General features: G+C 40.8%; 41 protein-coding genes, 1 pseudogene and 1 riboswitch. Of the genes and pseudogenes, 35 read left to right on the top strand and 7 right to left on the bottom strand.

The window, feature by feature from the left end:
• Positions 1-204: 204 nt before the first annotated feature.
• The 4 genes from rlmD to ACTNES_RS05625 all read left to right on the top strand — a co-directional run bounded on the left by rlmD (position 205) and on the right by ACTNES_RS05625 (position 4,433).
• Positions 205-1,383 carry a 23S rRNA (uracil(1939)-C(5))-methyltransferase RlmD gene (gene rlmD / locus ACTNES_RS05640; RefSeq protein WP_291817096.1) on the top strand — a complete coding sequence of 393 codons (1,179 nt, stop codon included), beginning with the start codon at positions 205-207 and terminating at the stop codon, positions 1,381-1,383.
• 252 nt (positions 1,384-1,635) lie between these two features.
• The gene (locus ACTNES_RS05635) at positions 1,636-1,848 is read left to right on the top strand and encodes a DUF4315 family protein (protein WP_291818183.1); all 213 of its coding nucleotides are present in this window, start codon (positions 1,636-1,638) and stop codon (positions 1,846-1,848) included.
• Between the two features lie 91 nt (positions 1,849-1,939).
• Positions 1,940-3,913 carry a hybrid sensor histidine kinase/response regulator gene (locus ACTNES_RS05630; RefSeq protein WP_291818185.1) on the top strand — a complete coding sequence of 658 codons (1,974 nt, stop codon included), beginning with the start codon at positions 1,940-1,942 and terminating at the stop codon, positions 3,911-3,913.
• 46 nt (positions 3,914-3,959) lie between these two features.
• Positions 3,960-4,433, top strand: a complete 474-nt coding sequence (locus ACTNES_RS05625; protein WP_291818188.1) for a GNAT family N-acetyltransferase — start codon at positions 3,960-3,962, stop codon at positions 4,431-4,433.
• A gap of 221 nt (positions 4,434-4,654) precedes the next feature.
• Here ACTNES_RS05625 and ACTNES_RS05620 read toward each other — a convergent pair whose 3' ends face one another.
• Both ACTNES_RS05620 and ACTNES_RS05615 read right to left on the bottom strand, forming a co-directional pair.
• Positions 4,655-6,085 (bottom strand): NAD(P)/FAD-dependent oxidoreductase, encoded by a 1,431-nt coding sequence (locus tag ACTNES_RS05620; protein ID WP_441038778.1) that lies wholly within the window; start codon positions 6,083-6,085, stop codon positions 4,655-4,657.
• 217 nt (positions 6,086-6,302) lie between these two features.
• Positions 6,303-6,524, bottom strand: a complete 222-nt coding sequence (locus ACTNES_RS05615; protein WP_291807526.1) for a helix-turn-helix domain-containing protein — start codon at positions 6,522-6,524, stop codon at positions 6,303-6,305.
• Positions 6,525-6,629: 105 nt separating this feature from the next.
• Here ACTNES_RS05615 and ACTNES_RS05610 point away from each other — a divergent pair, with 105 nt between their 5' ends.
• From ACTNES_RS05610 to ACTNES_RS05570, 9 genes are all read left to right on the top strand, one after another.
• The gene (locus tag ACTNES_RS05610) at positions 6,630-6,890 is read left to right on the top strand and encodes a hypothetical protein (protein WP_291807523.1); all 261 of its coding nucleotides are present in this window, start codon (positions 6,630-6,632) and stop codon (positions 6,888-6,890) included.
• A 53-nt stretch (positions 6,891-6,943) separates the two neighbouring features.
• Positions 6,944-8,239: a homoserine dehydrogenase gene (locus ACTNES_RS05605; RefSeq protein WP_291807521.1), complete on the top strand. Its 1,296-nt coding sequence runs from the start codon at positions 6,944-6,946 to the stop codon at positions 8,237-8,239.
• Between the two features lie 113 nt (positions 8,240-8,352).
• Entirely contained in the window at positions 8,353-9,894 is a 1,542-nt protein-coding gene (gene gpmI, locus ACTNES_RS05600) for a 2,3-bisphosphoglycerate-independent phosphoglycerate mutase (protein WP_291807518.1), read from the top strand.
• 229 nt (positions 9,895-10,123) lie between these two features.
• A complete protein-coding gene (locus ACTNES_RS05595; RefSeq protein ID WP_291818193.1) occupies positions 10,124-11,464 on the top strand; it encodes an MATE family efflux transporter in 1,341 nt (446 codons plus the stop codon).
• Between the two features lie 154 nt (positions 11,465-11,618).
• Positions 11,619-13,184: a L,D-transpeptidase family protein gene (locus ACTNES_RS05590; protein WP_291807513.1), complete on the top strand. Its 1,566-nt coding sequence runs from the start codon at positions 11,619-11,621 to the stop codon at positions 13,182-13,184.
• 133 nt (positions 13,185-13,317) lie between these two features.
• Positions 13,318-13,629, top strand: coding sequence for a DUF3784 domain-containing protein (locus tag ACTNES_RS05585; RefSeq protein ID WP_291807510.1), 312 nt, complete (start codon positions 13,318-13,320; stop codon positions 13,627-13,629).
• Between the two features lie 98 nt (positions 13,630-13,727).
• Positions 13,728-14,447, top strand: a complete 720-nt coding sequence (gene sfsA, locus ACTNES_RS05580; RefSeq protein ID WP_320813812.1) for a DNA/RNA nuclease SfsA — start codon at positions 13,728-13,730, stop codon at positions 14,445-14,447.
• Positions 14,440-15,495 carry an A/G-specific adenine glycosylase gene (mutY, locus tag ACTNES_RS05575; protein WP_291807507.1) on the top strand — a complete coding sequence of 352 codons (1,056 nt, stop codon included), beginning with the start codon at positions 14,440-14,442 and terminating at the stop codon, positions 15,493-15,495. Before sfsA ends, mutY begins: the two co-directional genes overlap by 8 nt.
• Positions 15,492-16,508: a glycosyltransferase family 2 protein gene (locus ACTNES_RS05570; protein WP_291807504.1), complete on the top strand. Its 1,017-nt coding sequence runs from the start codon at positions 15,492-15,494 to the stop codon at positions 16,506-16,508. The genes mutY and ACTNES_RS05570 overlap by 4 nt, the downstream gene beginning before the upstream one ends.
• Before the next feature lie 216 nt (positions 16,509-16,724).
• On the opposite strand, the gene ACTNES_RS05565 is transcribed toward ACTNES_RS05570, so the two are convergent.
• Entirely contained in the window at positions 16,725-17,408 is a 684-nt protein-coding gene (locus ACTNES_RS05565; RefSeq protein WP_291807501.1) for a phosphatase PAP2 family protein, read from the bottom strand.
• A gap of 309 nt (positions 17,409-17,717) precedes the next feature.
• On the opposite strand from ACTNES_RS05565, the gene ACTNES_RS05560 reads away from it, so the two are divergent.
• The 4 genes from ACTNES_RS05560 to ACTNES_RS05545 all read left to right on the top strand — a co-directional run bounded on the left by ACTNES_RS05560 (position 17,718) and on the right by ACTNES_RS05545 (position 21,827).
• Positions 17,718-18,407 carry a response regulator transcription factor gene (locus ACTNES_RS05560; protein ID WP_291807498.1) on the top strand — a complete coding sequence of 230 codons (690 nt, stop codon included), beginning with the start codon at positions 17,718-17,720 and terminating at the stop codon, positions 18,405-18,407.
• Between the two features lie 141 nt (positions 18,408-18,548).
• Positions 18,549-20,759: a DNA topoisomerase III gene (locus tag ACTNES_RS05555; RefSeq protein WP_320813813.1), complete on the top strand. Its 2,211-nt coding sequence runs from the start codon at positions 18,549-18,551 to the stop codon at positions 20,757-20,759.
• 22 nt (positions 20,760-20,781) lie between these two features.
• On the top strand, positions 20,782-21,159 hold the full coding sequence (locus tag ACTNES_RS05550) for a DUF6483 family protein (protein WP_216459683.1): 378 nt from the start codon (positions 20,782-20,784) through the stop codon (positions 21,157-21,159).
• Positions 21,159-21,827 carry a YkgJ family cysteine cluster protein gene (locus tag ACTNES_RS05545; protein ID WP_216459682.1) on the top strand — a complete coding sequence of 223 codons (669 nt, stop codon included), beginning with the start codon at positions 21,159-21,161 and terminating at the stop codon, positions 21,825-21,827. The genes ACTNES_RS05550 and ACTNES_RS05545 overlap by 1 nt, the downstream gene beginning before the upstream one ends.
• A gap of 20 nt (positions 21,828-21,847) precedes the next feature.
• On the opposite strand, the gene ACTNES_RS05540 is transcribed toward ACTNES_RS05545, so the two are convergent.
• A complete protein-coding gene (locus tag ACTNES_RS05540; RefSeq protein WP_291818198.1) occupies positions 21,848-22,300 on the bottom strand; it encodes a GntR family transcriptional regulator in 453 nt (150 codons plus the stop codon).
• A gap of 113 nt (positions 22,301-22,413) precedes the next feature.
• On the opposite strand from ACTNES_RS05540, the gene ACTNES_RS05535 reads away from it, so the two are divergent.
• The 4 genes from ACTNES_RS05535 (at position 22,414) to ACTNES_RS05520 (ending at position 27,338) form a co-directional block, all read left to right on the top strand.
• The gene (locus ACTNES_RS05535) at positions 22,414-22,833 is read left to right on the top strand and encodes an NAD-binding protein (protein WP_331476696.1); all 420 of its coding nucleotides are present in this window, start codon (positions 22,414-22,416) and stop codon (positions 22,831-22,833) included.
• A gap of 119 nt (positions 22,834-22,952) precedes the next feature.
• The gene (locus tag ACTNES_RS05530) at positions 22,953-25,196 is read left to right on the top strand and encodes a GntT/GntP/DsdX family permease (RefSeq protein WP_441038772.1); all 2,244 of its coding nucleotides are present in this window, start codon (positions 22,953-22,955) and stop codon (positions 25,194-25,196) included.
• A 215-nt stretch (positions 25,197-25,411) separates the two neighbouring features.
• Positions 25,412-26,602, top strand: a complete 1,191-nt coding sequence (locus tag ACTNES_RS05525; protein ID WP_291818200.1) for a phosphopentomutase — start codon at positions 25,412-25,414, stop codon at positions 26,600-26,602.
• 172 nt (positions 26,603-26,774) lie between these two features.
• Positions 26,775-27,338: an HD domain-containing protein gene (locus tag ACTNES_RS05520; RefSeq protein ID WP_291818202.1), complete on the top strand. Its 564-nt coding sequence runs from the start codon at positions 26,775-26,777 to the stop codon at positions 27,336-27,338.
• Between the two features lie 52 nt (positions 27,339-27,390).
• Here the strand turns inward: ACTNES_RS05520 and fliB are convergent, their stop codons facing one another.
• A complete protein-coding gene (gene fliB / locus ACTNES_RS05515; protein ID WP_291818204.1) occupies positions 27,391-28,698 on the bottom strand; it encodes a flagellin lysine-N-methylase in 1,308 nt (435 codons plus the stop codon).
• Positions 28,699-28,701: 3 nt separating this feature from the next.
• Positions 28,702-29,541, bottom strand: a complete 840-nt coding sequence (locus ACTNES_RS05510) for an AraC family transcriptional regulator (RefSeq protein ID WP_216459677.1) — start codon at positions 29,539-29,541, stop codon at positions 28,702-28,704.
• Between the two features lie 410 nt (positions 29,542-29,951).
• On the opposite strand from ACTNES_RS05510, the gene ACTNES_RS05505 reads away from it, so the two are divergent.
• The 11 genes and pseudogenes from ACTNES_RS05505 (at position 29,952) to ACTNES_RS05455 (ending at position 40,409) form a co-directional block, all read left to right on the top strand.
• Positions 29,952-30,242: a hypothetical protein gene (locus tag ACTNES_RS05505; protein WP_330636049.1), complete on the top strand. Its 291-nt coding sequence runs from the start codon at positions 29,952-29,954 to the stop codon at positions 30,240-30,242.
• A 48-nt stretch (positions 30,243-30,290) separates the two neighbouring features.
• Positions 30,291-31,235: pseudogene (locus ACTNES_RS05500) on the top strand (ABC transporter substrate-binding protein); the annotation flags it as partial.
• A 255-nt stretch (positions 31,236-31,490) separates the two neighbouring features.
• The gene (locus tag ACTNES_RS05495; RefSeq protein WP_291807471.1) at positions 31,491-32,387 is read left to right on the top strand and encodes a carbohydrate ABC transporter permease; all 897 of its coding nucleotides are present in this window, start codon (positions 31,491-31,493) and stop codon (positions 32,385-32,387) included.
• 73 nt (positions 32,388-32,460) lie between these two features.
• The gene (locus tag ACTNES_RS05490) at positions 32,461-33,189 is read left to right on the top strand and encodes a carbohydrate ABC transporter permease (protein WP_300333257.1); all 729 of its coding nucleotides are present in this window, start codon (positions 32,461-32,463) and stop codon (positions 33,187-33,189) included.
• Between the two features lie 96 nt (positions 33,190-33,285).
• Positions 33,286-33,735, top strand: a complete 450-nt coding sequence (locus ACTNES_RS05485; protein WP_216459673.1) for a hypothetical protein — start codon at positions 33,286-33,288, stop codon at positions 33,733-33,735.
• Positions 33,736-33,933: 198 nt separating this feature from the next.
• Positions 33,934-34,218, top strand: coding sequence for a hypothetical protein (locus tag ACTNES_RS05480; protein ID WP_291818332.1), 285 nt, complete (start codon positions 33,934-33,936; stop codon positions 34,216-34,218).
• Positions 34,219-34,300: 82 nt separating this feature from the next.
• The gene (gene gnpA, locus ACTNES_RS05475) at positions 34,301-36,454 is read left to right on the top strand and encodes a 1,3-beta-galactosyl-N-acetylhexosamine phosphorylase (RefSeq protein WP_441038769.1); all 2,154 of its coding nucleotides are present in this window, start codon (positions 34,301-34,303) and stop codon (positions 36,452-36,454) included.
• Positions 36,455-36,811: 357 nt separating this feature from the next.
• Positions 36,812-38,212 (top strand): MATE family efflux transporter, encoded by a 1,401-nt coding sequence (locus tag ACTNES_RS05470; protein WP_331476709.1) that lies wholly within the window; start codon positions 36,812-36,814, stop codon positions 38,210-38,212.
• Between the two features lie 142 nt (positions 38,213-38,354).
• Positions 38,355-39,473, top strand: coding sequence for a LacI family DNA-binding transcriptional regulator (locus ACTNES_RS05465; protein WP_291818333.1), 1,119 nt, complete (start codon positions 38,355-38,357; stop codon positions 39,471-39,473).
• Between the two features lie 35 nt (positions 39,474-39,508).
• A complete protein-coding gene (locus tag ACTNES_RS05460; RefSeq protein ID WP_441038767.1) occupies positions 39,509-39,937 on the top strand; it encodes a hypothetical protein in 429 nt (142 codons plus the stop codon).
• A complete protein-coding gene (locus ACTNES_RS05455; protein WP_441038765.1) occupies positions 39,912-40,409 on the top strand; it encodes a GGDEF domain-containing protein in 498 nt (165 codons plus the stop codon). The genes ACTNES_RS05460 and ACTNES_RS05455 overlap by 26 nt, the downstream gene beginning before the upstream one ends.
• Positions 40,410-40,528: 119 nt before the next feature.
• Here the strand turns inward: ACTNES_RS05455 and trpS are convergent, their stop codons facing one another.
• Positions 40,529-41,590, bottom strand: coding sequence for a tryptophan--tRNA ligase (trpS, locus tag ACTNES_RS05450; RefSeq protein ID WP_216459669.1), 1,062 nt, complete (start codon positions 41,588-41,590; stop codon positions 40,529-40,531).
• Positions 41,591-42,032: 442 nt separating this feature from the next.
• Between trpS and ACTNES_RS05445 the strand changes: the two genes are divergently transcribed.
• The 3 genes from ACTNES_RS05445 (at position 42,033) to ribA (ending at position 46,252) form a co-directional block, all read left to right on the top strand.
• Complete coding sequence (locus ACTNES_RS05445) at positions 42,033-43,523, top strand: AAA family ATPase (RefSeq protein WP_291807454.1); 1,491 nt, start codon at positions 42,033-42,035, stop codon at positions 43,521-43,523.
• Between the two features lie 80 nt (positions 43,524-43,603).
• A riboswitch (FMN riboswitch) is annotated at positions 43,604-43,718 on the top strand.
• 237 nt (positions 43,719-43,955) lie between these two features.
• On the top strand, positions 43,956-44,963 hold the full coding sequence (ribD, locus tag ACTNES_RS05440; RefSeq protein ID WP_291818364.1) for a bifunctional diaminohydroxyphosphoribosylaminopyrimidine deaminase/5-amino-6-(5-phosphoribosylamino)uracil reductase RibD: 1,008 nt from the start codon (positions 43,956-43,958) through the stop codon (positions 44,961-44,963).
• A gap of 158 nt (positions 44,964-45,121) precedes the next feature.
• Complete coding sequence (ribA, locus tag ACTNES_RS05435; protein WP_291818338.1) at positions 45,122-46,252, top strand: GTP cyclohydrolase II; 1,131 nt, start codon at positions 45,122-45,124, stop codon at positions 46,250-46,252.
• The last annotated feature ends 298 nt before the right edge of the window (positions 46,253-46,550 follow it).

Raw genomic sequence — 46,550 nt, 5'->3', positions numbered from 1 at the left:
GTTGGTGGATAAATGAGTAGGTATGTTTACTTAGCAAAAAACTTTAAAACCTTTTGTTTTAGCTAATAACAGGGTGTGAGTAGGAAAAAAATGGGAAGTTAGCATTAAAATTGAGAAACAGAATAGATGCTATTTGATTGCAGGAACCTGTTTTCGCTGTTATAATTATAGAAAGTATGCAGACAGAAAGCAGGTTAATTTTTCATGGAAGAAAAAATAAAAAAATGTAGCGTATCAAAAAAATGTGGAAGCTGTCAGTATCAAGGCGTTCCTTACAAAGAACAGCTGGCTGCTAAGCAGAAGAAAATGAGCAAACTTCTTAAGAAGTTTGGAAATGTAAAGCCAATTATTGGAATGGATGATCCATTTTATTATAGAAACAAAGTTCATGCAGTATTTGACAGAGATAGAAAAGGCAACATCATCTGTGGAACTTATGAGGCAAAAACACATAAAGTAGTTCCTGTAGAAGAATGTATGATCGAAGACAGGATCAGTCAGGAAATTATCCGTACAATTCGTGATATGTTGAAATCTTTTAAAATAAAAACATATGATGAAGACACAGGTTATGGCCTTCTTCGTCATGTTTTGGTAAGAAGAGGGTTTTCTACAGATGAGATTATGGTAGTCCTTGTTGTAGCATCTCCGGTATTTCCATCAAAGAATAATTTCGTAAAAGCCTTACGAAAAAAATATCCACAGATCACCACAGTGGTATTGAATGTCAATGATAAGAAGACCAGTATGGTGCTGGGAGAACGAGATATTGTAATTTACGGAAAAGGATTTATCCGCGATACACTCTGTGGATGTTCTTTCCGAATTTCTCCACAGTCATTCTATCAGGTAAATCCTGTACAGACGGAAATCCTGTATAAGACGGCAATTGAGTATGCAGGTCTTGGCAGAAAAGAAACAGTAATTGATGCTTATTGTGGAATCGGAACGATCGGATTGGTTGCTGCAAAGAGAGCAAAGAATGTTATAGGTGTGGAATTAAATCCCGATGCTGTGCATGATGCAAAAATTAATGCAAGAGAGAATAAGATTACAAATGCACATTTCTATCAGGGTGATGCCGGGGAGTTTATGGAAGCAATGGCAGAGAACGGTGAGACTGCGGATGTAGTGTTTATGGATCCGCCGCGTACAGGCAGTGATAAGAAATTTATGTCATCTATGATTAAGCTGGGACCATCTAGGATTGTATATGTATCTTGTGGCCCTGAAACTCTCGCAAGAGACCTGGAGTATCTTACGAAACACGGATATGAAGTAAGAAAAATACAGCCGGTTGATATGTTCAGTTTTACAGACCACTGTGAAAATGTCTGTCTTCTGACAAAGAGAAGAGGAGACAAGGTATCTGCGAAGTTTTAACAGAATCATGCATCAAATCGAAAGAGAGTATTAGTTTGATTAAATATCTGAACTTTTCATAAAAGTTACACTAAATGGCTAAAAAGCTTGAAAACAAGCCATTTTCCCCAAATTGGTCTTAGTGTAACTGTTACACTAAAACCATCCATGAAACTCTAGTATTTATGCGGTGTAGCGGATTTAGTGTAACTTTTTTGCAGAGTTCACAGAATAATCAGTCACTATTATCAAAAAATAAGGAGGAAGACACCTATGAGCAGGACACGTTCGATATCTTCGATTGATACTGAGATCAAAAAAGTTGAGAATGAACTGATCAAGGTTCAACAAAAGCAGGAGGCTCTTGAAGCCAGGCTACTTGAACTACAAAAAGCAAAGCATGAGATAGAATCCAAGCAGATCATGGATGCGTTTCATAACAGCGGCAAAAGCTTACGGGAACTGATGATTTTTTTGGAAGGATGAAGGCCTTGCCCCGAAAGGGGCAAAATGGTCTTTAGTGTAACTTTCATGCAAAGTCCACAAAATAGAATAACAGTGGAGGGAGTCTATTGCCATGGGTGAACAGCATATGGATGAAAAAAAGATTCTTCACACATCAAGAATCGGACTTTGGAGAGTGGAATTTTGCGATAATGAAGTAGGGCGGTTCTATGCAGATTCTATGATGGATGAACTTCTGGGGATCACAGAACCTGTAACACCGGAAGAACGTCAGGCATTTTTTTTAGAACGGATCCATCCGGATGACAGAGAACTGTTTCGGGAATATATGAGTAAACTGACAGAAACGCGAACAGAGATTGTATATCGTTATATTCATCCTGTTTCAGGTGAAATGCTGGTTCGCTGTGGCGGATGCAGAGATATGTCGGTGACAGACTGTGCCAGTATAATCGGTACGCATCAGGATATTTCGGATATCATGCGTCTGGAACGTGATAAATTTGCAGAACGCCGTCTGGCAGAACAGAATATGAATCTCAGAAGAGAACAGGTTATCCAGGAGAATTATTACAGAGATCTTCTGGATGTACAGAGTTGTGGACTGCTGGCATATACACTTCCAAGTCATAGAGTTATACATATGAACAAAGAAGCACTGAGAATGTATAATGTAAAAGACATCAGGGAAGTGCAGAAGAATCTGGGCACAATCCTTAAGAAAGTATATTATCCGGAAAAGGAAACTATTGAAAAATTAAAGCGTTTGCGCGATGAAGATGTTGTAGTTGACTATGAATGCATCATTAATAAAGACAGTGAGAAAGAATGCCATGCCATGGCAAAAACAAAGTCTATTTATCTGCCAAGTGGAGAAAGAGTTGCAGTAACTACATTTCTGGAAGTTTCTGATATGATGATGCTTCGAAAAGCCTTGCAGCAGGCACAGGATGGAAGCAAGGCCAAAACAGATTTTTTGTTTGCCATGTCGCACGATCTCAGGACTCCGATGAATGCGATTATTGGGTATGCGAATCTGATGGAGAGTCATTGGGGAGAAAAAGAGAAAACAAAAGAATATTTAAACAAATTAAAAGACTCCAGCTGTTTTCTGCTGGCACTGATCGGAAATATTCTGGAAGTGTCAAGAATTGAGAGTGGGAAGGAAACGCTGCATGAAACTGTATGGGATATCAGGAAACTAAATGGAACACTGGATGTTTTGCTGGAAAATGAAATCACTCGTAAGTGTCTGAAAGTTACCCGTCATATTGATATAACTCATCAGAATGTGCTGTGCGATACAATGAAATTGAGAGAGATTCTGATGAATCTTATGAGTAATGCAGTAAAATATACACCGACATATGGAAGCGTAGATGTAAATATAGAAGAGCTTTCTGCGGCAGAGCCGAATCATATGTTATTAAGGATCGCGGTGGCAGATTCTGGTATTGGGATCAACAAAGAATATATTCCACATCTGTTTGAAGCATTTTCCAGGGAAAGAAATACTTCGGAAAGCGGCATTATGGGAACCGGGCTGGGTCTGAGAATCGTGAAATCATTTGTGGAGTTGATGAATGGAACGGTCACAGTAGAGAGTACTCAGGGAAAAGGCAGCTGCTTTACAGTTGAAATCCCGTTAAAGCTGGCTTTGGCAGAGAACAGTAAACCGAATGAACAGCAGAAGCCGGAGATATCATTAAAGGGCAAAAGAATCCTTCTGGTTGAAGACAATGCCCTTAATGCGGAGATAACTTTGACGATTCTTTCTGATGCAGGAATTCAGGTGGAAATCGCAGAGAATGGAGAAATCGCACTTTATATGCTGAGAACAGCAGATGCAGGATATTATGATCTGATCATTATGGATATTCAGATGCCTGTTATGAATGGTTATCAGGCTGCGAAAATGATCCGTAAATTGCCTGACAGTCGGTCGAAGATTCCAATCATTGCTATGACTGCAAATGCATTCGAGGAAGACCGCAGAGCTGCTTTTGAAGCAGGAATGAACGGGTATGCTGCCAAACCGATTGAAATCGAAAAACTTATGCGTATAATTGCAGAGACAATAAATTAGAAACATAAAATGAGACTACTATTATATAATACGAGGGTCAATATATATGGAAATAAGAAAAGCATCTGTGCAGGATCTGGATCAGATCATGCAGATTTATGAAAAAGCAAGAGAATTTATGCGTACAAACGGCAATGCAGAACAGTGGGGAGACGAATATCCGTCAAGAGAACTGATAGAGCAGGATTTCGACCGCATGTATCTGTGCATAGAAAAGGAACAGATTGCCTGTGTATTCTACTATGCAGTGGAAGAAGATGACGACTACAGATGGATTAATGGAAAATGGCTGAACGAAGAACCTTATGCGGTAGTTCACAGGGTTGCATCAACAGGAATTGTGAAAGGCGCCGCCTCTTACTGCCTGGACTGGGCATATTCGCAGATACCGAATATCCGAATGGACACCTATGCAGATAATATTCCAATGCAGAGACTTCTGGAGAAATGCGGGTTTCAATATTGTGGTTCTTTTGAACGTGTAGGATTAGATAAATGGATGGCATATCATAGAGCATGATCTTAGATGTTTGGGCTGATTCTTTTAAATTAACCAGAATATAAACTAATGAGAATATAAAAATGGGGACTGTAGGTTCGAATGAGCTACAGTCTCCATTTTTTAACTGAAACTGCGGAGCAGATCAGTTTTATTCGATTATGAGCAAGTAACGAAGCAGATGATTTTATCCGCTTGACCGGATTTATCAGGTGGTAAAGAAACTATAGCTGTCTGATAAATTACAGATTCTCAACAATCTGACGTGCTACATAAACACCACTTGCAGAAGCATGTGACAGGGAATGAGTGACACCACTTCCGTCACCGATGATATACAGCCCTTTATATCTGCTCTCCAGATTTTCATTAATCTCAACTTCCATATTATAGAACTTAACTTCCACACCATAGAGAAGGGTATCGTCGTTTGCTGTACCAGGAGCAATTTTATCCAGAGCATAAATCATCTCGATGATTCCGTCAAGGATACGCTTCGGCAGAACAAGGCTCAGGTCACCAGGAGTAGCTGTCAGTGTCGGGCGTACCATGCCCTCTTCGATACGTGCGACGGTACTTCTTCTTCCACGTACCAGATCTCCGAAACGCTGAACAATAACGCCACCGCCAAGCATATTGGAAAGGCGTGCGATACTTTCGCCGTATCCATTACTGTCCTTAAAAGGCTCTGAGAAATGCTTTGCAACCAGAAGTGCAAAGTTTGTATTCTCGGTCTGCTTGGACGGATCTTCATAGCTGTGTCCGTTAGCTGTGACAATACCGTTTGTATTTTCGTTTACGACAATACCGTAAGGATTCATACAGAAAGTTCTTACATTATCTTCGAATTTTTCTGTTCTGTAAACAATCTTGCTTTCATAAAGCTCATCAGTTAGATGGGAGAAGATAACGGCCGGGAGCTCTACACGTACACCAAGGTCTACGCGGTTAGATTTGGTTGGGATATCCAGCTCCTTACAGACTTCTTCCATCCATTTGCTTCCGCTTCGGCCAACAGAAACAATACATTTGCTGCAATCTGTTGTACCGTCTTTTGTGATGATACGATAACCGTCATCCAGGAGCTGCAGATGATCTACCGGAGTATTAAAGAAGAAATCCACATGCTCTTTTAATTTGGCATAAAGATTCTCCAGAACTACATAATTGATATCTGTTCCCAGATGACGCACAGAAGCATCCAGAAGTTTTAATTTATTCTGCATACAGAGCTTCTTAAATTTTGTTCCTGCAGTAGAATACATTTTTGTATCCTGACCGCCGTAGGCAACGTTAATGTCATCTACATAACGCATCAGATCCAGAGCTTCTTTCTTACCGATGTGCTCATAAAGAGTTCCGCCAAAGTCATTGGTGATGTTGTATTTACCGTCAGAGAAAGCACCGGCACCACCGAAACCACTCATAATAGCACAGGTTTTGCATTTAATACAGGTTTTTACTTTATTTCCATCGATTGGGCAGTGCCTTTTATTCAGGGGATTACCTGATTCAAAAACAGCAATCTTAAGATCCTTGTTCTGTTCCATCAGCTCATAAGCAGAAAAAATGCCGCCAGGTCCGGCGCCAATGATTACTACATCATATTTCATATAGGTTACAATCCTTTCAAGTGAATATTTTTTACGGGTTGGTTTAATTATGGTTAGCATGTTGTATAATCCTTAAAAAGTATAACATAAATGCAGAAAAAAATCCTTTGTTTTTATAAATAAATTTATAGGTTAGATTTATAAATGAGTGCATTTTGAAGGAAATTTAGAAGAAGTCAAGTGTAGGATTTATGAAAGAAGAAATGCAGAAGAAACATTAAAAAATAGAGCAGATTGTTCTGTCAAAAGATACAAAACAATTATAACACAAAACAGATTATTTTTCCTGAGATACAGAGCTGTCCGGGATATGTTCTACAATATCTCCGAAATCGCAGTCAAGAATTGAACATAAAATATCAAGACTGCGGATTTCTACATTTTTATTATGGCGGAGTTTATCCAGAAAAGAATTACTGATCCCATAGTAGGTATACAGGTCATACTGGGAAATTCCACGTTTTTTCATTGTCTTCCATAATTTTGAGTAACTTATCATTTGTTATAACCGTCCATTTTGTTCTTGCTTCGTTTCTATTATCAAGGTAAAATGATTCTTATAACAGTGTCTTTATAACGACACTATGAGAAGGAAAGTGATAAGATGAAGACGATTAGAAAGGTAATGACAGGTGCAGGAACAGCATTGATATGTGCGGTAATGTATTACTGTTTTGTATGTGGTGCGCCGCGGCAGGGAAGAGGGCATCTGTTTTATATGGTAATAACAGGGATATTCTGTGTTTCAGTATGGACGGCTGTTATGGGAACTATATGGTATGTAAAATGGCTTCGCAGAAAGAATTCAGAGTTTGAAAATATGATAGATACTTTGCTGAAAAACATAGACGAACTTGACAAATAGGCGATTCTGCCCTAGTATAAAAACCAACGAACAAGAAAGGGGAATCCTGCAAAATGAGTGAAAAAGTCATCAAAGCCGCACTGTTAGGATTTGGAACAGTAGGAACAGGTGTATATAAAGTACTGAAGAATCAGGAAGAAGAAATGACAGCCAAGATCGGCTGTAAAGTTGAGATCAAGAAGATCCTTGTCAGAAATATCGAGAAAGCAGCAGCGAAACTGGAGGATGCATCCATTCTCACCAGCCAGTGGGATGAGATCGTAAATGATCCGGAGATTGAGATCGTGATAGAGCTGATCGGAGGTATTAATCCTGCCAGGGAGTATATCCTTTCTGCATTAAAAGCAGGCAAGCATGTAGTATCTGCAAATAAAGACCTGATTGCAGTACATGGACATGAACTCCTGGAAGCGGCACATGAGAATAAAGTAGATTTTCTGTTTGAGGCAGCAGTAGCAGGTGGAATTCCGATCATCAGACCGCTGAAGCAGTGTCTTGCCGGAAACCATATGACAGAAGTAATGGGTATCGTAAACGGAACCACAAACTTTATTCTGACCAAGATGACTCAGGAAGGTATGGAATTTAAGGATGCCCTGGCACTTGCCACAGAACTTGGCTATGCAGAGGCAGACCCGACAGCAGATATCGAAGGTCTCGATGCAGGCCGTAAAGTTGCGATCCTTGCATCTGTAGCTTTTAATTCCTGCGTAGTATTCAATGACGTATATACAGAGGGAATCGCAAAGATCACATCAAAGGATATCAACTATGCAAAAGAGATGGGACGCGATATCAAGCTTCTCGGTGTTGCCAGAAACGAAGCAGACGGAATCGAGGCATATGTCTGCCCGATGCTGATCCCGAGTTCTCATCCACTTGCAACTGTAAATGATTCCTACAACGCAGTATTTGTCCACGGAGATGCAGTAGAGGACGCTATGTTCTTCGGAAGAGGAGCAGGAGAACTTCCAACAGCAAGCGCAGTAGTAGGTGATGTATTTGATATCGTAAGAAATATCCTGATTGGATGCTGCGGAAGAATCGGATGCACCTGTTATAAGGAAATTCCGGTTAAGAAGATGGAGGACACACATAACCGTTATTTCATCCGTCTCAAAGTAGAGGACCGCTGTGGTGTACTTGCTGAAATGACCGCTATTTTTGCAAAATATCAGGTCAGCGTAGCTCAGATCATCCAGAAAGATACCAAAGTAGAAGGATGTGCAGAGGTAGTTGTGATCACTGAGAGCGTAAGAGAAGGCGATTTCAGAACTGCCATCGAAGAACTGAGAAACAGAGATTCCGTAAGAAAGATTTCTACGATTATCCGTGTATATGGCAAGTAAATCAGGAATAATAAAAGATATAAGCAAAAAAAGAATTGAAAAATCCTGAAATTTTGTTACTATATAAAGAGGTAAATCAGTTATTAATGAAACACATATAAAAGGAGAATATTATGAGCAAAAAACCAACCGTATTAATGATTCTTGATGGATATGGTCTGAATGACAAAAAAGAAGGAAACGCTGTATACATGGCTAAGACTCCTGTAATGGACAAGCTGATGGCAGAATATCCTTTTGTAAAAGGAAATGCAAGCGGACTGGCAGTAGGTCTTCCGGACGGACAGATGGGTAACTCCGAAGTAGGTCATATGAACATGGGCGCAGGTCGTATCGTATACCAGGAACTTACCAGAATCACAAAAGAGATCCAGGACGGAGATTTCTTCAAGAATGAAGCTCTTCTTGCAGCAATGAAAAATGCAAAAGAGAACAACTCTGCAGTACACTTTATGGGACTTCTCTCTGATGGCGGTGTACACAGCCACAACACACATCTCTATGGATTACTCGAGATGGCCAAGAGAGAGGGCGTTGAGAAAGTTTACGTACACTGCTTCCTCGATGGACGTGACACACCTCCTGCATCAGGAAAAGAATTTGTAGAAGCTCTCGAAGCAGAGATGAAGAAGATCGGTGTAGGTGAAGTTGCTACAGTTTCCGGACGTTACTATGCAATGGACCGTGACAACCGCTGGGATCGTGTAGAGCTTGCATACAATGCTCTTACATCCGGAGAAGGCGTAAAAGGAACAGACGCTGCTGCAGCAGTTCAGGCTTCCTATGACAATGATAAGACAGATGAATTCGTACTTCCTACAGTAATCGAGAAAGACGGACAGCCGACAGGTGTTGTATCTGACAATGACTCTGTTGTATTCTTCAACTTCCGTCCTGACCGTGCACGTGAGATCACAAGAGCATTCTGCGATGATGATTTCCAGGGATTTGAGAGAAAAGCAAGACCACACGTTACATTCGTTTGCTTCACAGAATATGATGATACCATCCAGAACAAACTGGTTGCATTCCACAAAGTTCAGCTTCAGAACACATTTGGCGAATACCTTGCAGCTCACAACATGACTCAGGCACGTATCGCTGAGACAGAGAAATACGCACACGTTACATTCTTCTTCAATGGTGGTGTAGAAGAGCCGAACAAAGGCGAGGACAGAATCCTTGTAAAATCTCCGAAGGTTGCAACTTATGACCTTCAGCCGGAGATGAGCGCACCACAGGTTTGCGAGAAACTGGTAGATGCGATTAAATCTGACAAATACGATGTGATCGTGATCAACTTTGCTAACCCGGATATGGTTGGCCATACAGGCGTACAGGAAGCTGCAGTAAAAGCAGTAGAGACTGTAGACGAATGCGTAGGCAAAGCAGTAGAAGCTCTGAAAGAAGTTGACGGACAGATGTTCATCTGCGCTGACCACGGTAATGCAGAACAGCTTATCGACTATGAGACAGGTGCTCCGTGGACTGCACATACAACAAACCCTGTACCATTCATCCTTGTAAATGCAGACCCGAAATACACACTGCGTGAGAACGGATGCCTTGCAGACATCGTTCCTACACTCATCCAGCTTATGGGAATGGAACAGCCTGCAGATATGACAGGTAAATCTCTTCTTGTAGAGAAATAATAGATGAAATAAAAAATGAAATAATCAGCGAAGCACTGAATGGATTCTTCGTGACTATAACGAAAAAGACCTCTGGGTTACCGGGGGTCTTTTTGTGATTATGTAGAAAATTGCGGAAATGGAAAACACATCTTGAAATGGAAAAAGTTTTCAACTATAATCGCTCTGATATCTGATGAAAAGTCAGGTAAATAAAATAATTTAAGAAAGGAATTTAGGGGGTATTGGAATGCAGACAGACATGACAGTTGGGAAACCAATGAAGATGATACTAGACTTTACTATACCTGTATTTATAGGTAATGTATTCCAGCAGTTTTACAACATGGCAGATGCCATAATCGTAGGAAAATTCGTAGGAACCAAAGGACTTGCAGCAGTAGGCTCCACAGGAACCATCATGTTCCTGATCATCGGTTTTCTTATGGGACTCACAGCCGGATTTACAGTTCTTACCTCACAGAAATTTGGTGCAGGAAAGATGGATGAGATGCGCCAGTCAGTAGGAAATGCGGGATTGTTATCCATTATTATTTCTGTGATCATGACCATCGGCAGCATGGTGGGAATGAGATCACTGCTGACACTGATGAATACACCGGAAGATATTTTCCAGGATGCGTATACTTACATTATGATCATCTGTGGAGGTATTTTTGCCCAGGTATTATATAATATCCTGGCGAGTATCCTGAGAGCTCTGGGAAACAGTAAGACACCATTGTATTTCCTGATCCTTGCGGCACTTCTGAATATCGTGCTTGACCTGGTGTTTATCATTGTTTTCCATATGGGCGTTGCAGGTGCTGCGTGGGCAACCATCACGGCACAGGGAGTATCAGGCGTACTCTGCCTAGTCTATATCATAAAATGTGTACCGGAACTGAGGTTAAAGAGAGAGGACTGGAGATTCCGTTCGGGGATTGCAAAAAATGAGATCATGGTAGGGATTCCTATGGGACTTCAGTATTCTATCACAGCGATCGGAACCATGATGGTGCAGTCAGCACTGAATATCCTGGGTTCTTATGCGGTAGCAGCATTTACAGCAGGCAATAAGATTGAGAACATTTTTACGCAGGCATACGTTGCGATCGGAACTACAATGGCAACTTACAATGCACAGAACATTGGTGCCCGCAAGCTTGACAGAGTGAGACAGGGATTTAATAGCGCACATATCGTAGGGATCATTTATGCCATTGTGACAGGTGTAATTATTTTCTTCTTTGGAAAATATCTGTCCTATCTGTTTATCTCAGATAATGCGGCAGAGGTTATTCCAATGGTTGACACTTATGTAAAATGTGTTGCAGTATTCTTCATTCCGCTGCATTTTGTCAATGCACTGCGAAATGGTATCCAGGGAATGGGATATGGACTGCTTCCTATGCTTGCAGGCGTAGCTGAACTTGCAGGCCGAGGTATCACAGCCATGATCGCAGCAGCTCATAAGAGTTACTTTGGTACATGTATGGCCAGCCCTATGGCGTGGGTACTTGCAGGCGGGCTTCTGATCATCATGTATTTCTATGTCATGAAAGATATGAAACGCAGACTGGGACTGTAGAAGTTCAGGCAGTTAATTGCCCGTTTATAAAATCTTTAAAAAAAAATTTAAGAAAAAAGTGAATACTACATGCAAACTGGAAGAATTATGTTATAATGAGAAAGCTGACAAAAGCGAATGAAACAGTAACACTTATTTATCGAGGAGAAAATAGATGGGCAACAAAGAGGAAAGAAACAATACTGCATCGGAAGGCAGCACAGAGGCAGTAAACAGACCCCGCAAGTCTGCAAGACCCGGACGGATTGCATATGTGCCGATCAGTGACGAGGATCTTGCACCATACGAACCACCTGTCCGTAAGAAACATAAAGGGTTAAAGATTACGGGAATCGCAGCCGCTATGGTGCTAGTAAGTGCAGGTGCAGCATATGCAGGAATGTCATATTATTACTCTGACAAATTTTTTGAAGGAACTTCCATCAACGGCATCGACTGTTCCGGCAAGACTGCATATGAGGCAGAGCAGGAGATTGCGAAGACGGTAGACGGGTATTCCATAGAAGTAGATGCCAGAGATCAGGATCCTGAGACAATTAAAGGAGATCAGATCGGCTACAGCTATGTTTCTGACGGAAGTATTCTTAAACTTCTGAAAGCACAGAAACCATATGAATGGATCCAGGGCTATTTCGAGATGAAGAACTATACAGTAACAGAGAACACCACTTATGATAAAGAAAAACTGAAAGAACAGGTCAAAGCACTGAACTGTGCACAGGAGGAGAATCAGGTAGCACCGGAGAATGCATATGTTGCATACGGTGATTCCCAGTTCGAGATCGTCCCTGAGACTGAAGGAAGCGAGCTTAATTTAAGAGAAGCATACAACGTTCTTTCAGAAGCTGTTTCGGAGAATGAGACATCTGTCGATTTTAACAGTAATCCAGATGTTTATGTGAAGGCAGACATCACCAGCGACAGTCCGGATCTGCAGGCTTCACTTGATGCATGCAACAATTTTACAAATGCAAGCATCACTTATACTTTTGGAGATGAGACAGTAACACTGGACGGAAACACGATCAAAGACTGGCTTAACTTTGATGAGAAGGGGCAGTTGATCATGGATGATGCATCCTTCCAGCAGAATATTGCCAATTATGTGGCACAGCTTGCAGCTTCACATGATACAGTGGGAACTGAGAGAGAATTCCAGACAACAAGCGGCAGAACAGTCAGTGTCTACGGTTCCGCATATGGATGGCAGATCGATCAGGCATCTGAAGTGGCACAGCTGACGCAGGAGATCCGGTCAGGAACACAGACTACCAGAGAGCCGGTTTATTCTATGACAGCGAATGCTCACGGATATAATGATATCGGTGATACTTACATTGAAGTAGACTTGAGTGAACAGCACATGTATTATTATCAGAATGGTGCAGATATTTTTGAATCAGACATCGTTTCCGGCGATATGCGTTATTCTGACCGCCAGACTCCTTCAGGTATTTATACACTCTATTATAAACAGAGTCCGGGAGTGCTCAGAGGTAAACAGCTTGCAAACGGTAAATATGAATATGAAGCAAAGGTAAATTACTGGATGCCGTTTAATGGAGGCATTGGTTTCCATGATGCGGACTGGCAGCCGTATTTTGGAGGTGACCGTTATCTGGAAGGCGGATCTCACGGATGCATCAATATGCCGCCTGACAAAGCAGGAGAACTTTATAACATTATTGAGTGTGACGTGCCGATTGTGTGCTTCTACTAAAAAGGATATTACGGGACTGTTGTGCAGGCAATAGTCCCGTAATTTTAACCGAATCAAGTAGCGAAGCGGATTATGAATATTCGCTTGACAATGTTTTGAGTTGTCATATAAGAAAATTGGAAGGAGAATAATTGTGGATTCTTTAGATCTGATATTAACAATTGCTGCTCTTGTAATAGGCGTAATGCTTCTGACAGGACATGGAAGTGTTTTTATGAAAGGTGGAAATGCAGAAGCACGAAAGAAATTTTACGATGAGAAGAAGATGGAGAAGGGCTGTGGTGTAGCGTTGATTCTGATTGGTATTTTGACAGGAATTGATATGTTTACAACAGGAATGGCTTTTAAGATTGGATACATAGTAGTTCTGCTGATTATCATTGTTGGTCTGATGTATTATCTGAGAGTAAAATGCAGAAAAACAGAAAAAGAAAAAATAGAATAGAATTTAAAGGGGATTGTTCACGATTGAAAGAGCGTGTACAATCCTTTTTGCGTTTCTTGATATTTTATGTTAAGATAGAGAAAGCTATCAGAGAGTAAATGAGGAAACCAGTAAAGAAGATGAAATATAATAACATAGAAAAAGCAGTCTTTCAAAACAGACCGAATCGCTTCATTGCACAGGTAGAATTAGGGGGACATACAGAAACCGTACATGTGAAGAATACGGGAAGATGCAGAGAACTGCTAATTTCGGGAACAGAAGTAATTCTGGAAAAGAGCTCCAACCCTGACAGAAAGACGAAATATGATCTGATTTGTGTAAATAAATCCGGTCGATGGATCAATATGGATTCTCAGGTACCAAACAAAGCAGCAGCAGAATGGATCAGAAACGGCAGTCTTTTTCCGGAAGAAGTGACAGTGAAGACAGAAAAAACTTACGGTAATTCCAGATTTGACATCTATGTGGAGTCAGAACAGAGAAAAGCATTTATTGAAGTGAAAGGTGTGACTCTTGAGGCAGATAACATTGCCAGATTTCCGGATGCACCTACCGAGAGAGGGATAAAACATGTGGAAGAACTGATCCGGTGTCTTGAAGATGGTTATGAGGCATATCTTCTGTTTGTGATCCAGATGAAAGGGGTTAAGAGGTTCGAACCTAACTGGACGACGCATCATGAATTTGGCGAAGCACTGCAGAGAGCACAGAAGGCAGGTGTAAAACTGATCGCAAGAGACTGTCTGGTCACAGAGGATACGATCGAGATACAGGATCCTGTCGAAATATGTTTAGTGGAGAAAAATCATGCTTGAAGAAATCGTAATACCTCTGGTAAAATGGTACAGAGACAATAAGAGAATACTTCCATGGAGAGATAAACAAAATGCGTATTATACATGGGTATCTGAAATTATGCTGCAGCAGACCAGAGTAGAAGCAGTGAAACCGTATTTTCAGCGTTTTATCACAGAACTTCCGGATATAGAAGCACTGGCAGACTGTCCGCAGGAGAAGCTTCTGAAGTTATGGGAAGGACTGGGGTATTATAACCGTGTCCGAAACATGCAGGAGGCGGCTCTGACTGTAAAAAAAGAATATAATGGCAGATTACCTGAAGATTATCAGGCTCTTCTGTCGTTAAAAGGAATAGGAAGCTACACTGCTGGTGCCATAGCATCTATTGCATACGGAATATCAGTTCCTGCAGTAGACGGAAATGTACTGCGTGTAATTTCCAGAATTACAGAGAGTACGGAAGATATCAGTAAGCAGTCTGTTCGCAAAAAGATAGAGCAGCAGATTCAGAAGATTATGCCGGCAGAATGTCCGGGGGATTTTAATCAGGCATTGATGGAACTGGGTGCTGTTATATGTGTCCCTAATGGTCAGGCAAAATGTGAAGAATGTCCTGTGGCATCTGCCTGTCTGGCACGAAAGCATGACAAAGTGGATGATATTCCTGTAAAAGCACCAAAGAAAGCCAGAACACTGGAAAACAAAACTGTATTTATCATTCAGGATGGAGAATATACAGCCATCAGAAAGCGCCCAGAGGCAGGGCTGCTGGCAGGATTGTATGAACTGCCGAATATACAGGGACATCTGGACAGAGAGGAAGCCCTTTCCTATGTTGAAGGTCTGGGACTTGATCCCCTGTATATAGAGAAACTTCCGCCTGCAAAGCATATTTTCTCCCATATTGAATGGAGAATGCAGGCATACAGAATAAAGGTCTCATCCCTGAAGAGAACACAGGATAAAGAACTTATTTTTGCAACCAGAGAACAATCCGGTAAACAATACGCAATTCCATCTGCTTTTGGAGCGTATGCAAAGTATATCAAGGAGGAAACAAGATGAAACTGTTAAGTATTGCGATTCCATGTTATAATTCTCAGGATTATATGGAGAAGTGTATAGAGTCATTATTAGTAGGAGGAGAGGAAGTTGAGATTCTGGTCGTTGACGACGGATCCTCAGACAGAACTGCTGAGATCGCCGATGCTTATGCGGCGAAGTATCCTACGATCGTGAAAGCTATCCACCAGGAGAACGGCGGCCACGGAGAGGCTGTAAATGCAGGTATCAGAAATGCTACAGGTCTGTATTTTAAAGTAGTAGACAGTGATGACTGGGTAAATAAAGAAGCATATATCAAGATTCTGGAGACTTTATATGAATTGTTAAGAGGTCCGCAGACAGTAGACCTTCTGATCAGTAACTTTGTATATGAGAAACAGGGTGCAGCCCGCAAGAAGGTTATGCAGTACCGCAGATGCCTGCCGCAGGACAGAGTATTCGGATGGGAAGAGGTAAAACATATGCCAAAGGGTAAATACCTTCTGATGCATTCCATGATCTACCGTACCGAACTGCTTCATGAATGTGGTCTGGAGTTGCCGAAGCATACATTCTACGTAGATAATCTGTTTGCTTTTGAACCACTTCCATATGTAAAGAATCTCTACTATCTGGATGTGAATTTCTACCGCTATTTTATCGGCAGAGATGATCAGTCCGTTAATGAAAAAGTAATGATCAAACGTATCGACCAGCAGATCCGTGTAAACAAACTGATGGTAGATGCTTATATTAACTGTCCAAATACAGATAAACATCTGAAAAATTATATGTTCAGCTATCTGGATATTATCACAACGATCTCTTCCATTATGCTGATCCGCGCAGATACAGAGGAATCATTACAGAAGAAAAAAGAACTTCTTGAGTACATCAAACTGCAGAACCGTGCTGTGTACAGAAGACTGCGCCACAGTCTCTTCGGCAGAGTCATGAATCTCCCTGGAAGGGGCGGCAGAAAGGTGTCTGTAGCAGCATATAAGATCAGCCAGAAATTCTATGGATTCAATTAATTTTATCTGACAGTATTTGTCTGATCTAACAAAACCAGGTAAACAGCGAAGCGCATGATTTTATCTGTCTGACTAAATTACAAATAAATTTTGATTATCTAAAAAGCAGAACACCTGATAAGAAACAAATAGTTGTTTCTTATCAGGTGTTCTGCTTTTATTTTTTAACCGAATCAAGTAAGTCCCTTGTTTCAATTGCGAATATCCGCTTGACTATTAATTTTCACTTTTTTTTCTTTCTGCATTTCTGAAATAATCGGCTCTGGAAGATTCAGTCACCTTTCTTGGGTAAAAAACCACAAAGCCAAACAATGCAAGTGTAGCGCCCATACATACATCAATTACAGAATGCTGCTTCAGGAACATCGTTGACATGATGATCAGAGAAGTAAGGGTAAGGGACGCAGCCTTTACAAGCTTCTTATCTCGAAGAACTTCACAGTTTGTAAGCGACATATGAATTGCAAGAGAATTAAATACATGGATACTCGGAAGAATGTTTGTAGGAGTATCTGTACTGTACAGCCACTTTACTGCAGATGTGAAGATGTTGTCCCTTGGAAATTCTGTCGGGCGTAAATGCTGGGCATTCGGATAAACGTAAGAAACGATCAGAAAAACGGTCATTCCCATCATAAGATTAAATGCCAGCTGATAATATTCATGTTTATTCTTATTAAAAAAGATAAAATAGGCTACCGCCAGGATCATATATGGAAACCATAACATGTAAGGAACAATAAAAAACTCACAAAATGGAATCCAATCGTCAAAAACTGTATGTACGATATGATAGCTGTGGATTGGTCTGTGCTCCAGCCAGCCAAACATCAGAATATAAACAATGCTGTAAATAATAATAACAAGTCCGTGTCGATATTTGTCAATAAAACGCTTCACAATGTCACCTTCCTTGTATGATCTGTTATGAACGATAATCTGTATTAATTCTGTAACGCTTTATTTCTTTAATTATCATATCATCTTCATACTTTTTTTACAAATAAATTTTCTCATAAAGTATATAAAAATTTTATTAAAAAATCGGAAATAAAATGTGGGATTTTACAAAGTTTTAACGGAAAGTCAAACAAAGATTTAACGGGGAATCTTTATACTAAGACTAATGAATTAAATAAAGAGGCTTTTATTTCTGTGTAAAACAGAGATATCTGCCAGTAAAAAATATTAAAAATGGAGAAAAACAAAATGATATATTTGGTAGAAGATGATGAGAGCATTCGTGAACTGGTAATTTACACCCTGAAAAGTCAGGGATTTGAAGCAAAGGGTTTCGAGAGACCATCCCTTTTCTGGAAAGCACTTGAAAAAGAACAGCCGGTATTGTTGCTTCTGGATGTTATGCTTCCTGAAGAAGACGGTATTTCCATATTGAAAAAACTGCGCATGCGTCCAGATACTCGGAAACTTCCGATCATCATGCTGACTGCCAAGAGCAGTGAATATGATACAGTAGTAGGCCTGGACAGCGGAGCAGACGATTATATTCCAAAGCCCTTCCGAATGATGGAACTGATTTCCAGAATCCGTGCATTGCTGAGAAGAACAGAAGATGACGGTGTAGAGGAATATCAGATAGGAAATCTCTATGTCTGCCCTGCCAGACATATCGCCACAGTGGATAAACAGAATGTAAACCTTACGTTAAAGGAATATGAAGTTTTATGTCTGTTGCTGAAGAACAGCGGAACCGTTCTCTCAAGAACACAGCTTCTGAATCAGGTATGGGGATACGAATTTGACGGAGAGAGCAGAACAGTGGATGTACATATCCGAACACTGAGACAGAAACTGGGTACAGCAGGAGAACTGGTGGAAACAGTACGTGGAGTTGGATATAAGATTGATATAAAGCAGGCAGAATTATTTGTAAATTAGACCTATCTATGCTATACTTTCATAAGAGAAAAAATCAGCGGTCAGGGCAATAGAAAACCCTGGCTGCAGATTTTTTATGCCATAGAAAATTATCAGAAAAGTATTTCATAATATTTCAATGACATAAAAAGGAGTTTATCTATGAAATCATTAGTAATAGCAGAGAAGCCATCTGTTGCCAGAGATATTGCCAGAGTCCTTCACTGTATGCAGAAAGGCAACGGAACTTTGGAAGGAAAAGAATATGTAGTTACCTGGGCACTGGGGCATCTTGTGACACTGGCAGATCCTGAGGAATACGATAAGAAATATACAAAATGGGAAATGTCCACACTTCCCATGATGCCGGATAAGATGAAACTGGTAGTCATCCGTCAGACCGGTAAACAGTACAATGCAGTTAAAACACAGCTTTACAGAAAAGATATCAAGGATATTATCATTGCCACAGATGCCGGACGAGAAGGAGAACTGGTTGCCCGTTGGATTCTTGATAAAGCAGACTGCCACAAACCAATCCGCAGACTTTGGATCTCATCTGTTACAGACAAAGCGATCAAAGAAGGCTTTGCGAATCTGAAGAACGGACATGAGTACGATAACCTGTACAGAGCAGCAGTTGCAAGAGCAGAGGCAGACTGGCTCGTAGGAATGAACGGAACCAGAGCACTCACCTGTAAATACAATGCGCAGCTTTCCTGTGGACGTGTACAGACACCGACACTTGCAATGATTGCGAAAAGGGAAGAGGAGATCCGTGCATTTAAGCCAAAAGAATATTACGGGCTTACGCTGAAAGCCGGAGATGTTACCTGGACATGGAGAGAATCAAAGAGTAAGAGTTTCAGAACTTTTAATAAAGAGAAAGCAGAGGAAATCGCATCTGCTGTCCGAAATCAGGCACTGGAAGTATCTTCCGTAACCAGTAAAGAAAAGAAATCTTTTGCACCGGGCTTATATGACCTGACTACATTACAGAGAGAAGCAAATCAAAGATATGGTTATTCAGCCAAACAGACACTGAACATTATGCAGCGTCTGTATGAGAATCATAAAGTCCTTACGTATCCGAGAACAGATTCCAGATATATCGGCAAAGATATTGTACCTACGATCAAAGAACGTCTGAAAGCCTGCGCAGTCGGACCGTACAGAAAACTGGCAGGAGCACTGATGAATCAGCCGATCCGTGCAAACGGAAGCTTTGTGGATGATAAAAAGGTCAGTGATCATCATGCGATCATTCCTACGGAACAGTTTGTCCAGCTTGATCATATGACAAATGAGGAGCGAAAGATTTACGACATGGTAGTACGCAGATTCTTAAGCGTGCTGTATCCGCCGTTTATTTACGAGCAGGTAAGTATGGAAGGAAAGACAGTTGGAGAACTGTTTGCAGCCAGCGGTAAAGTTGTAAAGAGCGTCGGATGGAAAGAAGTGTACGAGAATATGGACACAGATGGAAGCGATGACGATATAGATTCGGCTGATGAATCTCAGAAACTGAAAGATCAGAACCTTCCTCAGATGAGAGAAGGTGAAAAGCTACATATTGATAGTGTATCCATGAATACAGGCAAGACAAAACCGCCTGCGAGATTTACAGAAGCTACACTTCTCGCTGCGATGGAGAATCCTGTACGATATATGGAGAGTCACGATGTGAAAGCTGTGAAAACTCTTGGCGAGACAGGCGGTCTGGGAACCGTTGCCACCAGAGCAGATATTATTGAGAAACTTTTTAATAGCTTTCTTATGGAAAAGAAAGGCAATGAAATCCATTTGACTTCCAAGGCAAAACAGCTCCTGGAGCTGGTACCTGAAGAACTACGCAAACCGGAGCTGACTGCAGACTGGGAGATGAAGCTGGGAAATATCGCCAAGGGCAAGATGAAGCAGGAAACATTCTTAAAAGAAATCCGAAATTATACCTGCGATATTGTAGATGAGATTAAGACTGGAGAGGGGACCTTCCGTCATGATAATCTTACAAACAAGATCTGTCCAAATTGCGGCAAGAAGCTTCTTGCAGTTAACGGAAAGAATGCAAAGATGCTGGTGTGTCAGGACAGAGAATGTGGTTACAAAGAGACTGTATCCAGAACTACTAATGCACGCTGTCCAAAGTGTCATAAACGTATGGAAATGTATGTGAAAGGTAAGGAAGAAACATTTATCTGTGTCTGCGGATACAAGGAGAAACTCTCTGCTTTCCAGGCAAGAAGAGCCAAAGAAGGCGCAGGAGTCAACAAGCGTGATGTCCAGAAATATATGAGACAGCAGCAGAAGGAAGCCAAAGAACCGGTAAATAATGCATTTGCACAGGCACTTGCAGGATTGAAACTGGATTAGAGATAGAAAGGATGAAACAGATATGGCAGTACAGGATGATCATATGATAAGAAATATTCAGGATGTAGGAAGACTGATCGCAAAGCTTTTGCTCCACGAACAGCAGCCGAATTACACACTTCCTGAGAATGAAGCAGATTATACAGAAGCAGATAAACTTTTTGTAACTATTATGAAACTTGCAGAAGAAGGCAAGATCAATGAAGCAGAGAATGAACTTTATGTAGGTATGGTAGAAGATGACGTAGATTATCTGGAACTGGCACTGACCTTTTACCTGTACCTGAATGATATGGATGGAGATTTCTTGGATAATAATGGATATTCCAGAGAAGAAGTACTTGACGGAATGAAAGAACTTGCTTCTGACTGGGGAGTAACCGGGCTGGAGGCTTTCTGATGCGGAGAGAACAGACGCTGGAAGAGATTTCAGATGGAAAGTTATATGATTCCAATGATATGGTAAAAGCAGACAGCCATAACTGTGAAGGATGCTGTGACTGCTGTCAGGGAATGGGCGATTCAGTAATCTTAGACCCATTTGATGTATACAGATTATCAGTGGGATTAAAGAAACCGGCAGAGCAGTTACTGCAGGAATGTCTGGAACTGGGAGTATCAGACGGCAATATCTTGCCGCATCTTCGAATGACAGGTGCAAATGAGCAGTGTGTCTTCCTCAACAGAGAAGGCCGCTGCAGCATCCATGTTATAAGACCGGGATTCTGCAGATTATTTCCGCTTGGAAGATTTTATGAAGACGGCGGCTTCAAATATATTCTTCAGGTTCACGAATGTCCGAAAACAAACCGCAGTAAGATCAAAGTAAAAAAATGGATTGACACACCGGATCTGAAAAATTATGAGAAATTTGTAAATGACTGGCATTATTTTCTGCTGGACGTACAGGAAGTACTGTATAATGCAGAGGATTCAGAACTAATTAAGAATCTGAATCTCTTTGTGGTAAACAGATTTTATCTTAAACCATACGACCAGAACGAAGATTTCTATCAGCAGTTCTATGAAAGACTGAAAGAAGGCAGAGATCTGTTGGCACTGGCATAAAAAATCAACCTGGAAAATCATTAGAGATCTTCCAGGTTGATTCCTTTTGGACGTTCCATATGCTGGATCGTGATATCATAAATATGCTCTACATCTCCGGATTGCATGGCATTCAAAATGTCCATGTGTTCTTTATAAGTATTCTCCATTCTTCCTTCATGAGACAGAGAAAATTTTGCAAGGCGTTTCATCCGATACATGAATGTAGCGAAAATAGAAGAGAACTGTTCATTTTCCAGATAATTAATAATTTGGGTATGAAAACGAAAATCGTATTCACAGAAATCATCAATAGAGTGGGAAGAAATCATAATCTTCTCCATCTTCTCCATAATCTTATTCAATTCTTTAAATAACTTTCCGGCTTTTCTGCTGTTAGTTTCCTTACAGATCTGTAAAGTACAGTAGCTTTCCAGCGCAGAACGGATCTGAAAAGTTTCATTTACATCTTCCTTACTAAGCTGATGCAGCATAAATCCCTTATTTGGAATAATGTCAATATATCTTTCCTGTGCAAGCCTGTGGATTGCATCACGAAAAGGAGTACGGGAAATTCCAAGTTCTTTTCATTCTTGGAAATTCTGCATTGTTAATTGGTGGTCCGGGAAGCGGAAGTGTTACGAAACTTGCAAATCAGGTAATTGTAAACAATACTATTGCAGTTGTATCTGAAGCATTTGTTCTGGCAACAAAAGCAGGAGCTGATTCTGAGAAAGTATATCAGGCAATTCGAGGAGGTCTGGCAGGAAGTGCAGTTCTTGATGCAAAAATTCCAATGATCATTGAGCGTAATTTCAAACCAGGCGGACCAATCAGAATCAATCATAAAGACATCAAGAATGTAGTAAACACAGCACACTCCATTGATGTACCGATTTCGTACACAGCGCAGTTATATGAGATTCTTCAGACATTAAAGATCCATGGACATATGGAGGATGATCACGGCGGAATTGTACAGTACTTCGAAGAACTCGCAAATGTAGAAGTAAAGAAACTGAGCTGAAAATACCTGATGCAGACTTCCGCACGCTGATGTACTGGATTGAGTGCAGTATTTATGAAACCACTATAAATCAGACAGAGAAATTATAAAATAAAAGAGATAGAAAGCAGGGAAAGAAAATGGCATTAAAGGCAGAAGTTTTAACTTCCTATAAAAAAATAGATGAAGTGTATATTGATACATTGTTGAAACAGGAAATAGAGAAGAACAACAAAAAGATAGTAGTCCTGGATGATGATCCTACAGGAGTACAGACCGTACATGATATTTCTGTTTACACAAACTGGGAAAAAGAAACGATCCGTCAGGGATTTGAGGAGAAAAATAACTTATTTTATATCCTGACCAATTCCAGAGGATTTACAGCAGAGCAGACTACCGCAGCACATAATGAAATTTCAGCAGTAGTAGATGAAGTAGCCAGAGAAACTGGACGGGAATATATTTTTATCAGCAGAAGTGATTCCACATTAAGGGGTCACTATCCGCTGGAAACAGAGATTCTTAAAGCAAATTATGAAAAGAATACAGGAAAAACAATTGACGGTGAAATTCTGTGCCCGTTCTTTAAAGAAGGTGGAAGATTCACCATAGATGATGTGCATTACGTTAAATATGGAGATAAACTGATTCCTGCAAATGAAACAGAATTTGCGAAAGATAAAACCTTTGGTTACACTGCTGCTACTATGCCGGAGTATATAGAGGAGAAAACAAAAGGTACATATAAAGCAGAGAATGTTACCTGCATATCTCTGGAAGATATCCATAATATGGATATAGAAAAAATTGAAAATCTGCTGATGAATGTGCAGGGATTTAATAAGATTATTGTAAATGCGGTGGATTATGCAGATATTAAAGTATTCTGTGTCGCTCTGTACAGAGCAATGGCAAAAGGAAAAGTATTTATGTTCCGCACAGCGGCAGCTATAGTAAAAGTTATGGGCGGTGTTTCCGACCAGCCACTTCTTACAAGACAGCAGATGGTTACGAAAGAAACAGATAATGGTGGAATTATTGTGGTAGGTTCTCATACGGATAAAACTACCCGTCAGGTAGAAGAACTGAAGAAATTAACAGATATTGAATTTATTGAGTTAAATGCAACTCTGGGAGCACTGATCGGCCTGGCAGTCGCAATCTTTTTGATCGTTAAGAAAGTAGAACCTGCTTACAGTATGATCGCAGGAGCATTTGTAGGCGGTGTGATCGGCGGAGCAGGAATAGAAGGAACCGTAACATGTATGGTAACAGGAGCACAGGGAATTATGCCTGCAATTCTCAGAATTGTAACTTCAGGTGTGCTGGCAGGAATTCTGATTCAGTCTGGAGCAGCAGTTAAAATTGCAGATCAGATTATTCGCTTGTTTGGAGAAAAAAGAGCATTATTTTCCTTGGCATTGGCAACTATGATCCTGACAGCAGTTGGTGTATTTGGTGATGTTGCAGTTATTACAGTAGCACCGACCGCCATGGTTATTGGACAGAGAATTGGATGCAACAATTTTATTCTTCTTGCAGCGTTAATGGGTGGAGAAAAAGCGGGAATGGTAATTTCACCAAACCCAAATACGATTGCGGCTGCAGAAACTTTTGGTGTAGATCTTTCTGCGTTGATGGCAGCAAATATTATTCCGGCAATTGTGGGTCTGGCAGGAACAGTTATTATTTGTAAAATTCTTTCTGGAAAGAATAAATCAGTAAATGTTGCAGATAAAACACAGTCAGTGGAAGTAAATACACAGCCAATGGGGTTACCGTCTATATGGGCATCTATTGTTGGACCGTTGATTGCAGTGGTTCTGCTGATGCTTCGTCCGATCTGTGGGATTACTATTGATCCACTGGTAGCGCTTCCGGCAGGCGCGATCATTGGACTTGCCTGTATGAGAAAGATGAAGCATCTGGGCGAATACATTTCATATGGTCTGGGGAAAATGATGCCTGTAGCTATCCTGCTGATTGGAACAGGAACCATTTCAGGAATTATTAAAACTTCGCAATTTCAGGTGGATATGACAACTGTATTGAATGCAATGAATCTGCCGGCATTTCTTCTGGCACCGATTTCTGGTATTGTAATGGCAGGAGCAACTGCGTCTTCTTCTGCAGGAGCAACTATTGCATCTGCCACATTTTCCGGAACTATTACACAAATTATGCCGGCTCTGTATGGGGCAGCAATGCTTCATGCAGGAACTATTGTACTGGACTCTCTGCCTCATGGTTCTATTTTCCATGCATCAGCCGGTGCAATGGGAATGCCGATCAATGAGAGAATTAAGTTACTGCCGATAGATATTCTGGAAGGATTTATCATTGTATTGGCATCAACAATTATATATGGAATTATTTTATAACAGAAATCTGAAGGACTCTAAACGGTTCTTCAGATTTTTTGGTAATGACTTTATTCTAAAAATCCAGAGATTATGATAGCGGGAACACCAAAATTATGTTATGATACAACTAAAGAAATTATGACAAAAGTCCCTGCTTGTAGTTTATTGCTCAGACAATGAAAGCAGGGGCTTACTTATTCAATGAAAATAATAAACAGAAAGGAAATCGTAAAATGGAGAAGTATAAGAGAATATTTGTGATCGTGCTGGATTCTCTGGGGATTGGAGCAATGCCTGATTCAGAGAGATTCGGAGATGTAGGGGTAGACACTTTTGGACATATCCTGGATCGTATGGGAACACTGGATATTCCGAATCTGCAGAAACTGGGAATGGTAAATCTTCATCAGGGAGGAAAGATGGAGACTGTCGAGAATCCAATGGGACGTTTCATGCGTGTCAGCGAAGCCAGTAATGGTAAGGATACTATGACAGGACATTGGGAAATGATGGGAATCAAGACAGAGAAACCATTTAAAACCTTTACAGACACAGGATTCCCGCCAGAACTGATCGCGGAACTTGAGAAACGCTGTGGTAAACGTGTAATTGGAAATAAGAGTGCCAGCGGTACTGAGATCATTGAGGAACTTGGCGAAGAAGAGATCAATACAGGTGCAATGATCGTCTATACATCTGCTGACTCAGTCCTTCAGATTTGCGGAAATGAAGAGACATTTGACCTTCAGAATCTGTACCGTTGCTGCGAGATCGCACGTGAGATCACAATGAAAGATGAATGGCGTGTAGGCCGTGTTATTGCCAGACCATATGTCGGTAAGAAGAAAGGCGAGTTCAAGCGTACAAGCAACCGTCATGATTATGCACTGAAGCCAACAGGTTTAACAGCTATGAATGCTCTGAAAGATGCAGGTTACGACGTGATCAGTGTAGGAAAGATTAACGATATTTTCTGTGGCGAAGGTGTGACAGAAGCACTGTATTCCAATAGTTCTGTACATGGAATGGAGCAGACTATTGAAATCAGTAAGAAAGATTTCCACGGACTCTGCTTTACTAATCTGGTAGATTTCGACGCACTCTGGGGACACCGCAGAAATCCAGAAGGATACGGACAGGAGATAGAGAAATTTGACAAAAACCTGGGTGTTCTGATGAACGAGATGACATCCGATGATCTTCTGATCATCACAGCAGACCATGGTAATGACCCGACATACACAGGAACAGACCATACCAGAGAATATGTACCATTTATCTCCTGGTCACCAAAGATGACAGAGGGAGGTCAGTTAGAGGAAGAGAATACCTTTGCAATCATCGGAGCAACTATCGCAGACAACTTTCAGGTAAAAATGCCGGAAGGAACCATTGGACATTCTATTCTGGATAAATTAGTGTAACAAAATCAAACTGCGGAGCAGTTATTTGGTTATGAGTAAGTCGTGAAGCGGATGACTTTATCCGTTTGAAATTGGATCAGGAAAATAGGTATGATATCAGGCGGTAAACCAGATTAGGTTATCCGCCTGATTTAGGTAATGATTATATATTATGAACAGGGAGAGGATACATATGGATAGCAGAGCATTTCTGGATTTTTTAAAAGTAGCAGAGAGATTAAAGTGCAACACCAGACATTCTTACACATCTTCCGGGCGACATGAAAGTGTGGCAGAACACAGCTGGCGGCTTACTATGATGGCTTATTTTATGCAGGATGAGTTCCCGGATGCAGATATAGACAAAGTAATTAAAATGTGTATGTTCCATGATATGGGCGAAGCAATCACAGGAGACATCCCTGCATTTGAGAAAACATCCGCAGATTCAGACCATGAGAATCATGTAATGGATGAACTGCTGGATACACTCCCGGAACCATACAGAACAGATTTAAAAGAATTGTTTGCTGAAATGGAAGCTCTGGAGACCCTGGAAGCAAAGATATACAAGGCTCTGGACAGATTAGAAGCTCTGATCCAGCATAACGAAGCAGATCTTTCTACGTGGATTCCACTGGAATATGATCTTCAGATGACCTATGGAACCAAAGAATGTAGTTTCAGCGAATATATGAAGAGTCTGCGCGATATGGTGCGCGAAGATTCCCGAAAGAAAGCTGGCATGGATAAATAATTAAAAACTTGCTGTACAGAAGAAATTTTCAACTGTGCAGCAAGTTTTTTGTTTAACATATTTTTAGTATATTTTCGAAAGAGAATATTTTATTTTCTGACATCAGTTCCTCAAATTTATTCAGATTAAGATCTGAATGCTCTAACTCTCTGGAGAACTGATAACAGATCTGAATCTGGTTACCCAGATGAAATTCGCGGTTATTTTTCAGATAAGTGCCGACACTCAGATCGTGGATAAACAGAGTACAGACAACTGCCATTTTGATTTTGGCAAAGATCTCATCATCATAAACTGCACCGCAGAAATAAGTATAGATCCAGTAAACCAGAAGCTGTTCTTCCTGAATCTGCCAGTCCGGATAATAATAATCAAATTCGCTTTTCTGATACGAATAAAGATTTCCTGAGTCAGACTGCTGAGCTGCATCTTCTTTATACAGTGGAGTCAGACAATCCCTTAAGTATTCCTGCCATCCTGGACGAAGAACCTCCATTTCCGGAATAACAGTTTTCCACATTTCTTTATATAATTCTTTTGATGTATCTATAAAGTTAGATTTATCAGAAGTGCTGGATATATTTGAAGTATTAATTGCATTATCGGTGATATGATTATCAGCATCATCTGTTGTAGTGACTTCTGCACTGTCTGTTATTATAGGAGAACTGGAAACATTCTTTGAACTATTTGGGTTTATTCGGGAGTAAACTTTGCTGCAAAATGCATCTCTATATCCGGAATCTTCATGACGCTTCCGTATATCTTCCCACTGAAACAGCTCATTTTTATCCACGCACAACTGAAAATCATGTGCGATTGCCAGCACTTTCCACAGACGTTTCTGCATAGGAACACTTCTGTCCTGGATCACATCTATAAGCATATCTCTGGTATCCATCAGAGCGGTAAACAGAAGATAATCAAAGTCATCATAAACCTCTTCGCGGGTCTCTTTTTCTCTGGTAACAAACTGTACTTTCTCTTTCTGAGACAACAGGATCCTCGCAGCCTCCGGACAGGAAAGGGACAGGGAAATCTCCCGCAGACCTTCAAATTCTTCAATATGTCTCGGATAATTGCGGCAGGTTTTACAGAACATTTTCGGTCCCGCCTCTGTATAAATATCACACAGATTCTCCTCATTCAGAAATGCACAGCGATGGTCATACTGGCGGAAAACATGTTCCTTCCAGTCAATATCATTGTGCAGACGATTGCGGAACGGCCCTTTGAGATGCTGATATTTCTTTAATGTTTTATCATCAATCACAATTTGCCATCCTGCGCAGCAGGTATCCGGACAGGCTCCTGCAATGCAGGAGAATTCCTTATAATAATTGGGAATTGTAAATTGCATAGCTTACATAGCTTCCTTTCTTTTTTTCTTAAGTTTACGATAATTTCCAGCAGTCATCCCACAGGATTTCCGAAAGCTCTGGGACAGATAACTCTGAGAAGAGAAACCTGCCAGATGAGCAATATCTGATATTCCGTAATCTGTATTTTCCAGTAATTCTTTACACACTTCAATCCGTTTATGATTCAGATAATTAATAGGAGAGATTCCATAATACTTCGTAAATTCATGACTCAGATAATACTTATTCAGATGACTGAGCGCCGAAAGATGATCCAGAGTAATATTTTCTCCATAATTGGAATCCAGATACCGTTTAATAGCTGCGCATTCCTTGGTCGGATGTTGAGCTGTGATTAAGTCAAAGGGGGAATCCGTAATTCGTCGAAGCTGCAGGATCAGGACATCCAGCATATGTTTACAGATCTGTTCATACCCTTCAGACTGCTTATCCAGTTCCTGAAAAATGGAATTAAAATAAAACAGCAGATCCGTTTTCTTCTCTCTGCAGTTAAAAATGCGGTATTCTTTGTGGTCATTAAAAGAAAAACATAGTCCATCTACGCCCACCGTAAAGTAACTCAGAGGCGGACTTCCCCTGGAAATCTCTGTGTGATTGATGTGAGGATTAACGATAATTAAGTCATCCTTTGAGATTGGAAAGATATTATCCTCTATCAGAAACTCGCCCTGCCCGTCACGCACATAAAACAGTTCTGTAAATGCATGAGAATGCGGAATACTTGGCCAATCGCCTTCATAGCGGGAAGCGGATGCATTTAAAAGTGTGACCTCCTGAGGCGTTCTGTCTTCGGGACTGAAGCGGAGTGATTGTGTACTCATGGAATCCCCCTCCTTTGAGTTATGGGTGGAAAATAATTTTCAGCAGATAAAGTCTGCAGAGATAAGTTTTTATTGTGCCACTTATGTACATGGAAATTTAGTAATTTTGTTTGCAGTAGATAAATAAGCATTCCAAATACTTTCTTCGTAAAATACTCTGGATATTGGGATAAATGCATAAAAAATAATAAAAAATAAAATCATCATAGTTCATTATGATTAAAAAATAAATGCATACAAAATTTATTGATAACATTTTTTTTATAATAACATAATTATAGCGAGACAGCAAGATTTCTAAAAAACAAAGCAAAAAGCGAATTGAAATAATTTTCAAAAGAAAGTATTCTATAAACAGATTAAAAGCAACGGAAATTTTCAAACGATAATCTAAGGAGGAAAAGAGTTATATGAAGAAAAAAGGATTTTTAAGTGTTTTACTGGCAACTGCAATGTTAGGATCTATGGTAGCAGCAGTTCCGGCTGCAGCAGCTGATGATGACCAGACATTAACCGTATGGTGCTGGGATCCGAATTTTAACATTTATGCAATGCAGCAGGCAAAGAAGATTTATCAGGAAGATCATCCGGATTTCAAACTGGATATTCAGGAGAATGTATACAGCGATATCGAGACAAAACTGATCACAGCCGCGACATCAGGCGATTACAGCACACTTCCAGACATCTTCTTAATGTAGGATTATTCCTATCATAAAGATGTTACAAGCTTTCCGGATGTATTTACAGATCTGACAGATTCAGGAATTGATTTCTCTCAGTTCTCTACAGGTAAACTTGCAGATTCCACAGTAGATGGAAAGAATTACGGCGTACCGTTCGACAATGGTGCAACCATCATGGCAATCCGCTCCGATATCGTAGAAGAAGCCGGATTAACAACAGATGATTTCAAAGATATCACATGGTCCAAATTTATGGAACTTGCAAAAACTGTAAAAGAGAAAACAGATATTCCAATGTTGACAACATCTGGCGGATCAGAACTTATACTGGAAATGCTTCAGTCAGCAGGTGCTTCCCCGATCGTAGATGGCGAAGTAAAGATTGCTGATAATGAAGTTCTGAAACAGGCAGTAGAAGTTTATGCACAGCTTGTAAATGAAGGATACATGACAGAGTACACTGACTGGGATCAGTACATTGCTTCTATGAACAATGGCGATGCAGCAGGCGTTATTAATGGATGCTGGATCATGTCATCCGTACAGGCAGCAGAAGATCAGTCTGGAAAACGGACAATCGTAGATATGCCTGCATTAGACGATGTAGAAGGTGCTACAAACTATGCAAACTGCGGCGGCGCAAGCTGGGCGGTATCTTCCAACTGCAAGAACCCTGATCTTGCTTATGATTTCATCAAATCCACATTTGGTGGAAGCGTAGAACTTTATGATGACCTTCTTGTAAACGCAGGTGCGATCGCAAGTTACCTTCCGGCAGCAGAATCTGATGTATATCAGGAAGCATCCGACTTCTACGGCGGACAGAAAGTTTATGCAGACATTGTAGACTATGCAAGCAAAGTTCCTGCATTTGACTGTGGCGCATACTATTCCGATATCAGAAGCGCACTGACAGACGTAGTTACAAACGTTGTACAGAGTGGCGCAGACGTAGCAGAAGAACTCCAGACAGCACAGGAAGCTGTAGAGTTTAATATTGAAGGATAGTAAATAATATCAGGTATTTCAGATATAAGATATCCGTTCGATTCTTTGATACAATTTAACTAAACTGCGGAGCAGATATTTGGTGTAGAGCTGCGTAGCGAAGAGGATGCTTTTATCCGTTTGATAGTTATTGTATAGACAGAACAGGATTTATGACTTTGATACCATATATATTCACTGACAGTAAGTAACCTCGGGCTGTCGCAAAATTCAAAAGGAGATTTTGCGGCAGCCCTGTTTTTCAGGAGGACATCAATGGCAAATACATCAGGTACAAAAAAGAAAATGAGTCTTCAGAAAAAGCACAACCTGATCGGCTGGGCGTTTCTGATCCCTGCATCATTGCTGATCTTTGTATTCTGCTTTTATCCCATGTTCCAGGCAATCCTGCTTTCCTTCAGAAAAGGAATAGGAGCAGCACAGACCTGGGTGGGAATCGCCAATTACAGCAGAATTCTAAAAGACAGAACATTTAAACAATGTTTATTTAACACCGTATTTTACTTTATTATTCAGGTGCCGGTCATGCTGATCCTGGCATTGATCCTGGCACAGCTTCTGAATGATGCCACACTTCGTTTTAAGGGATTATTCAGAACCATGATCTTTCTCCCATGTGCGACTTCTCTGGTATCTTATTCAATGATCTTTAAGTCCCTGTTTGCACCGGACGGATTTGTAAACATGGTGCTTACAAAGATGGGAATTGGAGCTGTGGACTGGTTCCAGAATGCATGGGCAGCCCGGTTTGTAATTATCATTGCCCTTGTGTGGAGATGGACCGGATATAATATGGTATTTTATCTGGCGGGACTGCAGAACATTGACCAGTCCATCTATGAAGCCAGCCGTATTGACGGAGCAACTGCATTTCAGCAGTTCTTTAAAATTACCATTCCATTACTGAAACCGACGATTCTTTTGACAGCGATCATGTCCACATCAGGTACTTTGCAGTTGTTTGATGAGTCTGTAAACCTGACTGCAGGAGGTCCTGGTAAATCAACGATGACCCTTGCACATTACATATTTAACATCTCCTTTGTGGAGACACCGAAGTTTAATTATGCGGCAGCATTGTCCGTATTTATCCTTGTTTCTGTAGCAATCCTGTCTGCAATCCAGATGAAAGTAGGTGACAGCCGTGACTAGAAAAATCAAACGTTTCATATCCTACGCAATCTTAATTATTGCAAGCTTACTGTCTGTATTTCCGCTGTATTACATGCTCTCCGGTGCGACTAATAAGAGTATTGATATTGTAAGAGGAAGACTGATCCCGGGTGGATATCTGGTGGAGAATTTCAAGACTTTGGTAGCCAATCAGAACCTTGGACTTGCCATGTTTAACTCATTCAGAAATGCGATTCTGATCACAATTATTTCCCTGCTGGTATGCTCTATTGCGGGATACGGATTTGAGATTTACCATGACAAAGGAAAAGATACTTTGATGAGTATTCTGCTCCTGGCTATGATGCTGCCGTTCGTGGCATTGATGATCCCGTTGTTTAAGATATTCTCCAGCATGGGACTAGTAAACAGCTGGATTGCACTGGTTCTGCCATCAGTTTCCACACCGTTTATGATCATGCTGTTCCGTCAGGCATCCAGATCCTTCCCGATAGACATTATCGAAGCCAGCAGACTGGAAGGAATGAGCGAAATCGCAATCTTTTTCCGCATGTATGTGCCCATCATGAAGTCTACTTATGGTGCGGCAATGACTGTAACATTCATGAATGCATGGAATAATTATCTGTGGCCAAAAGTTATCCTGCAGGATAATGTATCGATCACAATGCCGATGCTAGTTGCCAACTTAAAGAGTGGATACAGTGTTGATTATGGAATGCTGATGTTGGGTGTTCTGATTTGTACACTGCCGACCGCGGTCATTTTTTTCTGTCTGCAAAAGAGCTTCTCAAACGGATTGACAGGTGCGGTGAAATAAAGATTACTGTTTCCGGCAATCCCGATATTTCGTCCTAAGAAGTGAGATGCCGGGCATGGGGATGGACAGTGATAAATAAAGAGGAGTTTATGGGTTATGTATGAATTGATCATGAATGAAAAAGAGCAGAAACAGCTGAGAGCAGAGCTGATTTTTGCAAAAAAACTGGGATTGATTGAAGACGATACTTTGAATGGATTGGAAGACAGACGGCAGAAAGAAAACCGGAAAAGAGAACAGATGCTGCAAAAAGGTGAAATCGTTTATGGCCCTGAACAGCTTTCTCTGCCTGCTTATGTCCGATATGAACAGACAAGATTTCACCTGGATTTTGTATCAGAATGTGAAAAAGTAAAAAAATATTATACATATCAGACGATTTTTGAAGAAGAAAAACAAATGTTTTATGAGGCGAACAGAGATCTGTTTACAAGATACAACGGAGACAGTTTTACTTATGAAGAAGTATCTGGGATCATTAAAAAAAGAATGCGGGAGATAGAATATGAAAAGGAAATCCATAACATATTATGTCAGCTCAGTTAATGGAAATGACAAGAACGACGGTCTGACACAGGAGACTCCTTTCAGAACGCTGCACCGGATCAGGGGGAGTGAGCTTGGTGCAGGAGACCGTGTTCTTCTGGAAAGAGGGTCCGTTTTCGAAGACCAGTATCTGCATATCAGAGGAAAAGGAGAGATAGGTGATCCGATAGAAATCGCATCTTATGGAGTCAGGACGGCATGGCATATGATGCAGATTCCGGGGATGGAACCATATATGAATATAATTACAGCAGACAAAACGAGGGTGGCTGTGTCATGTTTTGTCTGGAAGAGTCAATTCATAATATCTTTCGAAAGAATGTAAGCTATGATGATCTGGGCGGAATTCTGAGCCCTTCCGGAAATCCGGATGCATATGTGGCGGAAAATCAGTTTTATATCAGAAAAGGAGTTCCGCTTCTGCGAAAAAATATGAGTGATGGTGAAATAATACTGAAAAATAATACAATTGTGGAATTATAGCAATCCTCTTAAATCAGACAGATTATGAAATAAATGATCCTATCTGACTGAAATCAGAACAAAATAAAGGAGGCAAAAGAAAATGGGAAAAGGCCGTGTAACTATACCAACTGACTTAGATGTGGTGCCACAGACATTGGAAATGATAGAAGAATGGGGAGCAGATGCCATTCGTGACTGTGATGGCACAGAGTTTCCGCAGGAACTGAAAGATACAGGTGCCAAGATCTATGCAACCTACTATACTACCCGCAAAGATAATGCCTGGGCAAAAGCACATCCGGAAGAAATCCAGCAGATGTACATTATGACATCCTTCCATACAGCGACGGCTGATGTGTTGGAAATTCATCTGATGGATCACCTTTACCCGGATATGCTTGCGGTAAATACAAGAGATGATATTTATAGATGGTGGGAAGTGATAGATCGTACTACTGGTGAAATAGTACCAGCAGATCAGTGGACATATGAGGAAGCAAATGGTAATGTAGTGATTAGATCAGCGGAACTGTTTCATGAGTATACGGTAAGTTTCCTGGCATATATTATGTGGGATCCAGTACATATGTATAATGCAGTAGTGAACGACTGGAAAGATGTGGAACCGCAGATTACTTTCGATGTGCGGCAGCCAAAAACAAGAGCACATTCCCTGGAACGTCTGCGCCGATTTCTGGATACACATGAGTATGTAAATGTTGTAAGATTTACTACTTTTTTCCATCAGTTTACCCTTATATTTGATGAACTGGCAAGAGAGAAATACGTAGACTGGTTTGGCTATTCAGCGTCAGTCAGCCCATATATTCTGGAACAGTTTGAACAGGAAGCAGGTTATCCTTTCAGACCGGAATATATCATTGATCAGGGCTACATGAATAACACTTACAGAATCCCGTCAAAAGAATTTAAGGACTTTCAGGCATTCCAGAGATGTGAAGTAGCGAAGCTTGCCAAAGAGATGGTAGATATTGTACATGAATATGGAAAAGAAGCTATGATGTTCATGGGTGACCATTGGATCGGGATGGAACCATTTATGGATGAGTTCGCATCGATCGGGCTGGATGCAGTAGTTGGAAGTGTTGGAAATGGTGCAACCCTGCGTTTATTCAGTGATATTAAGAATGTAAAATATACAGAAGGAAGATTCCTGCCATACTTTTTCCCGGATACTTTCCATGAGGGCGGTGATCCTGTAAAAGAGGCAAAAGTAAACTGGGTAACGGCCAGAAGAGCAATCCTTCGAAGTCCAATCCAGAGAATCGGATATGGTGGATATTTGAAATTGGCACTGGAATTCCCGGATTTTGTACAGTATATCAAAGAGGTCTGTGAGGAATTCCGTACTTTATATGATAATATTCAGGGAACTACTCCGTATTGCGTGAAACGTGTAGCAGTTCTGAACTGCTGGGGAAAAATGCGTTCCTGGGGTAACCATATGGTACACCATGCAATCTATTATAAGCAGAATTATTCATATTTCGGAATTATCGAAGCACTGAGTGGCGCACCGTTTGATGTATCTTTCATCAGCTTTGACGATATTAAAGCAGACAAAGATCTGCTGAAGAAATTTGACGTAGTGATCAACGTAGGAGATGCAGACACAGCACAGTCCGGTGGTGAGAACTGGATTGACGAGACGATCATCACAGCAGTCAGAGAATTTGTCTACAATGGCGGCGGCTTTATCGGCGTCGGAGAACCTGCATCACATCAATGGCAGGGCAGGTTTATTCAGTTAGATGATGTACTTGGGGTAGAAGAAGAACACGGATTTAATCTGAATACAGACAAATATAACTGGGAAGAACATAGAAATCATTTTATCCTTAAAGATGCAGAAGGTGAGGTTGATTTCGGTGAAGGTAAGAAGAATATTTACGCCTTACCTGAAACAGAAATCCTGATTCAGAAAGACCAGGAAGTACAGATGGCAGTAAAGACCTTTGGCAAAGGAAGAGGTGTCTATATCAGTCTTCCATACAGTTTTAAGAACAGCCGTGTACTTTATCGAGCAGTTCTTTGGTCAGCATCCGCAGAAGAAGAACTCCATTGTTGGTATTCCACCAACTACAATGTAGAAGTACATGCCTATGTAAAAAATGGCAAATACTGTGTAGTCAACAACACCTACGAACCACAGGATACAGTCGTTTACAGAGGCGATGGAAGCAGTTTCCAGTTACATCTGGAGGCAAATGAGATTAAATGGTATCAGATTTGAAATCGTACAGACGGACATTTATTTACAAGTCCGTCCAAATAGATGCATAAGAGAATATAAAACATAAATAAGAACAGAATCATCATATGAGCTGAGCAGATGTAATGCTTCAGGATGATTCTGTTTTTTGCTGGAAACTACTATATTTATTTCTTCTTAGATATAAATATGGCAGACAAATTATATCATTATTCCTGAAAACTATAGTTATTCATTACTTATAAGTATTTGATATACAAAAACAATCTGTTTATACTTATGATTGAAAGCTTGTTGCAGATAGAGTTGTCTTGATTTTTGGGATATTTATTTTATAATAAATATGTATACGAAAAATGGATGAGGGGGGAAATAACAGTGTCAGCAAATGAAAAAGGTCGGAGAATGGAAGGAAAAGTGAAAACAGGTTCCAGACCGGTTAAAACCATGACAGAAGGAACCATCTGGAAGCAGATCCTTCTGTTTTCAATACCACTGATACTGGGAAATCTGCTTCAGCAGATGTACAATACAGTGGACTCAATTATTGTAGGAAATTTCGTAGGAAGCAATGCGCTGGCGGCAGTCGGTTCCAGTACATCGCTGATCTGCCTGCTGATTGCATTCAGTATGGGGGCATCTGCGGGAGCAGGTGTTATCGTATCACAGTTCTACGGAGCTGGAGATGAAAGAGGCGTTCAGCGCGCCGTACATACCGCATTGATGCTTGCCTTTATCCTTGGAATTGTTCTTACTATTGCAGGAATCATATTTTCACCTGCAATCCTCAGATGGATGAAAACCCCGGAAGAGGTTATGGATCAGTCCGTATTATATTTGAGAATTTATTCCTATGGACTTGTGTTTAATGTTATCTACAATATGGCAGCAGGAATTCTGAATGCAGTAGGCAATTCCAGACGTTCCCTGATGTATCTGGCTGTAGCTTCTTTTTCCAATATTTTTCTGGATCTGTGGCTGATCGGTGGAATGCATATGGGAGTCGAGGGTGCTGCGATCGCAACAGATATCAGCCAGGTACTCTCCGGTATCTTTGCATTATGGTTCCTTGTAAGAGTTCCGGATATTTACCGTGTAAATCCGAAGAAGCTGTCCATTGACAAGACAATGGCAGGGCGGATCATTCAGGTAGGTCTGCCGACCGCAATCCAGAATACAGTGATCTCTTTTTCAAATGTTCTGGTACAATCCGGTGTCAATGGTTTTGGTGCCAGTGCAATGGCAGGTTTCGGTGCATATCTGAAAGTAGATGGATTTAATATTTTGCCGGTAATGAGTTTCAGTATGGCAGCGACAACCTTTACAGGACAAAACTACGGAGCAGGAAAGACAGACAGGATTAAGAAAGGCCTGCGTGTGACACTTGCAATGAGTGTTCTTTATACTATAGTAACAGGAATCCTTCTACTGACTTTCTCGAGACCGATCATTGGAATTTTCAGCGGTGACAAAGAGGTAATCTATTATGGTGCTCAGGCAATGAAATATTTCTGCCCATTTTATTTTCTGCTTGGAATTATGCATTCTCTTGCCGGGACTATCCGAGGAACAGGCAAGACCGTACCGCCAATGGTAGTAATGCTTCTGGCACTGTGTCTGTTCCGTATTTTATGGATACAGTTCGTAGTTCCACATTTTAGCAGAATTGATATTATTTATATACTGTATCCGGTATCCTGGGCAGTAGGAATGGTGCTGATGCTGATCTATGCATGGAAAGGAAAATGGATGCTGGAGCCTGGCAAACAGACAGAATAACGTTTTAGGGCCGAAAGATGTTTTGACGTTGTTGCCATACAATATGAAATTTAAGTTAAAATAGCCAAAATATATTGAAGACTAACCGAATTTATTGTAAAATAAAACGAAAATAAAGGCTTTTCGAAAGGAAGCAGAAATCGTGAATAAAAAATATACGATTGGTGTAATGATAGGAAATGCAAACTCTCCCCATACGATGGATCTGATGCAGGGAATTTTCCATGCAGCAGAATCTATGGATGTCAATGTACTGTTTTTCCTTGGAATTCACAGCAGTTATTATTATAAATCCTATTTTGGAGAAGATGCAGAGGACGATTATGATTACCAGTTTAATGCGGCATACGATTATGAGGCGTTTGCAGATTTGGATGCACTGATCATTGCTTATGGATCGCTCTGTATATTTCTTGACGAGAAAGAGAGTGCTGTATTTCTGGAAAAATATAGAGATAAGCCTCGCGTTCTTCTGGAAGAAAGAGACAAAACAGGAACATCAACTTCAATTATTGCGGATAATTACAATGGAATGTATGCAATCGCAGAACATCTGGTAAAAGATCACGGATACAGGAATTTTACCTATCTGGCAGGTCCTCACGGTAATACAGATGCCAGAGAACGAAGACAGGCAGTATATGATGTAATGAAGAAATATGGAATTGAGTTTGGGGCTGACAGGATTGCTTACGGAGATTATTCGTCCTGTGTGCAGAACCAGGTGAATGAGCTGCTGGATGCATACCCGGATATGGAAGCTATGATCTGTGCGAATGATGTCATGGCAGAGACTGCATACAAGGAATGTGCCAGAAGAGTGAAGATCGTCGGCAGGGATATTGCAATTACCGGCTTTGATGACTGGGAACTGGCTGAGACCATGAATCCTCCGTTGACAACTGTATTGCAGAATGCATTTGATATGGGATATATGGCAGTGATCAGTGCGGTAGAACTCTGTAAAGGAAAGCAATGTCATTCTATTGTAGTGCCGGCAGGAGTAAAGATTCGAGAGTCCTGTGGATGCCGTGTGGAGAGAAAGGTTTATGAGAAAACCTCTATTCTCGGACTGGAAGAGGGATGGACGGATATCACAGAACATTATCTGGACAGTATGGTAAAAGGAATTCTTCCGGATAATTCAGATAAGGGACTAAAAGAGAAGACCAGAGAATATCTGCGGGCTATCCTCAGAGTAGATTTTCGTATTCCTGAAAGTGAAGAAAATATAAAAAAAATCTCCAAAAACTGTTCGTAAGTGATCTTGGCGGGATGCTCAGCGGTCATTCCCTGATGAAAGTATTTGACCAGTTTGTGGATGAATGTATCCAGAAAGAACTGCAGAAGGAAAAAGCAGACAGGGAAATCGTACAGAATCTACTTCTGAGAAAACGGCTGATGAATGACAAAATCACAGCGTATATCATAAAAGGAGAAAAAGAACATTTTAGCACATTTCAGCAGGAGAGCTGGTTTGTACCACTGATTTCCAAAGATATGCTGTGTCATATGAATGATGAGCAGGAAATGTACAGACGTGCACTTGTGAAACTTAATACTCTGAATGCGAAGGCTTCTTATCTTTATATATTTAAGGAACCGATTGCTCATTACAGAGACGAAGATTGGAAATGTCCGGATAAAATGTATCTGGCTGCATACCAGATGGGTGAGGAGATTATTTCCTATAAAGAGGATGAACGTTCTGAACTTTTTTTCTGAATCTGATGCACTGACAGGATATCTGAATCGCAGAGGTTTTATGGAGAAAGCGGTACAGATAAACAGAGAGAATGCGGGAAAAGAGATGGTGATTCTGTTTGCTGATCTGGATCATCTGAAGGAAATCAATGATTCTTTTGGACATATAGAGGGAGATTTCGCAATACGGCAGTGTGCAGAAGTCTTAAAGTCTGCAGTGGGAGACAGTGGAGTTATAGGAAGGATTGGTGGTGATGAGTTCTGCGCAATGCTTCCGGGAAATGTAGACGACGGACAGAGAATCCGGGAACGGGTGAGAAGAGAGAGCAATGAGTTTAACAGTGATTCTGACAAACCATATTATGTGGAATTGTCGGTAGGATATCATGTTGTCTGCTGTGGCAGTGATCTGATAATTTCAGATGTGTTAAAAGATGCAGATGAGGCTCTTTATGAAGAGAAAAAGAAAAGAAGAAAATCTGTGAAGAAATAAGCAGTGGATGGGAACTTGTAGTTAGCTAATAGATAATAAAGTAAAATAAAAACAGGTTCAGATGAGAGATCATACTCTTTGTCTGAACCTGTTTTTATATTCTTTGTGGTTTATGAAAATTATTTAATCAGGCTGTTATCATCAAAGTAGTTAATCTGCATTGCAGAACGCACATCATGAAGTGTCTGAGCTGCTTTTGCTTCAGCGACTTTGCTGCCTTCTTTGAGGATTTCATATACATCATCCAGATGCTGCTCCCAGTATTTACGTCTTTCACGGATTGGAGAAAGCTCTGCCTGGAGTACTTTGTTCAGGAATTTCTTAACCTTAACATCACCCAGACCGCCGCGTGTATAATGTGCCTTCAGCTCATCCAGATTCTGATATTCAGGCAGGAACTCTGCGAAATATTCCGGCTTGCAGAATGCATCCAGATAAATAAATACAGGGTTTCCTTCTACGCGTCCCGGATCTTCCACACGGAGATGATTCGGGTCTGTGAACATGGACATAACTTTCTTTTTAACGTCCGCTTCCTCATCTGCAAGATAGATGCAGTTTCCGAGAGACTTGCTCATTTTTGCTTTTCCATCAATACCTGGCAGACGAAGGCATGCCTTATTGGATGGCAGAATGATCTCAGGCTCTGTCAGAGTCTCACCGTATACTGTATTGAATTTGTGTACGATCTCTTTGCACTGTTCAAGCATTGGAAGCTGATCCTCTCCAACCGGAACAGTAGTAGCGCGGAATGCAGTGATATCTGCAGCCTGGCTGATCGGATAACAGAAGAATCCAACAGGGATACTTGCTTCGAAATTACGCATCTGGATCTCGGATTTAACTGTAGGGTTACGCTGTACACGTGCTACAGTAACAAGGTTCATATAATAGAAAGTAAGCTCTGTAAGCTCCGGAACCATGGACTGGATAAAAATAGTAGACTTCTCAGGATCAATGCCGCATGCAAGGTAATCTAATGCAACCTGAAGAATGTTCTGGCGAACTTTCTCAGGATGTTCAGCGTTATCTGTTAAAGCCTGTGCATCTGCGATCATAATATAAATTTCATCATATAAGCCGGAGTTCTGTAAGCGAACACGCTCGGATAATGAACCAACATAATGTCCAACATGAAGGCGGCCGGTTGGACGGTCACCGGTTAAAATAATTTTGCTCATTTTGCTCTCCTAAAAGTAAATTCCGATTTTCCAGAGAGTATCTGGAAATTCTCAGTTATCCTTATTATAAAGCCTGCGGATGTTACCGTCAATGATTTTGGAGGAATAAATGAGGATATAATCGGTATAGTCCGGGTTTTCCGTGACCTTCGTTCACCAAAAAAATCGTATGATATTACTTGTGAGCAGTAACAGATAAATACATAATTATGCAATTATTAAATATCGGTAATTGATTAAAAGAGAAGATTCTGCTAGAATAAAATAGATTAAAATGTAAAGACAGGCTATTTCATCCTGTCTGTAAATAGTGTATATTATGCAGTCTTATTATGCTGTATCTGTAATATAAAAAGTAATGAAAACTGCTGAAGCGGTATTCTATACATGACATGCAGGAAGAAACAGCACATTAACAATAAAGATAAAAGGAGTAATCATTATGCCAGTATTTGATTTCAGTGGTGCTTCAGATAAGAAACCAGGTGTCCAGTCTGAATGTACCTACACTACTTTCCAGTCTAATGAAAAGGAGACTTCTCCGGAGAAACCGATCATGATCCTGGATAACAGCAGCCGTCAGTGGAAGCATCATTCCTGCGGTATTTTTACTAATCCGATCAAACGTACATCCTTTGAATTCAAAGAAGAAGACGGAACTTTCAGCGCAGATATTATAAGTATTGATTCCAGATTCGTAAGCCTTCTCAAATGGCTTGGAGAGAACCATATCAATGTACGTCTCTCCGGACAGAATCAGGAAAATGGATATGCAGTTTATAAGATCCGTGAGACAGCATTCGGTGGCGGCACCAAGCTTTCTGCAGAGGACGGATTCCTTCAGTTTATGATTGAGAGACTTCTTGCAAGCAGCGCACCTGCAGAGGCTGTTGAGGAAGAAGATGAGGAAGAAACAGGAGATGAAATGAAACTTACGAGTATTCAGAGTATTACTGATTTCATGACCTGCGCAGGAAGAACCCTTCCGGACAATATCCGTCTCTGGGCAAGAAGAAACCTCGCAGTTGCCCGTTCTCACGAAGTATCTCCGGAGGAGAGACGTCATGCCCAGCGTGCACTTTCCATTATGATGAATGTACAGTGGAAGAGCAACTATTTCGAAGCAATTGACCCTCAGGAAGCCCGCAGGATCCTTGACGAAGAACTTTACGGAATGGAATCTGTAAAGCAGCGTATCATCGAAACAATTATCCAGATTAACCGTACTCATACACTTCCGGCATACGGACTTCTCCTTGTAGGTCCTGCTGGTACAGGTAAATCTCAGATTGCTTATGCAGTTGCACGTATCCTGAAACTTCCGTGGACAACTCTGGACATGAGTTCCATCAATGACCCGGAACAGCTCACAGGAAGCTCCAGAATCTATGCAAATGCGAAGCCTGGAATCATTATGGAAGCCTTCTCAGCAGCAGGAGAATCTAACCTTGTATTTATCATCAACGAGCTTGATAAAGCAGCATCAGGTAAAGGTAATGGAAACCCTGCAGATGTACTTTTGACACTGCTTGACAACCTTGGATTTACAGACAACTACATGGAATGTATGGTACCGACAGTTGGTGTATATCCTATTGCCACAGCAAATGATAAATCCCAGATCAGTGCACCGCTGATGTCCCGTTTTGCAGTGATCGATATCCCGGATTACACGTCAGAAGAGAAGAAGATCATCTTCTCCAAATACGTTCTTCCAAAAGTTCTGAAACGCATGAGCCTGAAAGCAGAAGAATGCGTAGTAACAGAAGACGGTCTGGATGCTATCGTTGAGAAACATAAAAACACCAGCGGAATCCGTGACCTGGAACAGGCAGCAGAGCACATTGCAGCCAATGCCCTGTACCAGATCGAAGTAGACCATTTGACAGGTGTTGCATTCAACGCAGAGATGGTAAGAGAATTACTTTCCTGAAAAAAATCTTGACATAGATAAAAGTTAAGCGTATACTATCCAACATCAGTAGGATAAAGTATAAAAGTTGCTGAATAAAATAAGATTTTCAGGACAGGGTGCAATTCCCTACCGGTGGTAAAGCCCACGAGCCGTAAGGTATGATTCGGTGCAATTCCGAAGCCGACAGTACAGTCTGGATGAAAGAAGATAGTAGTAAAGATACAGAAGAATTAACTGATCTGTGAAAGCTGACTGCTCTGGAATAATAAATTTATTCCAGAGCTTTTTTAATATCATTAAAATGATTTCAGCAATGAAATAAAAGTCAGATTCACAGAAAGATAATTCATATCAAATATGAATTCATAAGCCCTGGATGTTGAAAAACACCGGGGCTTTTTCTGTACCATCAGAAGAACAGGAGATGAGGTATTGAAAAATATAACTGATATGGAAAAAGACAGACAATATATGAAAATGGCTTTAGAACTGGCCCAAAAAGGAATGGGTTTTACAGCACCCAATCCAATGGTAGGCGCCGTGATCGTTAAAAATGAAAAGATTATTGGCCAGGGATATCACAGAAAATATGGTGAACTTCATGCAGAGAGGGAAGCTTTGGCAGCATGCACAGAACAACCAGAAGGTGCATCCATGTATGTTACTTTAGAACCTTGTTGTCATTACGGAAAACAGCCTCCATGTGTCAATGCGATCCTGGAGTCGGGAATCAGACGCGTGATCGTCGGATCATCGGATCCTAATCCGCTGGTTGCAGGAAAAGGAATCCAGATTTTGAAGGATCATGGGATTGAAGTGACAGAAAATGTTTTAAAAGGAGATTGTGATAAATTGAATGAAGCGTTCTTTTATTACATTCAAAATCAAAAACCATATGTAGTCATGAAATATGCGATGACTTTGGATGGAAAGATTGCCGCTTATACAGGTGCATCCAGATGGGTGACAGGAGAAGCTGCCAGAAGGCATGTACAGAAACAGAGACTGAAATATACAGGAATTATGGTTGGAGTGGGAACAGTTCTGGCGGATGATCCGATGCTCACCTGCAGACTGGAAAACAGCAGAAATCCCGTGCGTATTATCTGTGATTCCCACCTGAGAACACCACTGAATTCTAAGATCGTGAAGACTGCAGCGACAGTTCCTATAATTCTTGCGACCAGCAGTAAAGAGCAGAAGATAAAGAATTATGAAGAACTTGGATGCAAAGTGCTGTATGTTCCGAAGAAAAACGGACACATAGATTTAAACAGATTAATGGAACTTCTTGGAGCCGAAAAAATAGACAGTATTTTGCTGGAAGGAGGAGGCACTTTAAACTGGTCAGCACTGGAAAGCGGCATTGTCCAGAAAGTTCAGACCTATATAGCACCCAAACTTTTTGGAGGAGAAAAAGCAAAGACGCCAGTAGAAGGAACGGGATTTCCTGAATAAGTATGGATTTTGACAGAATTAAGCAAAAAGCAGTTATTCGACTGGTGCAGAATTGTGCAGTGAATGCTTTATCTGCCTGACATGGACCAGATAAGCTGCCAATGCGAATGATTTTGCCCTCTTAACAGAAGAAAAATATATGGTATCAGAAAAATACATTGCATAAGGAGAGAAAAAATGAAGGAGATTTTATCTGTGCAGCAGAGTTTGCCACAACAGAAAATATTAATTTTATGGCTACCCATGGAAAGGGACTTATCTGTATGCCAATGTCTGAGGAATATGTAAGAAAACTGCACTTCCCGCAGATGGTAGCAGAAAATTCTGATAATCACGAAACGGCTTTTACTGTTTCCGTAGACCATGTCAGTACCAGTACAGGAATCTCCGCAGCAGAACGTTCTGTTACAGCCATGAAATGCGTAGATGAGAATGCAAAACCCGAAGATTTCAGACGTCCCGGACATATGTTTCCGCTTCTGGCAAAGAAGAATGGGGTGCTGGAAAGGAACGGACATACAGAGGCAACTGTAGATCTCTGCAGACTTGCCAGATTAAAACAGTGTGGCCTGTGTTGTGAAATTATGCGAGAAGATGGCACTATCATGAAGACCTCTGAGTTACGGGAACTTGCCAGAAAGTGGAATCTGAAATTCATAACGATCAAAGATATTCAGAATTACCGTAAATGCCATGATATTCTGGTGGACCGCGTGACGACTACAAAAATGCCTACCAGATACGGAGAATTTATGGCATACGGATTTGTAAACCGTCTTAATGGTGAACATCATGTGGCGCTGGTAAAAGGTGAAATTGGAGATGGAAAAGATGTTCTGTGCCGTGTGCATTCGGAGTGCCTGACAGGAGACGTGTTTGGATCTCAGCGCTGTGACTGCGGACAGCAGTTTGCAGCAGCTATGTCCCAGATTGAAGAAGAGGGAAGGGGAATACTTCTTTATATGAGACAGGAAGGACGAGGAATCGGACTGATCAATAAACTCCGTGCTTATGAACTTCAGGAACAGGGAATGGATACACTCGAAGCGAATCTGGCACTTGGATTTGCCGGGGATGAAAGAGAATATTATATAGGTGCGCAGATTCTGAGAAATCTGGGAGTAAAAGAACTGCGCCTGTTGACAAATAATCCGGATAAGGTTTATCAGCTGGAAGAATTTGGAATCAAGATCAAAAAGAGAGTTCCGATCCAGATGAATGCGACAGCATATGATCTGCACTATCTCAAAACAAAACAATTACGGATGGGACATATTCTGAAGTATTAAATGCGGCAGAGAATTTTTAACGTAACAATAACGTTACCGAAAATAAAACTTACTTTGTATAAAAACCTGTACAGGTTAAAAATAAATTTACAGATGAAAGGATTAAAAAAATGAAAACATTAGAAGGAAAATTAGTATCAGATGGAATGAAAGTAGGAATTGTAGCAGCACGTTTCAATAAACTGTACCCCTTGTCAAGGACATTTTGAATTAGTGTAGTGCCTATTTTTTAGACACCTACACAAAAGTGATATCCCTGATTTCGGACATTCCATTGTCTGGTTATCCACATAAGTGG

Origin of the sequence: Blautia sp. HCP3S3_D9 (assembly GCF_052063845.1) — a bacterium.
In the GTDB taxonomy this organism is placed as follows: domain Bacteria; phylum Bacillota; class Clostridia; order Lachnospirales; family Lachnospiraceae; genus Blautia_A.
Note: the sequence above shows the minus strand (reverse complement) of the source record. Positions and strands in the feature narration are given on the sequence as shown.

Coding starts and splice junctions, on each gene's coding strand:
- ACTNES_RS05505 (WP_330636049.1), top strand. CDS start 29,952: ATGAAGAAAAAAGGATTTTTAAGTGTTTTACTGGCAACTGCAATGTTA.
- ACTNES_RS05625 (WP_291818188.1), top strand. CDS start 3,960: ATGGAAATAAGAAAAGCATCTGTGCAGGATCTGGATCAGATCATGCAG.
- ACTNES_RS05595 (WP_291818193.1), top strand. CDS start 10,124: ATGCAGACAGACATGACAGTTGGGAAACCAATGAAGATGATACTAGAC.
- ACTNES_RS05590 (WP_291807513.1), top strand. CDS start 11,619: ATGGGCAACAAAGAGGAAAGAAACAATACTGCATCGGAAGGCAGCACA.
- trpS (WP_216459669.1), bottom strand. CDS start 41,590: ATGAGCAAAATTATTTTAACCGGTGACCGTCCAACCGGCCGCCTTCAT.
- ACTNES_RS05490 (WP_300333257.1), top strand. CDS start 32,461: ATGCTCTCCGGTGCGACTAATAAGAGTATTGATATTGTAAGAGGAAGA.
- ACTNES_RS05455 (WP_441038765.1), top strand. CDS start 39,912: ATGAACGTTCTGAACTTTTTTTCTGAATCTGATGCACTGACAGGATAT.
- mutY (WP_291807507.1), top strand. CDS start 14,440: ATGCTTGAAGAAATCGTAATACCTCTGGTAAAATGGTACAGAGACAAT.
- ACTNES_RS05545 (WP_216459682.1), top strand. CDS start 21,159: ATGCGGAGAGAACAGACGCTGGAAGAGATTTCAGATGGAAAGTTATAT.
- ACTNES_RS05540 (WP_291818198.1), bottom strand. CDS start 22,300: ATGCTGCATCAGCTTAGTAAGGAAGATGTAAATGAAACTTTTCAGATC.
- ACTNES_RS05520 (WP_291818202.1), top strand. CDS start 26,775: ATGGATAGCAGAGCATTTCTGGATTTTTTAAAAGTAGCAGAGAGATTA.
- ACTNES_RS05630 (WP_291818185.1), top strand. CDS start 1,940: ATGGGTGAACAGCATATGGATGAAAAAAAGATTCTTCACACATCAAGA.
- ACTNES_RS05605 (WP_291807521.1), top strand. CDS start 6,944: ATGAGTGAAAAAGTCATCAAAGCCGCACTGTTAGGATTTGGAACAGTA.
- fliB (WP_291818204.1), bottom strand. CDS start 28,698: ATGCAATTTACAATTCCCAATTATTATAAGGAATTCTCCTGCATTGCA.
- ACTNES_RS05445 (WP_291807454.1), top strand. CDS start 42,033: ATGCCAGTATTTGATTTCAGTGGTGCTTCAGATAAGAAACCAGGTGTC.
- ACTNES_RS05530 (WP_441038772.1), top strand. CDS start 22,953: ATGGCATTAAAGGCAGAAGTTTTAACTTCCTATAAAAAAATAGATGAA.
- ACTNES_RS05555 (WP_320813813.1), top strand. CDS start 18,549: ATGAAATCATTAGTAATAGCAGAGAAGCCATCTGTTGCCAGAGATATT.
- ACTNES_RS05480 (WP_291818332.1), top strand. CDS start 33,934: ATGGCATATGATGCAGATTCCGGGGATGGAACCATATATGAATATAAT.
- ACTNES_RS05635 (WP_291818183.1), top strand. CDS start 1,636: ATGAGCAGGACACGTTCGATATCTTCGATTGATACTGAGATCAAAAAA.
- ACTNES_RS05495 (WP_291807471.1), top strand. CDS start 31,491: ATGGCAAATACATCAGGTACAAAAAAGAAAATGAGTCTTCAGAAAAAG.
- ACTNES_RS05510 (WP_216459677.1), bottom strand. CDS start 29,541: ATGAGTACACAATCACTCCGCTTCAGTCCCGAAGACAGAACGCCTCAG.
- ACTNES_RS05460 (WP_441038767.1), top strand. CDS start 39,509: ATGAAAGTATTTGACCAGTTTGTGGATGAATGTATCCAGAAAGAACTG.
- ribD (WP_291818364.1), top strand. CDS start 43,956: ATGGAAAAAGACAGACAATATATGAAAATGGCTTTAGAACTGGCCCAA.
- ACTNES_RS05615 (WP_291807526.1), bottom strand. CDS start 6,524: ATGATAAGTTACTCAAAATTATGGAAGACAATGAAAAAACGTGGAATT.
- ACTNES_RS05610 (WP_291807523.1), top strand. CDS start 6,630: ATGAAGACGATTAGAAAGGTAATGACAGGTGCAGGAACAGCATTGATA.
- sfsA (WP_320813812.1), top strand. CDS start 13,728: ATGAGGAAACCAGTAAAGAAGATGAAATATAATAACATAGAAAAAGCA.
- ACTNES_RS05560 (WP_291807498.1), top strand. CDS start 17,718: ATGATATATTTGGTAGAAGATGATGAGAGCATTCGTGAACTGGTAATT.
- ACTNES_RS05550 (WP_216459683.1), top strand. CDS start 20,782: ATGGCAGTACAGGATGATCATATGATAAGAAATATTCAGGATGTAGGA.
- ACTNES_RS05620 (WP_441038778.1), bottom strand. CDS start 6,085: ATGCTAACCATAATTAAACCAACCCGTAAAAAATATTCACTTGAAAGG.
- gnpA (WP_441038769.1), top strand. CDS start 34,301: ATGGGAAAAGGCCGTGTAACTATACCAACTGACTTAGATGTGGTGCCA.
- ACTNES_RS05485 (WP_216459673.1), top strand. CDS start 33,286: ATGTATGAATTGATCATGAATGAAAAAGAGCAGAAACAGCTGAGAGCA.
- ACTNES_RS05525 (WP_291818200.1), top strand. CDS start 25,412: ATGGAGAAGTATAAGAGAATATTTGTGATCGTGCTGGATTCTCTGGGG.
- rlmD (WP_291817096.1), top strand. CDS start 205: ATGGAAGAAAAAATAAAAAAATGTAGCGTATCAAAAAAATGTGGAAGC.
- gpmI (WP_291807518.1), top strand. CDS start 8,353: ATGAGCAAAAAACCAACCGTATTAATGATTCTTGATGGATATGGTCTG.
- ACTNES_RS05570 (WP_291807504.1), top strand. CDS start 15,492: ATGAAACTGTTAAGTATTGCGATTCCATGTTATAATTCTCAGGATTAT.